General features: G+C 64.0%; 51 protein-coding genes and 1 other RNA gene (1 of these 52 running past the window's edge). 13 read left to right on the forward strand and 39 right to left on the reverse strand.

The genetic code is table 11. The features are described from left to right. Window positions 1-174: 174 nt before the first annotated feature. The gene (phaC, locus tag QCE58_RS09075; RefSeq protein WP_239295303.1) at window positions 175-1,863 is read right to left on the reverse strand and encodes a class I poly(R)-hydroxyalkanoic acid synthase; all 1,689 of its coding nucleotides are present in this window, start codon (window positions 1,861-1,863) and stop codon (window positions 175-177) included. Here phaC and QCE58_RS09080 point away from each other — a divergent pair. Further along, window positions 1,862-2,032, forward strand: a complete 171-nt coding sequence (locus tag QCE58_RS09080) for a hypothetical protein (RefSeq protein WP_309779457.1) — start codon at window positions 1,862-1,864, stop codon at window positions 2,030-2,032. The genes phaC and QCE58_RS09080 overlap by 2 nt on opposite strands. Before the next feature lie 478 nt (window positions 2,033-2,510). Here QCE58_RS09080 and pgeF read toward each other — a convergent pair whose 3' ends face one another. Continuing rightward, the gene (pgeF, locus tag QCE58_RS09085) at window positions 2,511-3,347 is read right to left on the reverse strand and encodes a peptidoglycan editing factor PgeF (protein ID WP_250521152.1); all 837 of its coding nucleotides are present in this window, start codon (window positions 3,345-3,347) and stop codon (window positions 2,511-2,513) included. Beyond that, on the reverse strand, window positions 3,344-4,507 hold the full coding sequence (locus tag QCE58_RS09090; protein WP_250521153.1) for an RluA family pseudouridine synthase: 1,164 nt from the start codon (window positions 4,505-4,507) through the stop codon (window positions 3,344-3,346). The genes pgeF and QCE58_RS09090 overlap by 4 nt, the downstream gene beginning before the upstream one ends. A gap of 97 nt (window positions 4,508-4,604) precedes the next feature. On the opposite strand from QCE58_RS09090, the gene QCE58_RS09095 reads away from it, so the two are divergent. Then, on the forward strand, window positions 4,605-5,438 hold the full coding sequence (locus QCE58_RS09095; protein WP_008349407.1) for an outer membrane protein assembly factor BamD: 834 nt from the start codon (window positions 4,605-4,607) through the stop codon (window positions 5,436-5,438). Between the two features lie 77 nt (window positions 5,439-5,515). Here QCE58_RS09095 and QCE58_RS09100 read toward each other — a convergent pair whose 3' ends face one another. From QCE58_RS09100 to QCE58_RS09110, 3 genes are all read right to left on the reverse strand, one after another. Further along, the gene (locus QCE58_RS09100) at window positions 5,516-7,744 is read right to left on the reverse strand and encodes an ATP-dependent DNA helicase (RefSeq protein WP_008349405.1); all 2,229 of its coding nucleotides are present in this window, start codon (window positions 7,742-7,744) and stop codon (window positions 5,516-5,518) included. Window positions 7,745-7,827: 83 nt separating this feature from the next. After that, window positions 7,828-8,013, reverse strand: a complete 186-nt coding sequence (locus QCE58_RS09105) for a DUF465 domain-containing protein (RefSeq protein WP_008349403.1) — start codon at window positions 8,011-8,013, stop codon at window positions 7,828-7,830. Between the two features lie 101 nt (window positions 8,014-8,114). Continuing rightward, window positions 8,115-8,951, reverse strand: a complete 837-nt coding sequence (locus tag QCE58_RS09110) for a hypothetical protein (RefSeq protein ID WP_051996708.1) — start codon at window positions 8,949-8,951, stop codon at window positions 8,115-8,117. 213 nt (window positions 8,952-9,164) lie between these two features. Between QCE58_RS09110 and QCE58_RS09115 the strand changes: the two genes are divergently transcribed. Then, entirely contained in the window at window positions 9,165-11,501 is a 2,337-nt protein-coding gene (locus tag QCE58_RS09115) for a Tex family protein (RefSeq protein ID WP_250457756.1), read from the forward strand. Between the two features lie 76 nt (window positions 11,502-11,577). Here QCE58_RS09115 and QCE58_RS09120 read toward each other — a convergent pair whose 3' ends face one another. The 17 genes from QCE58_RS09120 to ndk all read right to left on the reverse strand — a co-directional run bounded on the left by QCE58_RS09120 (window position 11,578) and on the right by ndk (window position 31,093). After that, window positions 11,578-13,470 (reverse strand): potassium transporter Kup, encoded by a 1,893-nt coding sequence (locus QCE58_RS09120; protein ID WP_250434818.1) that lies wholly within the window; start codon window positions 13,468-13,470, stop codon window positions 11,578-11,580. A gap of 263 nt (window positions 13,471-13,733) precedes the next feature. Beyond that, entirely contained in the window at window positions 13,734-14,294 is a 561-nt protein-coding gene (locus tag QCE58_RS09125) for a phosphoribosyltransferase (RefSeq protein WP_008349397.1), read from the reverse strand. A gap of 100 nt (window positions 14,295-14,394) precedes the next feature. Beyond that, entirely contained in the window at window positions 14,395-15,741 is a 1,347-nt protein-coding gene (locus QCE58_RS09130; protein ID WP_008349396.1) for an adenylosuccinate synthase, read from the reverse strand. A gap of 155 nt (window positions 15,742-15,896) precedes the next feature. After that, complete coding sequence (locus QCE58_RS09135; protein ID WP_008349394.1) at window positions 15,897-17,048, reverse strand: ATP phosphoribosyltransferase regulatory subunit; 1,152 nt, start codon at window positions 17,046-17,048, stop codon at window positions 15,897-15,899. Window positions 17,049-17,162: 114 nt separating this feature from the next. Further along, window positions 17,163-17,354: a DUF2065 domain-containing protein gene (locus QCE58_RS09140; protein ID WP_033536382.1), complete on the reverse strand. Its 192-nt coding sequence runs from the start codon at window positions 17,352-17,354 to the stop codon at window positions 17,163-17,165. A 57-nt stretch (window positions 17,355-17,411) separates the two neighbouring features. Continuing rightward, on the reverse strand, window positions 17,412-18,314 hold the full coding sequence (hflC, locus tag QCE58_RS09145; RefSeq protein WP_008349390.1) for a protease modulator HflC: 903 nt from the start codon (window positions 18,312-18,314) through the stop codon (window positions 17,412-17,414). Between the two features lie 10 nt (window positions 18,315-18,324). Further along, window positions 18,325-19,701, reverse strand: a complete 1,377-nt coding sequence (hflK, locus tag QCE58_RS09150) for an FtsH protease activity modulator HflK (RefSeq protein ID WP_008349387.1) — start codon at window positions 19,699-19,701, stop codon at window positions 18,325-18,327. A 60-nt stretch (window positions 19,702-19,761) separates the two neighbouring features. Next, a complete protein-coding gene (hflX, locus tag QCE58_RS09155) occupies window positions 19,762-21,030 on the reverse strand; it encodes a GTPase HflX (protein ID WP_008349385.1) in 1,269 nt (422 codons plus the stop codon). Window positions 21,031-21,117: 87 nt separating this feature from the next. After that, window positions 21,118-21,354: an RNA chaperone Hfq gene (hfq, locus tag QCE58_RS09160; protein WP_008349383.1), complete on the reverse strand. Its 237-nt coding sequence runs from the start codon at window positions 21,352-21,354 to the stop codon at window positions 21,118-21,120. 161 nt (window positions 21,355-21,515) lie between these two features. Then, window positions 21,516-22,856 carry a ribosome biogenesis GTPase Der gene (gene der / locus QCE58_RS09165; RefSeq protein WP_008349381.1) on the reverse strand — a complete coding sequence of 447 codons (1,341 nt, stop codon included), beginning with the start codon at window positions 22,854-22,856 and terminating at the stop codon, window positions 21,516-21,518. A 392-nt stretch (window positions 22,857-23,248) separates the two neighbouring features. Continuing rightward, window positions 23,249-24,394: an outer membrane protein assembly factor BamB gene (gene bamB, locus QCE58_RS09170; protein WP_008349379.1), complete on the reverse strand. Its 1,146-nt coding sequence runs from the start codon at window positions 24,392-24,394 to the stop codon at window positions 23,249-23,251. Window positions 24,395-24,529: 135 nt separating this feature from the next. After that, window positions 24,530-25,159, reverse strand: coding sequence for a tetratricopeptide repeat protein (locus tag QCE58_RS09175; RefSeq protein ID WP_008349377.1), 630 nt, complete (start codon window positions 25,157-25,159; stop codon window positions 24,530-24,532). A gap of 102 nt (window positions 25,160-25,261) precedes the next feature. Next, on the reverse strand, window positions 25,262-26,611 hold the full coding sequence (gene hisS, locus QCE58_RS09180; RefSeq protein ID WP_008349374.1) for a histidine--tRNA ligase: 1,350 nt from the start codon (window positions 26,609-26,611) through the stop codon (window positions 25,262-25,264). A gap of 6 nt (window positions 26,612-26,617) precedes the next feature. After that, the gene (gene ispG / locus QCE58_RS09185; protein ID WP_008349373.1) at window positions 26,618-27,934 is read right to left on the reverse strand and encodes a flavodoxin-dependent (E)-4-hydroxy-3-methylbut-2-enyl-diphosphate synthase; all 1,317 of its coding nucleotides are present in this window, start codon (window positions 27,932-27,934) and stop codon (window positions 26,618-26,620) included. Window positions 27,935-28,065: 131 nt separating this feature from the next. Then, entirely contained in the window at window positions 28,066-29,193 is a 1,128-nt protein-coding gene (locus QCE58_RS09190; protein WP_250439828.1) for a helix-turn-helix domain-containing protein, read from the reverse strand. Between the two features lie 184 nt (window positions 29,194-29,377). After that, complete coding sequence (gene rlmN, locus QCE58_RS09195) at window positions 29,378-30,520, reverse strand: 23S rRNA (adenine(2503)-C(2))-methyltransferase RlmN (protein ID WP_008349370.1); 1,143 nt, start codon at window positions 30,518-30,520, stop codon at window positions 29,378-29,380. A 147-nt stretch (window positions 30,521-30,667) separates the two neighbouring features. Further along, entirely contained in the window at window positions 30,668-31,093 is a 426-nt protein-coding gene (ndk, locus tag QCE58_RS09200; RefSeq protein ID WP_008349368.1) for a nucleoside-diphosphate kinase, read from the reverse strand. A 335-nt stretch (window positions 31,094-31,428) separates the two neighbouring features. On the opposite strand from ndk, the gene QCE58_RS09205 reads away from it, so the two are divergent. Then, window positions 31,429-32,127: a Bax inhibitor-1/YccA family protein gene (locus QCE58_RS09205; protein WP_008349366.1), complete on the forward strand. Its 699-nt coding sequence runs from the start codon at window positions 31,429-31,431 to the stop codon at window positions 32,125-32,127. A 76-nt stretch (window positions 32,128-32,203) separates the two neighbouring features. Here the strand turns inward: QCE58_RS09205 and rlmD are convergent, their stop codons facing one another. The 6 genes from rlmD to surE are packed head-to-tail and all read right to left on the reverse strand — an operon-like array spanning window position 32,204 to window position 38,412. Then, on the reverse strand, window positions 32,204-33,619 hold the full coding sequence (gene rlmD / locus QCE58_RS09210) for a 23S rRNA (uracil(1939)-C(5))-methyltransferase RlmD (protein ID WP_008349365.1): 1,416 nt from the start codon (window positions 33,617-33,619) through the stop codon (window positions 32,204-32,206). A gap of 59 nt (window positions 33,620-33,678) precedes the next feature. Further along, a complete protein-coding gene (locus QCE58_RS09215) occupies window positions 33,679-34,455 on the reverse strand; it encodes a 3'-5' exonuclease (RefSeq protein WP_008349363.1) in 777 nt (258 codons plus the stop codon). A 47-nt stretch (window positions 34,456-34,502) separates the two neighbouring features. After that, entirely contained in the window at window positions 34,503-35,600 is a 1,098-nt protein-coding gene (rpoS, locus tag QCE58_RS09220; protein ID WP_008349362.1) for an RNA polymerase sigma factor RpoS, read from the reverse strand. A gap of 12 nt (window positions 35,601-35,612) precedes the next feature. Then, on the reverse strand, window positions 35,613-36,569 hold the full coding sequence (locus QCE58_RS09225; protein WP_034473731.1) for a peptidoglycan DD-metalloendopeptidase family protein: 957 nt from the start codon (window positions 36,567-36,569) through the stop codon (window positions 35,613-35,615). A gap of 5 nt (window positions 36,570-36,574) precedes the next feature. Beyond that, window positions 36,575-37,657 (reverse strand): protein-L-isoaspartate(D-aspartate) O-methyltransferase, encoded by a 1,083-nt coding sequence (locus QCE58_RS09230; protein ID WP_250434828.1) that lies wholly within the window; start codon window positions 37,655-37,657, stop codon window positions 36,575-36,577. After that, entirely contained in the window at window positions 37,654-38,412 is a 759-nt protein-coding gene (gene surE / locus QCE58_RS09235; RefSeq protein ID WP_008349357.1) for a 5'/3'-nucleotidase SurE, read from the reverse strand. The genes QCE58_RS09230 and surE overlap by 4 nt, the downstream gene beginning before the upstream one ends. 80 nt (window positions 38,413-38,492) lie before the next feature. Here surE and QCE58_RS09240 point away from each other — a divergent pair, with 80 nt between their 5' ends. Continuing rightward, window positions 38,493-39,467, forward strand: a complete 975-nt coding sequence (locus tag QCE58_RS09240) for an NADPH:quinone oxidoreductase family protein (protein WP_008349355.1) — start codon at window positions 38,493-38,495, stop codon at window positions 39,465-39,467. 48 nt (window positions 39,468-39,515) lie between these two features. Further along, window positions 39,516-40,502: a glycosyltransferase gene (locus tag QCE58_RS09245; protein ID WP_250521154.1), complete on the forward strand. Its 987-nt coding sequence runs from the start codon at window positions 39,516-39,518 to the stop codon at window positions 40,500-40,502. Between the two features lie 10 nt (window positions 40,503-40,512). Here the strand turns inward: QCE58_RS09245 and QCE58_RS09250 are convergent, their stop codons facing one another. The 10 genes from QCE58_RS09250 to ffs form a co-directional block, all read right to left on the reverse strand. Continuing rightward, window positions 40,513-41,496, reverse strand: coding sequence for a glycosyltransferase family 9 protein (locus QCE58_RS09250; protein WP_008349351.1), 984 nt, complete (start codon window positions 41,494-41,496; stop codon window positions 40,513-40,515). 149 nt (window positions 41,497-41,645) lie between these two features. Next, complete coding sequence (locus QCE58_RS09255) at window positions 41,646-42,470, reverse strand: ABC transporter permease (RefSeq protein ID WP_034473729.1); 825 nt, start codon at window positions 42,468-42,470, stop codon at window positions 41,646-41,648. 12 nt (window positions 42,471-42,482) lie between these two features. Further along, the gene (locus QCE58_RS09260; protein ID WP_250521155.1) at window positions 42,483-43,316 is read right to left on the reverse strand and encodes an ABC transporter ATP-binding protein; all 834 of its coding nucleotides are present in this window, start codon (window positions 43,314-43,316) and stop codon (window positions 42,483-42,485) included. Window positions 43,317-43,319: 3 nt separating this feature from the next. Beyond that, window positions 43,320-44,357: an ABC transporter substrate-binding protein gene (locus QCE58_RS09265; RefSeq protein WP_250434830.1), complete on the reverse strand. Its 1,038-nt coding sequence runs from the start codon at window positions 44,355-44,357 to the stop codon at window positions 43,320-43,322. Window positions 44,358-44,407: 50 nt separating this feature from the next. Further along, window positions 44,408-45,613, reverse strand: coding sequence for a CaiB/BaiF CoA-transferase family protein (locus tag QCE58_RS09270; protein WP_250457750.1), 1,206 nt, complete (start codon window positions 45,611-45,613; stop codon window positions 44,408-44,410). Between the two features lie 25 nt (window positions 45,614-45,638). Then, complete coding sequence (locus QCE58_RS09275; RefSeq protein ID WP_008349339.1) at window positions 45,639-45,863, reverse strand: DUF1653 domain-containing protein; 225 nt, start codon at window positions 45,861-45,863, stop codon at window positions 45,639-45,641. Between the two features lie 14 nt (window positions 45,864-45,877). Beyond that, on the reverse strand, window positions 45,878-46,474 hold the full coding sequence (gene recR / locus QCE58_RS09280; protein WP_250480543.1) for a recombination mediator RecR: 597 nt from the start codon (window positions 46,472-46,474) through the stop codon (window positions 45,878-45,880). Between the two features lie 51 nt (window positions 46,475-46,525). Further along, window positions 46,526-46,852, reverse strand: coding sequence for a YbaB/EbfC family nucleoid-associated protein (locus QCE58_RS09285; protein WP_008349334.1), 327 nt, complete (start codon window positions 46,850-46,852; stop codon window positions 46,526-46,528). Window positions 46,853-46,957: 105 nt separating this feature from the next. After that, a complete protein-coding gene (locus QCE58_RS09290) occupies window positions 46,958-49,183 on the reverse strand; it encodes a DNA polymerase III subunit gamma/tau (RefSeq protein WP_250521156.1) in 2,226 nt (741 codons plus the stop codon). Between the two features lie 143 nt (window positions 49,184-49,326). Further along, an RNA gene (ffs, locus tag QCE58_RS09295) (signal recognition particle sRNA small type) lies at window positions 49,327-49,425 on the reverse strand. Between the two features lie 332 nt (window positions 49,426-49,757). Here ffs and trxA point away from each other — a divergent pair. From trxA to QCE58_RS09330, 7 genes are all read left to right on the forward strand, one after another. Continuing rightward, the gene (trxA, locus tag QCE58_RS09300; protein ID WP_008349330.1) at window positions 49,758-50,084 is read left to right on the forward strand and encodes a thioredoxin TrxA; all 327 of its coding nucleotides are present in this window, start codon (window positions 49,758-49,760) and stop codon (window positions 50,082-50,084) included. A gap of 258 nt (window positions 50,085-50,342) precedes the next feature. Beyond that, on the forward strand, window positions 50,343-51,608 hold the full coding sequence (rho, locus tag QCE58_RS09305) for a transcription termination factor Rho (protein ID WP_008349328.1): 1,266 nt from the start codon (window positions 50,343-50,345) through the stop codon (window positions 51,606-51,608). Between the two features lie 111 nt (window positions 51,609-51,719). Further along, window positions 51,720-52,556 carry a M90 family metallopeptidase gene (locus tag QCE58_RS09310; RefSeq protein WP_175982267.1) on the forward strand — a complete coding sequence of 279 codons (837 nt, stop codon included), beginning with the start codon at window positions 51,720-51,722 and terminating at the stop codon, window positions 52,554-52,556. A 141-nt stretch (window positions 52,557-52,697) separates the two neighbouring features. Then, window positions 52,698-52,952 carry a type B 50S ribosomal protein L31 gene (locus tag QCE58_RS09315; RefSeq protein ID WP_008349325.1) on the forward strand — a complete coding sequence of 85 codons (255 nt, stop codon included), beginning with the start codon at window positions 52,698-52,700 and terminating at the stop codon, window positions 52,950-52,952. Between the two features lie 235 nt (window positions 52,953-53,187). Continuing rightward, complete coding sequence (locus QCE58_RS09320; RefSeq protein WP_250521157.1) at window positions 53,188-54,951, forward strand: glycosyltransferase family 39 protein; 1,764 nt, start codon at window positions 53,188-53,190, stop codon at window positions 54,949-54,951. Between the two features lie 40 nt (window positions 54,952-54,991). Then, on the forward strand, window positions 54,992-56,353 hold the full coding sequence (locus QCE58_RS09325) for an MATE family efflux transporter (RefSeq protein WP_250521158.1): 1,362 nt from the start codon (window positions 54,992-54,994) through the stop codon (window positions 56,351-56,353). Between the two features lie 95 nt (window positions 56,354-56,448). Continuing rightward, on the forward strand, window positions 56,449-57,671 hold the beginning of the coding sequence (locus QCE58_RS09330) for an MG2 domain-containing protein (protein ID WP_250521159.1). The gene runs 4,801 nt beyond the window's last position; 1,223 of the gene's 6,024 nt are visible here — the first part of the coding sequence; it begins with the start codon at window positions 56,449-56,451; the stop codon falls past the right edge of the window.

Below are 57,671 nucleotides of genomic sequence, written 5' to 3' on the forward strand. Positions count from 1 at the left end.
CCGTCGCGCCGAGTTCCGGCGCCGCGATTTTCGCGAGCGAGCCGCCGAATTTGCCTACCGCCGTACGCGCGGCCGATACGATCACTACGTCAGTCATTTCAGTTTCCTCTTGGCATCGAATGTTAATGCGGCTACGAACGGTTCCATGCGCTCGCGCGCACGGTCACGCGCCGCTCAGAAGTCGCGTTCCAGCACGTAACGGCCGGGGGCGGCCTCGATCACCGGGTAAGTCTTCGATCCCTGCGCCGCGCCCGCCTTGACCTGCTCGCCCGCGTTCGCGGCGAGCCACTTCGACCAGGTCGGCCACCAGCTTCCGGGATGCTCGGCGGCGGCATCGAACCACGCGTCGGGGTTCTCGGGCAGATGCCCGTCGTTGCTGTCGATCATCCAGAAGCTGCGCTTGTTCTTCGACGGCGGATTGATCACGCCCGCGATATGCCCCGACGCGCCGAGCACGAAGGTCTGCGGTCCGGAGAGAATCGGCGCGGACGCATAGGCCGATTTCCACGGCACGATGTGATCTTCGCGCGAGCCGTAGATGAAGGTCGGCACCGTGAGACGCGACAGGTCGACCGGCTCGCCGCACACCTTCAGCGCATTCGGCGTCTTCAGCTTGTTCTCGAGATACGTGTTGCGCAGATACCAGACGCACATCGGGCCGGGCAGGTTCGTCGAATCGCTGTTCCAGAAGAGCAGATCGAACGCTTGCGGCGTGCGGCCCTTGAGATAGTTATCGACGACGTAATTCCACACCAGATCGTTCGGTCGCAGATACGAGAACGTATTCGCGAACTCGATGCCGCGCATGAGACCGGCTGGCGCGCCGTTCTTGCCGCCGATCGCCTGCTCGCGCATCTGCACGTGCGCCTCGTCGACGAACACGTCGAGCACGCCGGTATCCGAGAAGTCGAGCATCGAGGTGAGCAATGTCATCGATGCGGCCGGTTCCTCGCCGCGCGCCGCCGCCACCGCGAGCGCGGTCGCGAGAAGCGTCCCGCCGATGCAGAAACCGAGCGTGTTGATCTTGTCTTCGCCCGTGATCTCCTGCACGACGCCGATCGTCTCCAGCACGCCTTGTTCGACGTAGTCGTCCCACGTCTTGTGCGCGATCGACTGATCCGCGTTGCGCCACGACAGGATGAACACCTGATGCCCTTCTTCGAGCGCATAGCGCACGAGCGAGCTTTCCGGCGACAGATCGAGAATGTAGAACTTGTTGATGCAAGGCGGCACGATCAGAAGCGGGCGCGCATACACCTTCGGCGCGAGCGGCTTGTACTGGATCAGTTGCACGAGTTCGTTCTCGTACACGACCGAGCCTTCCGTCGATGCGATGTTCTTGCCGACGAGAAAGCGCGATTCGTCCGACTGCGAAATCTTGCCGCGCTGCATGTCGGCGAGCAGGTTCAACATGCCCTGGCGCAGGCTCTCGCCCTTGCTTTCGATCAGCGTCTTCTGCGCGTCGGGATTGAGCGCGAGGAAGTTGCTCGGCGCGGCCGCGGCCGCCCACTGCTGCACCGTGAAGCGGATGCGCTCGCGCGTCTTCGGATCGCTCTGCACGGCGTCGGCGAGCTCCTGCAGATAGCGCGCGTTCAGCAGATACCACGCGGCGGTGAACGCATATGCCGGCGTGGATTGCCATGCGGTGTCGGTGAAGCGACGATCCTTCAGCGCCGACGGATCGATGCTCTGCGCGCCCGCCTGCTTGAGCAACTCGGCGGCATCGCGCGAATAGTTGCTCTGCAACTCGTGCAGACGCTCGGGCGCGATCGCGGCGGTCGGAATCTTCGGCAACGTGGGCAACCCCTGCATCGCCGCGCCGAAGCCCGGCATGCTGCTCGCGAGCTTGGCGAATTCCGCCATGCCGTTCATCTTCGTGAAATCGGGCATCTGCGGCATAGCGCCGGACATCGGAAACGACGGGAATGCCGTCGACGGAAATCCGTTCGGAAATCCGTTGGCGAATGCACTGAAAGCAGCGAACGGCGACGCCGCCGCCGCGGCCGCATCATTCGCGCTATTCGTCTGCTGAGTGAATTTCGACCACTGCGCGGGATCGGCGACGCTGCGCCACGCGTTCAGCCATTGATCGAACGCCTGCTGTACGCCAGTCGTTTCGGCGGATGCTTCTGCCGAGGTGCTGTCGGCGGTACGGGAGCGGGAAGATGAGGAAGTAGATTTGGAAGCCATACCCGCTATTGACCTGTGAGTCTCGGAAGACTTGGATTGCTGATGCAGGCATCGCCGGGCTTTCCTCGACCAGCGCGCAAGTGTTGGTGCGCCTTATGCGCGTGGCAAGTCTGAGCCTTGCTACGCCGTGCCCGATTGATTGAATTCCAGGAACATTCTTGCTCTAGGATGTCAGGCATGTCAATGCTTCGTCCCGATTTTGCCGCAGTGCGATATTTTTTTAATTATCGTTTTCCCCCATGCGAAATGTTGCGTTCGCAAGGGGTTTCGTCATAGGCAAGAAACGATAGTTGGGTATGTTCCAACACTAATGACAATGGTCATTCATTGAGCCAGATCATTGCGGCCATGCGGCCCGTCACGCGATCGCGTCGATATGAATAAAAGCGCTCTTTTTCCGTGACGGTGCAATGCGTGCCGCCGTGAACGCGCGCGGCATCGATGCCTAGATCGGCAAGACGCATACGCGCGAGCGCGTAGATATCGGCGAAATACTTGGCCGGTGCGCCGCCGACGGGACGGAACGCGGCGCTCGTCGCGTCGCGGCGATCCTCTTGCGACGCCGCGATGAAGGCGTCGAGCACGTCTTCGCCCACTTCGAACGCCTGCGGCCCGATGGCCGGCCCGAGAAACGCGTTGAGCGACGAGGCCGGCACGCCCGCGAGCGACGCGACGCGCTCGCCCGTCTTTTCGATGATGCCGCCCGCGAGACCGCGCCAGCCCGCGTGCGCGGCGCCGACCGCGCGGCCGTCGTTGTCGCAAAACAGCACCGGGAGACAATCGGCCGTCATCACGACGCACACGACGCCCGCGCGATCCGTCACGCTCGCGTCGGCGCGCGTGCGCTCGCCCTGCGCGAGGCGCTCGATGACGGCGCCCGCCTCCACGACTTCCGTGCCGTGGATCTGCTCGAGCCACGCGGCTTCGCGCGAACCCGTCAACGCGAGCGCGCGGCGGCGATTTTCCTTCACCGCGTCAGGCGCATCGCCCGTGGAAAAACCGAGATTGAGGCCGCCCGCGCCGGGCTCGCCGCCGCCATAAGGCGCATCGCTCACGCCGCCATTACGCGTCGTGACGAATGCCCGCACGCGCGGCGACACGTTCCATTGCGGCCAGAGACAGTCTTTCGATGGCAAATCGGCAGCGTCGCGCGTCATGCTTCGTCGTCCTCGTAATCTTCGTCGTCCCAGTCGCCTTCTTCGCCTTCGCCCATTTCATAGACTTCGGCGAAATCGTCGTCCTCATCGAACTCGACTTCTTCGTCCTGTCCGAAGCCGAGCTCCGCCGCGAGCGTCGCGATGTCTTCTGGAACGTCCGCGCGCCAGTGCACTTCCTTGCCCGTCGCGGGATGGATCAGGCCGAGGCGCCACGCGTGCAGCGCCTGTCGCGCGAATTCGTTGGGCAGCGGTTTGACCGACCGCTTGCCGCGCGCGTGCCCGTACACCGGGTCGCCCAACAGCGGATGCTGGATATGCGCGCAATGCACGCGAATCTGATGCGTCCGGCCGGTTTCCAGATCGCAATGGATGGCGCTGACGGGCTGGCCGTGCCACGTCGTGCGGTCGATGGTGCGGAAATGCGTGCGCGCGGGCTTTCCCGACGCAGTCTTTACCACCGCCATGCGCGTGCGCTCGCGCGGATCGCGGCCGATGGGCGCGTCGATCGTGCCTTCGGCGGGCATGTTGCCCCACACGAACGCGACGTAGCGGCGTTTCACCGTCCGCGCCTGCAACTGCCGCACGAGGTCGGTTTGCGCCTCGAGCGTGCGCGCGACGACCATCAGCCCGGACGTTTCCTTGTCCAGCCGATGCACGATGCCCGCGCGCGGCAGCCCGGCGGCGGCATCGCCGTAACGATGCAGCAGGCCGTTGAGCAGCGTGCCGCTCCAGTTGCCCGCGGCCGGATGCACGACCATGCCCGCGGGCTTGTTGATGACGACGAGCGCCTCGTCCTCATAGACGATATGCAGCGGCACCGGCTCCGGCGCGAACGCGAGCTGCTCGGGCAGAAGGTCGGGGACGAGCGTGATCGTCGCGCCGAGCGGGACGGGCTGGCGCACTTTCGCGCCCGCGCCGTCGACCAGCACGCGCCCTTCCTCGATCCAGCCCTGCAACCGGCTGCGCGAGAACTCGGGGAAGATTTTCGCGAGCACCTTGTCGAGCCGGTCGCCCGCGAGCTCGTCGGGCACGCGGGCCGTGCGGGGCGCTTCGCGAGCCGCGCCGCCGCCCGAATCGGCCTGCGCTGCGTCGTCGGGGGTGGCGCATGGGCTATAATCTTTGAGTTGGTCTTTGGTACGACGAGTACTTGAGCGGGTCATTTGAACGAGATTCGGCGGCATGGATGGACAGCCGCGCCGGAAAAACAGCTAGAACAGCGAAGAATCAACTAGATTCAGCCAGGAACAGCAAGCACTGATGCGAGCCTTCAACACCATTCATCTCTCGATGCGTCAATCGATCAAGTATCTGGCGCTGGCCGCGAGCGTCGCCATCGTCACGGCCTGTCACGGCCTGCCCGAGAAGACCGACGAAACGGCAACATGGAATAACAACAAATTATATACGGAGGCCCAGGACGCGCTATCCGGCAGCGACTGGGGCAAGTGCGCGAAGTATTTCGAAGGGCTCGAAGGCCGCGATCCGTTCGGCCATTTCGCACAGCAGGCGCAGATCAACGTCGCGTACTGCAACTGGAAGGACGGCGAAACCGCCAACGCCGACCAGGCCATCGACCGTTTCATCAAGCTGCACCCGGATCATCCCGAAATCGCGTATGCGTACTATCTCAAGGGCATGATCCACTTCAACGACGACTTGGGCCTCTTCGGCCGCTTCTCGGGTCAGGACATGAGCGAGCGCGATCCGAAGTCGCTGCGCGAGTCCTACGACGCGTTCAAGGTCGTCGTCGACAAGTATCCGCAAAGCAAGTACGCGCCCGATGCCGCGCAGCGCATGCGCTATATCGTGAACGCGCTCGCATCGCATGAAGTGCACGCCGCCGATTATTACTATCGCCGTGGCGCGTATGTGGCCGCGATCAATCGCGCGCAGCTCGCCATTCGCGAGTACAAGAACGCGCCGGCAACCGAAGACGCGCTGCACATCATGATGCTGTCGTACGAGCGTCTCGATCAGCCGCAACTCGCCGACGACACCAAGCGCGTGCTCGCAGCGACGTTCCCGGACAGCCCGTATGTCACCGGCAAGCGGCGCGCGGGCGCTGACAAGCCGTGGTATCAGATCTGGTAGTCCAGAAAGCAAAAAGCGAAACGGCCGGTTGATCACCGGCCGTTTTTTCATGTCGACGAGAATTGCGAACCCGATGCTTATTCGGCCAGTTCCGTCTTCCACTTCGCGGCATCGCTGAAAAACTCGCGCACCACGTCCAGCTCGCGCGTGCGCTTGAACGGCGGCAGGCTTTGCCAGATGCGCCGGCCGTAAGGCTTGTCGACGAGCCGCGTGTCGCAGATCATCAGCACGCCGCGATCCGTCTCCGCGCGAATCAGCCGCCCCGCGCCCTGCTTGAGCGTGATGACCGCCTGCGGCAACTGATGCACGGCGAACGGGCTCAAACCTTTCTTCGTCAGCGCGTCGAGGCGCGCGGCCAGCACCGGATCGTCGGGCGGCGCGAACGGCAGCTTGTCGATGACGACGAGCGACAACGCATCGCCGCGCACATCGACGCCTTCCCAGAAGCTCTGGCTGCCCACCAGAATCGCGTTGCCATAGGCGCGGAAACGGTCGAGCAGTTCGGTGCGGCTCGCATCGCCCTGCACGAGCAGCGGATTGTCCCAGCCGCGCCGCTCGATCACATCGCGCATGCGATTGGCGATGCGGTCGACCGCGCGCAGCGTCGTGCACAGCACGAACACGCCGCCGCCCGCCGATTCGATCACCGGCAGCGCGGCATCGAAGACGGCATCGGTGAATTGCGGCGACGACGGTTGCGGCAGATTGCGCGGCACGTACAAAAGCCCTTGCGACGGATAATCGAACGGGCTCGGCAGCGTCATCGAACGGCGCGCGTTGAGGCCCATCTGCGCCGCGTAATGCGTGAAGTCGCCGCGCACCGAGAGCGTCGCGGACGTGAAAATCCACGCGCGCGGCACGCCTGCGCGCTGCTTCGCGAAGATCGGCGCGACCGAAAGCGGCGTTTCGTGCAACTGCACCGTGTGCGAAAACACCTCGATCCAGCGCACCATTTCGTTCGGCTCTTCCTTCGCGGCCTCTTTCGCGACGTCCTCATCCGCGACGACGGCGCGTTCGAGCGATGTCGGCGGCGTCGTCCAGCCCGCGAGCAGATCCTGCAACTCGCGCGCGCGGCGCACCAGCGCCTGCAACGATTCGGCACGTTCCGCATGCGAGGACAGCGCCGCGGCAAGCGCCGAAAGATGCGTCTCGAGCGTGTCGAGCGCCTCGAAGATCGGATGGTCGTCCGGCAACTGGCCGAGCGACAGACGCACCGAATCTTCCTTGAACGCGAGCCGCACGTCGCGCGCGGCGCGCTCCAGCGCCGCGCCGAGCTTGGTCCAGTCGGCGGCGTCACGCGCGTGCGACAGACCTTCGGCGACGGTATCGCGGGCGAGTTCGAGCAGTTGCGTCGTCGAAAGCGTCTCGCCGAAGAAGAGTGTCGCGGTTTCGGGCAACTGATGCGCTTCGTCGAAGATGATCGTGTTCGCCGTCGGCAGAAGCTCGGCCATGCCGGTGTCGCGCAGCATCACATCGGCGAAGAACAGATGGTGATTCACCACGACGATGTCCGCCTGCTGCGCCTCCTTGCGCGCCTGCATCACGAAGCATTCCTTGTAGTGCGGGCATTCCTGACCGAGACAGTTGTCGCGCGTGGACGTGACCATCGGCCAGACGGGTGAATTCTCCGGCACGCTCGCGAGTTCGGCCTTGTCGCCGGTGCGCGTGATCTTCGCGAAACGGACGATCTCCTGCAGATGCGACGTGTCCTGGCGCGTCGGCAGACGGCCGTTGTCCGCGGTGCGCTCCAGATAGTAGTGACACAGATAGTTGGCGCGGCCTTTGAGCATCGCGACCGAAACCGGGACGGCGAGCGCGTCGCGCACGGTCGGAATGTCGCGCTGAAAAAGCTGATCCTGCAGATGCTTCGTGCCCGTCGACACGATGACCTTGCCGCCCCACAGCATCGCCGGCACGAGATACGCGTAGGTCTTGCCGGTGCCCGTGCCCGCCTCGACGATGAGCGTGTTCTCGCCGCCGTCGATAGCCGCCTTCGCCGTCGCGATGCCGATGTCATCGGCCGGCTGCTCGTCGGGCGCATAGGGTTTGTCGGACGGGCCGAGCTTGCGCGCGGGGCGGCGCTGCGCCTCGAACATCGCGGGCTCGGGCATTGCGCGGCCGGACGCTTCCATCGCGGCGGCGACGGAACGCGCCATTTCGATCTGCGATGCACGCGGCCGATAACCGTCGATCGCGCGTGCGAGCAGACCTTGCGCGGAAAAGATGGCGTCCAGCTCGACGCCGCGTTTATCGGTCAGCGCGAGCGGCGCGTTCGCGTCATCACTGGGTTGTGCGGGTGAGTTCAAGGCGTGCTAAATCCTGCGGGTTTCGGCGCGGCCGCGCACGCGAGGCGCCGTCGCAGCACGCGCTCGCGGCGGGCACGCGGCGTTCAGTGCGCGTCCGAGTCAAGCTGCAATTGCAGCAGGAGTATGGTGTCTTTCACCTTGAGCTTGCGCTTTTTCAGGCGCCTCAGCTCGAGGTCGTCGATGCCGGACATCTTGTCGATCAGCGTGTCCAGACTGTGATGCTCGTCCTGCAACTGCGCGATGCGATCGCGCAGCAGGGCGGCATCCATGGCGGGTTGTCGGGGTGCGCGCGGGGATTCACTAAAGCGCTGCTGCATGCTCGCCTCCTTTCATCCACTTGGCGCGGGCCCGTTCGACGAGCCCGACTGCCCTATTTACCTTGCTGCTGTTGTTGCTGCTGCTGCAGTTTCAATTGCTCCTGGCGCTGCTGCTCTTGCTGCTGCGCCTTTTCCTGCGCTTTTCTCGCGGCTTCTTTCTGACGCGCTTCGACTTCCGCGCGATGCTGCGCGGCTTCCTGCTGCTTCTGCTCGTAGCGCTGCGCCTTTTGCTCGCGGTCCTGCGCGTCCTGCACGCCGCGCGCGCGCGCTTCGTCGAGTTGCTTCTGGTAGTCCGCCTGCTTGCGGTCGTACGCCGCCTGGTTGGCCGCGCGTTGCGGCGCTTCGGCTTCGCGCTGGGCGGCGGCCAGCGCGTTCTGACGTTGCCTGTCCTCGTAGGCCTGCTGGCTCGCTTTCTCGTTCGCCGCGCGCTGCGGCGCTTCGGCCTCGTATTGCGCCCGCTTGATCGCCTTCTGCTGATCGCGTTGCTTCGCCCGCTCGGCGCGCTGCTCGTCGTCGAGCGCGAGCTGTTCCTGGCGGATTTGCTGGCGCGTCTCGCGCATCTCGTTGCGCGCGTTGTCCAGACAATGATTCACGAAGAACTTGCTATAGCAGTCGTGCTCTTTCACGCCGTAGCGGTAGTTGTTTTCCTCGGTGCGCCGGTCGAGCACCTTCTGGCGCTGGGCGAAATCGGCTTGGAGGGAATCATCGGCGCTTGGCTGAGCCGCTGCATCCGGGGCACGAGCACTCACGGACGTGTCCGGATCGACGGGCTTGGCGGCTTGAGCGAGCGCGCGCTGCGGCGCGAATGCGCCCGCTGCGCAAAGCAGCAAAACCGCCGCGGCAACCGGCACGTTTGGAAGGCGAAAGTTGGGCAAATGGATGGACGGCAACGTGATAAAGAATCAGGCGCAAAACGGCTCGTGCGATGCCCAAATTCTATCACCGCACGCCGGAGCGCTTCGCCATTTATGGCAAAATCCCCCGCTTCAGCAACCCGGTCCGAACCTGGCTCGTCACAGCGTCACCCGCCCGCGGCGCCTCGCTTTCGCGAAGCCGCGCACACGGCGCGGATCTCGCCGGCGAGCCGCAGACAGCGCAGAATCATGACGGAAACCGTAGCACTCAAGATCGTACAGCGCATTGCCACCGAACTCACCGTGCAGCCGCGCCAGGTCGCCGCCGCCGTGCAGCTTCTCGACGAAGGCTCGACTGTCCCGTTCATCGCCCGGTATCGCAAGGAAGTCACCGGCAATCTCGACGACACGCAACTGCGCACGCTCGAAGAGCGCCTGCTCTACTTGCGCGAACTCGAAGATCGCCGCGCGGCGATCCTGCAAAGCATCGACGAGCAAGGCAAGCTCACCGACGAACTGCGCGGCGCCATCGAAAGCGCCGACAGCAAGCAGGTGCTGGAAGACCTCTATCTGCCGTACAAGCCCAAGCGGCGCACGCGCGCGCAAATCGCCCGCGAAGCCGGTCTCGAGCCGCTCGCGCAGGCGCTCCTCGCCGATCCCACGCTCGATCCTCAAACGGAAGCCGCGAAATTCGTCGATGCGGAAAAAGGCGTCGCCGATACCAAAGCCGCGCTCGACGGCGCGCGCGACATCCTCTCCGAGCAGTTCGGCGAAACCGCCGAGATCCTCGGCAAGCTGCGCGAGCATCTGTTCAATCAGGGACTCGTCATGTCGAAGGTGGTGGACGGCAAGGAAGGCGAGGAAGGCGAAAAATTCCGCGACTACTACGACTACAGCGAAACGATCCGCACCGTGCCGTCGCACCGCGCGCTCGCGCTGTTCCGTGGCCGCAACGCAGGCGTGCTGAGCGTCAAGCTGGGCTTGGGCGAAGAACTCGACGCGCAGATTCCGCATCCGTGCGAAGCGATGATCGCGGGCCACTTCGGCATCGTGAACCGCTCACGCGCTGCCGACAAATGGCTCGCCGACGTCTGCCGCTGGTGCTGGCGCGTGAAGGTTCAGCCGCATATCGAAACCGAACTGCTCACGCAATTGCGCGAAGAAGCCGAGCACGAAGCCATTCGCGTGTTCGCGCGCAACCTGAAGGACTTGCTGCTCGCCGCGCCCGCGGGTCCGAAGGCCGTGATCGGCCTCGATCCGGGCCTGCGTACGGGTGTGAAGGTGGCGGTCGTCGATCGCACCGGCAAGCTGCTCGCGACCGACACGATCTATCCGCACGAGCCGCGCCGCGACTGGGACGGCTCCCTCGCGAAGCTCGCGCGCATCGCGCAAGCCACGCAAGCGGAACTCATCTCGATCGGTAACGGCACGGCCTCGCGCGAGACCGACAAGCTCGCGAGCGAACTCATCGCGAAGCATCCGGAACTGAAGCTGCAGAAGATCGTTGTGTCGGAAGCGGGCGCGTCGGTGTATTCGGCGTCCGAACTCGCCGCGAAGGAGTTTCCGGAACTCGACGTCTCGTTGCGCGGCGCGGTTTCCATCGCGCGGCGTCTGCAGGATCCGCTCGCGGAGCTCGTCAAGATCGAACCCAAGGCGATCGGCGTCGGCCAGTATCAGCACGACGTGAATCAGCGCGAACTCGCGCGTTCGCTCGATGCTGTCGTCGAGGATTGCGTGAACGCGGTCGGCGTCGACGCGAACACGGCCTCCGTCGCGCTGCTCGCGCGCGTGTCGGGACTGAACGCGACGCTCGCGCGCAATATTGTCGATTTTCGCGACGCCAACGGGCCGTTCCCGTCGCGCGAGCATCTGAAGAAGGTGCCGCGTTTGGGCGACAAGACCTTCGAGCAGGCAGCCGGTTTTCTGCGCATCAACAACGGCGAGAATCCGCTCGATCGCTCGTCGGTGCACCCGGAAGCGTATCCCGTCGTCGAGCGCATTCTCGCGAAGATCAAGAAGCATATCGGCGATGTGCTCGGCAAGCGCGAAGCGTTGACCGGTCTCTCGCCGACCGAATTCGTCGACGATCGTTTCGGCCTGCCGACCGTGCGCGACATTCTCACCGAGCTTGAAAAGCCGGGCCGCGATCCGCGCCCCGAGTTCAAGACGGCGACGTTCAAGGAAGGCATCGAGAAGATTTCGGATCTCGTGCCGGGCATGATCCTCGAAGGCGTAGTGACGAACGTGGCGGCGTTCGGCGCGTTCGTGGATATCGGCGTGCATCAGGACGGCCTCGTGCACGTTTCGGCGATGTCAACGAAGTTCATCAAGGATCCGCACGAAGTCGTGAAGGCCGGTCAGGTCGTGAAGGTGAAAGTGCTGGAGGTAGACGTGAAGCGCCAGCGCATCGCCCTCACCATGCGTCTGGACGACGACTTCGCTCCGGCTTCATCGGGCGCGGGCGGCGGCGCGGGTTCGCAGCGCGGCGGCGGTCAGGATCGTCGGTCGGGTCAGCGTCCGCAACAGCGTCGCGAGCCGGAACCGGCCGGCGCGATGGCAGCGGCGTTCGCAAAACTGAAACGATAAAGCCTCACGGCGTCAGCAAAAAACCCCACGTCTTGCGACGTGGGGTTGTCTTTTTGCGCTTCGCAACGATGCAGCGTCAGATTTCGATCTTCGTGCCCAGCTCCACCACGCGATTTGCGGGAATGCTAAAGAAATCGGTGGGCTTCGCCGCGTTCTGATGCATCCACGCGAACACGCGCTCGCGCCACACCGACATGCCCGGCAGTTCCGTCGGCACGACTGTCTCGCGCGCCATGAAGAACGACGTGTCCATCAGCTCGAAGGTCATTGCGTGGGTGCGCGTGATCTGTTCGAGCACGGCCTTCACGTCCGGCGTCTCGTTGAAACCGTACGCCGCCTTCACGAGGAACAGCCCGCCGCCGATGTCCTTCACTTCGAGACGATGCGCGTCGTCGACGTAAGGAATGTCACGCGTCGTGAAGTTCATGAAAATGGTGCGCTCGTGCAGCACCTTGTTGTGCTTGAGATTGTGCAGCAGGCTCACGGGCACGAGCGAATCGCTGCCGGTGAGATAGATCGCCGTGCCCGACACGCGATGCGGCGGATGCGCGAGCAGGCCCTGCAGAAACGGCATCAGCGGAATGCCGTCCGCGGCCGTGCGGTCCTTCACGATCATGCGGCCCTTGTACCAGGTCATCAGCAGGAAGAAGAGCGCCCCGCCGATGCACAGCGGCAGCCAGCCGCCCTGCTCGACTTTCAGCAGGCTCGCGCCGAAAAAGCCGATGTCGATCATCAGGAACACGGTAATCATCCCGCCGACGAGCCAGCGGTTCCAGCCCCACAGATTCACCATCACGACCGACACGAGGATCGTGGTCGTCAACATGGTCGCGGTGACGGCCAGACCGTACGCGGCGGCAAGATTCTCCGAGCTTTTGAAGCCGATGACGATGCACAGGATGATGAAAAGCAGCATCCAGTTGACGAGCGGAATGTAGATCTGGCCGATCGCGAGCTCCGAGGTATGCAGGATCTTCATGCGCGGCACGTAGCCGAGCTGGATCGCCTGGCTCGTCAGCGAATACGCGCCGGAAATGACCGCCTGCGATGCGATCACGGTCGCGACCGTCGACAGGATCACGAGCGGCAGCAAAGCCCAGTCGGGCGCGAGCAGGAAGAACGGATTCTCTATTGCCTTCGGATCGTGCATCAGCAACGCGCCCTGGCCGAAATAGTTCAGCAGCAGCGACGGCATCACGAAGCCATACCAGCCGTAACGGATCGGCTTCACGCCGAAGTGACCCATGTCCGCGTACAGCGCTTCCGCGCCGGTCAGCACCAGCACGACCGACCCGAGCACGATATACGCCTGCAATACGTGCTGCGCCATGAAGGAAATCGCGTAGTACGGATTGAGCGCGACGATGATGCGCGGCTCGATCACGATATGCGCGGCGCCGAGCACAGCGAGCGTCGCGAACCACACGACCATGATCGGGCCGAAGAGCTTGCCGACCACCGCCGTGCCGTGGCGCTGAATCCAGAAGAGCAGGATCAGGATGACGATCGTGATCGGCAGCACGTAGGGCGTGAGTTTGGGCGCCGCGATCTCCAGACCTTCGACTGCCGAGAGTACCGACATCGCGGGCGTGATGACCGCATCGCCATAGAACATGCATGCGCCGAAGATGCCGAGCATCATGAGCACGCCGGAGACCTTGCCGGCCTCTTTCACGCTGCGCAGCGCGAGCGTCGTCATTGCGAACACGCCGCCTTCGCCGTTGTTGTCGGCGCGCATGACGAAGAGCACGTACTTGACGGCGACGACCATGACGATCGCCCAGAAGAGCAATGAGATGACGCCGAGAATCGACGCCTCGGACAGGCCGATGCCGTGCGACGGGCTAAAGGCTTCCTTCAATGAGTAGAGAGGACTCGTGCCGATGTCGCCGAAAACGACGCCGATGGCCGCGAGCGCAAGCGAGGGCAATGGTTGTTTATGCTCGTGCGCGTGAGTCGTGTTAGTCATAAAAGCGAGATATCCGTCCAGAGCGGAAAGAAACGAACGCCATTCTATCTAACGTCGCACGCCAAGATGCCGTCTCTCGTGTTGCTGCAGCGCCACGAGAGACGCGATTGAGAGTGTAGCATCGCGCCCCGCACGCGTCGGCAAGCGCGTCGGACACAATCCTTCGCGCTTCGCTGTTCGCTGCAGCCAATGAAAAACGCCGTTGCGCCCGGCTTGGTGCCAGGCGAACGGCGTTATCGGCGCGAACGGTCAGGCCGTGGCGCTCAGCCGCGGCCGTTTTGCGTGCCGCGCTTGATCCATGCGCCGAGGTTGTGCGGACGGACCGTGTCCCACTCCTCGAACGGCTGATGAATCCACGGATTCGTTTCAAGATGCTGAACGTGATAGTCGGGCTTGACCTTGGAGCATGCCTTGTACCAGAGCACCGCGGAGCGCACGGCCGTGATTGCCGGATAACGTTCCTTCAGATGCTCCTGCACGCGTGCGAGCGTGACGCCCGAATCGACCAGATCGTCGACGAGCAGCACGTTGCCGGACAGATCGCCGCGCGTCATCGTGATGTATTGCGCGATGTCGAGATCGCCCTGCTCCGTGCCCGCCGCCTCGCGGTACGAGCTCGTTGCGAGAATGGCGAGCGGCAGGTCGTAGATGCGCGAGAGCTGGTCGCCCACGCGCAGGCCGCCGCGCGCGAGGCATAGGATCTTGTCGAACTTCCAGCCCGACTCGTGCACCTTCAGTGCGAGCAGTTCGATCAGCCGGTGGTATTCATCCCAGCCGACCCAGAGGTTCTTGTCGTCGTTGCGCGGGTCCGTCATCGCGATCATGGTGAGGCTCTTTCAAATGCTTAGGTTATATACGAAATGTGGCCGCAGAAGCGGCCACATTCTTTACAGCGTCCGGTTGCGGTCGAGGCGCTTGTCGCGCTCAGACCTTGAACGGATGACGGAGCAGGATGGTTTCGTCACGGTCCGGACCGGTCGACACCATGTCGATCGGCACGCCCGCGACTTCCTGCACGCGCGTGAGATAGGCGCGCGCGTTCTCCGGCAGGCCGTCCCATTGCGTGATGCCGATGGTGCTTTCCTTCCAGCCGCCGAACGTTTCGTATACCGGCTCGCAACGCGCGACTTCCGATGCGCCGCGCGGCAGGATATCGACCGGCTTGCCGTCGAGCGTGTAGCCGGTGCAGAGCTTGACTTCATCGAGGCCGTCGAGCACGTCGAGCTTCGTGATGCACAAGCCCGAGACGCCGTTGATCTGGATCGCACGGCGCAGCGCGGCGGCGTCGAGCCAGCCGGTGCGGCGCGGACGGCCCGTGACCGAACCGAATTCCTTGCCGACGGTCGCGAGATCCAGGCCGACCTTTTCCTGGCGTTGCGGATTGTCGGCATCGTACAGCTCGCTCGGGAACGGGCCCGAGCCGACGCGCGTGCAATACGCCTTCGTGATGCCGAGAATGTAGTTCAGACGCTGCGGCCCGATGCCCGCGCCGGCCGTTGCCGCGCCCGCGACGCAGTTGCTCGACGTGACGAACGGATACGTGCCGTGGTCGATATCGAGCAGCGTGCCTTGCGCGCCTTCGAACAGCAGATTGCTGCCGGTGTGGTTCGCGTCGTAGAGGCGGCGGGAGACGTCCGTGACCATGGGCGCGAGACGGTCGGCATAGCCGAGCATCGTGTCGAGCGTTTCCTGGAAATCGACGGCTTTCGCGCCGAGGTATTGCGTCAGGACGAAGTTGTGGAAGTCGAGCGCTTCGCGCAGGCGTTCCTCGAACACCGCACGGTCGAAGAGGTCCTGCACGCGCAAGCCGCGACGCGCGACCTTGTCTTCGTACGCCGGGCCGATGCCGCGGCCGGTCGTGCCGATCTTGCCGGCGCCGCGCTTGGCTTCGCGCGCCTGGTCGATGGCAACGTGGTACGGCAGAACGAGCGTGGCGGCTTCGGAAATGAAGAGGCGCTTCTGGACGTCGATGCCAGCCGCTTCCAGTTCGTCGATTTCCTTGAACAGCGCTTCCGGCGACAACACGACGCCATTGCCGATGTAACAGGCCGTGCCCGCGCGCATGATGCCCGACGGAATGAGGCGCAGAATGGTCTTCTTGCCGCCGATGATGAGCGTATGGCCGGCGTTGTGACCGCCCTGGAAGCGCACGACGCCTTGGGCGTGGTCCGTCAGCCAGTCGACGATCTTGCCCTTGCCCTCATCACCCCACTGGGTGCCCACCACGACGACGTTGCGCCCCGGGTTCACATTCACTGCACTGGCAGACATGTTGATTCGTTAGCTGGTTAAAAACGTATTTTACCTATGTTCGCGAAAGGTTCCGAGTTTTTCGGGACGCGTTTCGCGATTTCGTCACGCTCGCGCGATTGGAATCGGCTAAGCAAAATCCCTTGCCGATCAAGCGACTGTATGCGCTGGCCGCTTCAGGGGCGGGTTTCGACCGTCCACTTGCCGTCACGTTCGACGAGCACGCGATCGAACGCGAATTCGTCCAGATCGTGTTCATGGCCGGGCAGCGCCTGGATCACCACTTCGCCCGCGTCGCGGAGCGCGAGAATCGCCGCGCGCAGCGGCTCGTCGTGCTTCCACGGTGCGAGGATCGCGCTGCCGCGCGCGTCGACCGGGGAAATGCGCGCCACTTCGCGCAGATCGAGCGAAAAGCCCGTCGCGGGCCGCGCACGGCCGTAGGCCAGACCGACGTCGTCGTACCGGCCGCCGCGCGCGACCGCGTTCGGCACGCCATCGACGTAAGCCGAGAACATCACGCCGCTGTGATACGCATAGCCGCGCAAGTCCGCGAGATCGATCATCAGTTCCGCGCCTTCGACTTGCCCCGCGAGAAACGCGAGATCGTCGAGCGCGCGCGCGATCACCGGCAGATTCGGCAGACGGCCACGCGCGATCTGCAGCACCGACGCATCGCCGTACAGCGACGGCAGCGCGCGCAGCGCCTCGCGCGGTACCTGTCCGAGATGCGCGGTCAGTTCGTGGAGGCGCGGCACGTCCTTGCTCGCGAGCGCGTCGTAGAGCGCCTCGCCGAGCGACGCCGCGGCCGGCTCGAGTTCCAGCAACGCGGCAAGCACACCCGCGTGACACAGATCGAGACGCACTTTCGTCAGACCTGCGAGATGCAGCGAGTCGAGCATCAATTGCTGGATCTCGAGATCCGCTTCCAGTCCCGCGTGACCGTAGATTTCCGCGCCGATCTGAATCTGCTCGCGCGTGGCGTGCAGCCCGCGCGGACGCGTATGCAGCACGACGCCCGCGTAGCACAGACGCGTCACGCCCTGACGATTCAGCAGATGCGCGTCGATGCGCGACACCTGCGGCGTGATGTCCGCGCGCAGGCCGAGCGTGCGCCCGGACAGCTGATCGACGAGCTTGAAGGTGCGCAGATTCAGGTCGCTTCCGCCGCTCGTCAGCAGCGATTCGAGATACTCGAGCATCGGCGGCATGACGAGTTCGTAGCCGTAGGACCGGAAACGGTCGAGCAGACGGCGGCGCAACTCTTCGATCTTGCGGGCTTCCGACGGCAGAACGTCGGCGATATTCTCGGGAAGTAACCAGGTGGACATCGATGCGATTCCTACGGGACGCGAGGCTCGACGCTTCGTGCGTGGCGCTCGTCGGTCAGGGACGAAAAGATAGAAACAAGATAGGCGAAACGGTGCGATGCTGCCGGGCGCGGCTCACGTCGCGATCAGGAGCAGGATCAGGCCGAGCACCATCGCGACCAGCCCGCCGATGCGGATGTGGTGCGTCGGCCGCTCCGCGATGCGGCGAAAAGTGTCGCGCCACGCGGTCGGAAAAACGAAGGGAAACATACCTTCGATGATCAGCATCAACGCAAGAGCGAGCAGTAACGTCTCGGCCATGTCCAAGGGATTTTTATAGGCCACGCAGCCAGCACAGGCTGGCCGCGCGGCGCGCGCACGGGATCAGCGCTTCACCGTGGCCGGAGCCGGCGTGTCAGCCGCGCCGCCGGTCGGGCTCTTCATGAAGCGGAAGAAGTCGCTGCTCGGATCGACGACGATGACGTCGCCCGGCTTGAACGTCTTCTTATACGCTTCGAGGCTCTGATAGAACTGGTAGAACTGCGGATCGCGTCCGTACGCATCGGCCGCTATGGCCGCCGCCTTGCTGTCTCCTTCGCCCTTGATCGACTGCGCCTGGCTGTACGCGTCGGCGAGAATCGCCTGCTGCGTGCGCTCGGCGTCGGCCTTGATCTTGTCCGCCTCCGCCGTGCCCTTCGCGCGCTCGTTCGCCGCCGCCTGCTGGCGCGCCGCGATCATGCGCTTGTAGACCGCATCCGCTACGGCCGGCGGGAAGTCGATGCGCGTCATCTGCAAATCGACCATTTGCACGCCGAATGCCGCGGCCGCGCCTTCCACGCTCTTCTGCGCGTCGGTTTCGATGGCCTGCTGATTGCCGAGCGCGTCCGTCAGCGAGCGCTTCGCGAAGCCGCTCGCGAGCGCGGTGCGCGTGAGCGCGGTGATGCGTTCCTCGGCCGTCTGCGTGTTCTTCTCGTTGCTTTCGAAGAGCTTCAACGGATCGGCGACGCGATACTTGATCACCGTGTTCACCAGCACTTCGTTCTTGTCCGATGTCGAGAAACGATCGGCGCCGGATTCGTCGATGGTGAGCGTACGCGTGTCGATGAGCGTGAGCGTCTGGAACGGCGGCGGCAGCTTGAAATGCAGCCCCGGGCCTTCGAGACGCGGATTGCCTTCGCCATGCGCGGCGACGACGGCGGCATGCCGTTCGTCGACGGTGAAGATCATCGACGATCCGATGAAAAGCACGATCACGACAGCGACGATGAGCGCAAAAATTCGATTCATGTCGCGCTCCTTATTGCAGGTCGTCTTGACGACTGCGGGAGCGGAACGCATCGCGCGAACGCAGCGGATCGCCGCCGGCATTGGCGCTCGCGCCGCTGGCCGCGCTGGCCGGCGCAACCGCGGCCGGCGCCGATGCGCTCGCCGCGCCCTGCGCGCGCGCCTGAGGCGCTTCCGACGCGCCCGACGCCACCGCGCCGCTGGCGGCATCCGCCGATTCCTTCACCTGCTGTCGATTGGCCTCGACGAGCTTGTCGAGCGGCAGATACACCACGTTATTGCCGGCCTTGCTATCGACGAACACCTTCGTCGTGCGCGAGTAGATCTGCTGCATCGTGTCCAGGTACATGCGTTGACGAATGACCGCGGGCGCCTTCGAATATTCCGCGTACACCTCTTTGAAGCGCTCCGCGTCGCCCTGCGCCTGCGTGACTTCGCGATTGCTGTACGCCCTCGCCTCGTCGATCAGCTTGGCGGCATCGGCCTTCGCGCGCGGCAACAATTGATCCGCGTAGGCTTGCGCCGTATCGCGGGCGCGCTCGTTGTCCTGACGCACGCGCGCCGCTTCCTCGAACGCCGACTGCACCTGTTGCGGCACCTGCACGCTTTGCACGGCGACGCCCGTCACTTGCAGACCGGTGCGATAGGTATCGAGCGAGCGCTGGATCGTTTCGATGAGGCGCGCGCGGAGGGCTTCGCGATCCTTGTAGAGCATGTCGTCCGTCGAAAGACTGCCGGCGATCTCGCGGATCGCCGACTGCGCCGCTTGCGTGACGCTGTCGTCGGCGTTGATGCTGCGGAACAGGAAATCGGTGGGCGACTTGATCTGGTATTGAACGGCGAAGCGCACGTCGACGATATCCGCGTCGTTCGTCAGCAGCGACGCGTCGCGCACGTTGCCTTGGGAGAGCGCGGTGCCGCGCCCGACTTCGACGGAGCGGATCTGCGACGTATCGACGATTTCGCTCGACTGGAACGGATACGGCAGACGCCAGTGGATGCCTTGCGCGACCGTCTGACGATATTGTCCGAACTGGGAGACGACGCCGACATGGCCGTCCTGCACGACGAACACACCGCTGCCGAGATAGATGGCGATAAGCACGCCGATAACGATGCCGAGCCCGATCTTCGTGCCGCGGCCATTCTCGCGCGGCGCGCCGTTGCCGGGCTTCCGGCCGAACACGCCCGCGATGCGGCGGTTGAATTCGCGCCACATCTCGTCGAGATCGGGCGGACCTTCGTCCTTGCCGTTCGGACGCTTGCCGTCCTGCGGACGCTTCGAGTCGTTCTTCACGCCATTGCCGTCGCCCCGCCCCCAGCGCGGATCGTTGATCGAAAAGACGGCAGGCTCAGCTTGCCGGTTAGTCCGCTCTTTGTAGTCGTTCACTCGGTGATTCACCATTAGACAGCCGGGGTCGACGCCGGGTCGATGCAATTCCGAAGGCACTCAGTGTCCGTGCTCGGGAACCTTTTGATTGTCACGCTCGACGGCCGGCCGATGGTCATCCGGCTGCGCGTTCGTGTCGTGTATGGCGTTTGACCCGGACTGCGTGGATTGCGTTGCTTCGGACGCCTCGTGCGGCCCCGGAAATTCGGCGAGCACGCTGGGTAGGCCCGCATCGGTTTCTTCGGATTCCGCCGTGGCTATTTCGGCGATGGCAGCGCGCAGCGCATCGAGCCCCTGACCCGTGCGTGCGCTCAAGAAAACGCGCGAAATATTACCATACTCGTCCCTTTCAACCGCTTCGCCACGGGCCGCGAGCTCGGGCACCGCATCGATCTTGTTGAAGACGAGAATCTGTCGAATGTTGTCCGCGCCGATGCCGCGCAACACCTCGTTCACCTGATCGATCTGATCGAGGCGCACCGCGCTCGATGCATCGACGACGTGCAGCAGCACGTCCGCATGAATGGTTTCTTCGAGCGTGGCGCGGAATGCGGCGACCAGTTGGTGCGGCAATTCGCGGATGAACCCGACGGTATCCGACACGACGACATGGCCCGCTTCCTCGCCGAGGAACACGCGGCGCGAAGTCGTATCGAGGGTGGCGAAGAGCTGGTCCGCCGCGTACGCCTGCGCTTTCGTGAGCGCGTTGAACAAGGTGGACTTGCCCGCGTTCGTATAGCCGACGAGCGACACGGACATCGTGCGATTGCGCGCGCGCTGACGTCGCTGCGTGCCGTGCTGGCGGCGCAGTTTCTCGAGACGCGACTTGAGCGCCTTGATGCGCTCGCCGATCAGACGCCGGTCGGTTTCGAGCTGCGTTTCACCCGGACCGCGCAGGCCGATACCGCCCTTCTGCCGTTCGAGGTGAGTCCACGCGCGAATGAGGCGCGTCGACAGATATTGCAGTTGCGCGAGTTCGACCTGCAGCTTGCCTTCGTGACTGCGGGCGCGCTGCGCGAAGATATCGAGAATGAGGCTCGTGCGATCGACCACGCGGCGATTCAGCGCGACTTCGAGATTGCGCTGCTGCGCGGGCGCGAGCGCGTGATTGAAGATGACGAGCTCGACGTCGTTCGCTTCGCACTGCAGACGCAGTTCCTCGACCTTGCCGCTACCGATGAACATCTTGGCATCGGGACTCTGACGGCGGCCGGTGAGCGTGACGGCGGGATGGGCGCCCGCACTTTGTGCGAGCAGACTGAGTTCTTCGAGACTGGCTTCGAAATCGATCTTGCCGAAGTCGATGCCGACGAGCGCTGCGTTAATCAAATTAATATGTTTAAGTATTTGAAGCGACCGGCGAGTTGCTTAATGTTCGCATTAGAAGTGGCAATTTCGCGCCGGCCGCGACGAGGTTTAGGACGGTTCAGCGTCCGGGTGGAAGTTCACCGGGCGAGCGGGCACGACCGTCGAAATGGCGTGCTTATAGACCATCTGGGTGACCGTATTTCGGAGCAACACGACGTACTGGTCGAACGATTCAATGTTCCCTTGGAGCTTGATGCCGTTGACCAGATAGATCGAGACCGGCACGTGCTCTTTGCGCAGTGCGTTCAAAAACGGGTCTTGTAACAATTGCCCTTTGTTGCTCATAGCAAACTCCGTGTTTTTTTGCAGGTTGGAAGTATTGTGGACGAAGAAAAAGAGATCCGCCGACAATCGCTACACTATAGCTGATTTTCGCTGTTTTACGTTTCAGTAGCCGGATCGGCCAAATGGCCAGCGGCACCGAAGCGTAAGGCTTCACGCGGCTCTTACTCCTTGTCCGCGTAAGGGTTTCGACTCGATCGAAACTCTATGCGAAGTGGAGTGCCGGCGAGCCCAAAAGTTTCGCGAAAGCGCCCTTCCAGATATCGCTTGTACGTGTCCGTGATCGCGTCGAGCGCGTTGCCGTGCACGACGATGATCGGCGGATTTTGCCCGCCCTGATGCGCGTAGCGCAGCTTCGGACGCACCGGGCCACGCCGGCGCGGCTGCTGGAATTCCACCGCCTCGATGAGCGCGCGCGTCAGCTTCGGCGTCGGCAGCTTGGCCATCGCGGCGGCGTAGGCGTCGTCGACCGATTTCATCAACGCGCCGATGCCCGTCTTCTCCAGCGCCGAAACGTAGTGGAATTTAGCAAAGTCCAAAAACTTGAGCTTGCGCGTCAGGTCCGACTTCGTGCGCTCACGCACATGCGAATCGAGACCGTCCCACTTGTTCACGCCCACCACGAGCGCACGGCCCTGCTCGACCACGAAACCGGCGATATGCGCGTCCTGTTCCGAGATGTCCTGCTGCGCATCGAGGAGGAGAATGACGACGTTGGCATCCGCGATCGACTGCAGCGTCTTCACGACCGAAAACTTTTCGATCGCTTCGAACACCTTGCCGCGCCGACGCAGGCCGGCCGTGTCGATCAATGTGTATTTGCGGCCTTGTCGCTCGAAATCAACATAAATCGAATCGCGCGTGGTGCCCGGCATGTCGAACGCGATCACCCGCTCTTCGCCGATCAGCGTGTTCACGAGCGTCGACTTGCCGACGTTCGGACGCCCGACGATCGCAATCTTGACGCCATGTTTCGCCTTCTCGTCTTCCGACTCTTCCGGCTGATCCTTGTACGCGATATCCAGCGCGTCGTTGATCATTTCGACGACGCCGTCGCCGTGCGCCGCCGAGATCGCGCGCGGATCGCCGAGACCGAGCTCGTAGAAATCCGCCGCGACCGCCGAGTACTTCATGCCTTCGGCCTTGTTGACGACGAGAAAGAGCGGCCGGCCCGTCTTGCGCAGATAGTCGGCGATCGCCTTGTCCTGCGGCGCGAGCCCATTGCGTCCATCGACGATGAACACGACGATATCGGCCTCTTCCACCGCCTGGCGCGTCTGCCGCGCCATCTCGTGCAGAATGCCGTCCTTCGCCACCGGCTCAAAGCCGCCCGTGTCCACCACGAGATACGGGCGTTCGCCGCCCACACGGCCTTCGCCGTAATGACGGTCGCGCGTCAGGCCCGGCAAATCCGCGACGAGCGCGTCGCGCGAGCGCGTCAGCCGGTTGAAAAGAGTCGATTTCCCAACATTGGGGCGCCCGACGAGGGCAATCACGGGTTTCATCTGATTTTGTTCAAGGTTGAACGCAAGGCGAACGCGGAACGGGCGGTACAACCGTCTCGTTGCGTTCCGCTACGCCGCGCAATGGCTGCGCTTGTCGAAAATTAGCATGGATTCGGCCTGCCGCACGCGAGGCGCGCTGGTCGGCCGGATCGTCGGCGGTCGTTCGCCGGTTCCGCCTCGTTCGAGGCTCTTCTTGCACGACGCCTTCGCGCGTCGCGCTTCGTTCTTGCGACCCTGCTTTTGCATGCGGGTTTTATCGCGATGCGCGCATGACGCAGCGCTTCTTTCTCGTGCGGCTCGCCGTGGCGAGCCTGCCGCGCCGCGCAACATCGACGGCGCGCTTGCTATTCAGGACCGCGAGCAAGCCTGACTCGCTCGCGGTCCGGCTGCGATCAGTTGCTCGGACGGAAACCGTAGAGATCGCCGTCATGCGTCTGCACGACGAGCGTGTTGCCCGCCATCACGGGCGCAGCGGTGATCGCGCTGCCATCGGTCGGCGCGCGGCCGATCAGTTCGCCGTTTTCCACGTTCAGGAAGTGCACGAAGCCCTTGTAATCGCCCACGACGACCGCGCGGCCGAGAATGTACGGCACGCTGACACTGCGGTTCTTCAGCACGTCCGTCTTCCAGAGCGGCGTGCCATCCGACGCGCGGAACGCATTGACGACCGACCAGTCGTCGCCGGCGGCCACGATCTGCTCGTCCTGAGCCAGGCCGCTGTCGCTCGAAAAGTTCTTTTCCCAAACCGGGCGGCCCGAATTTGCATCGAAGCAGCCGATACGGCCCTGGAACGTCACCGCGCAAGTCTGCGCGCCGACGAGTCCCGGCGCGCCGGTCACGTCGTTGATGCGCTCGACTTCGGTCACGCCCTTCGGATACGACACCGGCGCTTGCCAGAAGGCATCGCCCGATTGCAGGTTGATGGCCGCGAACGTGCCGCCGGGGAAGCCCGCGAGCACAGCCTGATTGGCCGCGAACGTCATGCCGGCCGCGACGCGCAGATTCAGTGGCACCGCGCGCAACTGGAAGATCCACTTCTGCTCGCCGGTCTGCGCGTTGAACGCGATGACCTTGCCGTCGATCGTACGCACGATCACGAGATCGTTGCCGACCAGCGGCGGCGAAACGATCTCGCCCGGCGCGGTTGCTGTCCACAGCAGCTTGCCGTCGGGGCCGAGCACGTCGACCTGCCCCTTCAGACCGCCCACGGCCGTGAGATTGCCGTCGCTGCCGACGCCCGCGGACAGATCGTCCTTCAGTTTGACGCGCCAGACGTCCTGACCGGTCTTCGCGTCGATTTTAGCGACGGAGCCGTTCGCGCCCGCGGCATAAACGTAATCGCCGACCGCGACCGGCGAGAACAGATAACGGCCAGCCTTGCCGACGCTTGCCTTCCACGCCTGGTTGACGTTCAGCACCGGCTTGAACTCCGCGAGCGGTACCGGCACGCGGCGTTCATCCTTGGTCGACGAGCAAGCGGTCAACAAGACGGTCATCGCGCAAGCGAGCGGCACGGCGTAGCGTTTCAAAAATGTCATCGGTGGACGCAACATGAATTGGTGAATTGGGTTGATCGGCGCTGCCCGCCGCGTCGCTTCATGGCGACACCGTGGCGGGCGGCTTGATTGACTGATGGCAGGGATCGAAGACGAACCGATTGGAAACCAGCCGGATCAGCCGCCGAGCGCGTCGAGCTTGAACTGAATCAGCTGACGGGCGGACGTGTCGTTCTCGGGCAGCGCCGTCAGCGCGACCTTGTAGGCCGCGCGCGCGTCGTCGCGTTTGCCTTGAGCTGCGAGCAGGTCGCCACGGCGGTCCGCGATCACGCCTTTGAACGCTTCGAGAGGCTGCTCGGCGAGCAGTTTCAGGCCCGCGTCGTAGTTCTTCTCGTCGAGCAGCACGAGCGCCAGACGCAGCTTCGCGATCTGCTTGTACTCTTCGTCCTTCGCGTGGTCGATGGCCCATTGCAGTTGCGCCTTCGCGCCAGCCGTGTTGCCCGCCATGTAGAGCGATTTCGCGGCCGCGAGCGCGGTCATCTGCGCGTAGCCGGTGCCGCCGAACTTGTCTTCCATGTCCGTCGCGACGCGCTGGACCAACGCCTGATTGTTTCCGTCCACTGCCTGCTGCAGATGGTCGTAAAGCACCGACGCCTCGGCGGCCTGACGGCGCTGCCAGAAATTCCATCCGTTGTACCCGGCCGCAATGACGAGCGCCACGAGCACAACCCACGTCGTGGTGTTACCCCATTTGGCCCACCAGGCCTTTACGCTTTCAAGTGATTCTTGTTCGTCGTGATAGCTCATCGTCCAGCTATTCCTTCCTGCGTTTCAATTCCCTCAACGAGTTCCGCGCACGATGCCGGATCGCCCCGATCAGGCCCACGCGCGCGGCAATGCGCCTGAATCTCAGGCACCCTCGTCATCGGCGGTTGCAACCATCGCATTGATTAGGTATTCGGTCAAGTCTTCCGCCCGAACGTTCACTTGCTCGTTCTTTTGTCCGCCAGACGTTTCGTCGATCGAGCGGCGCAGCGGCTTGACGCCGATCATACCTTGCGCGAGTTCGTCCTCTCCGAGCACTACGGCGAACGCCGCGCCGCTCGCGTCGGCCTTTTTCATCTGCGACTTGAAGCTCGCGGACGCGCCGTCCGGGCTGCAATGCAGAATGACGTCGAGACCCGTGTCGCGCAGCCGCTCGGCGACGATGAACGCCTGCTCCGCCGCCGCTTCGCCCTGATGCACGACATAGACGTCCGTGCCTTCGGCTTCCGGCACGAGCTGCTCTTCCTTCAGCAATTCGAGGATGCGCTCGACGCCCATGGCCCAGCCGCACGCGGCCGTCGGCTTGCCGCCGAGCTGTTCGATCAGCGGATCATAGCGACCGCCGCCCGCGACCGTGCCCTGCGCGCCGAGCTTGTCGGTGACCCACTCGAACACGGTCAGGTTGTAGTAGTCGAGACCGCGCACGAGACGCGGGTTGATCGTAAACGGAATGTTGTTCGCCTTCAAAAGACGCTGCACGCCCTCGAAGTGCTTGCGCGATGCGTCGCCGAGAAAGTCGACGAGCTTCGGTGCGTTCTGCGCGATCTCCTGCATCGCCGGATTCTTCGTGTCGAGCACGCGCAGCGGGTTCGTGTAGAGCCGGCGCTTCGCTTCCTCGTCGAGGGAATCGACGTGTTTTTCCAGATACGCGATCAGTTCCTTGCGATGCGCCGCGCGCTCTTCGGCCTGACCGAGCGAATTCAGTTCGAGGCGGATGCCGGTGAGTCCGAGGTCGTCCCACAGACGCTGGCACATCATGATGATTTCGGCGTCGGTGTCCGGCCCGGCGAAGCCGAGCGCCTCCACGCCGACCTGATGGAACTGGCGATAACGCCCGCGCTGCGGACGCTCATGACGGAACATCGGACCGACGTACCACAGACGCTTCGGGCCGTCGTACAACAGGTTGTGCTCGATGGTCGCGCGCACGACCGCCGCGGTGTTCTCCGGGCGCATCGTCAGATGCTCGCCGTTGAGCGCGTCGGTGAAGCTGTACATCTCCTTCTCGACGATGTCGGTCACTTCGCCGATGCCGCGCGTGAACAACTGCGTGTGCTCGACGATCGGCGTGCGGATGTTCTGATAGCCGTATGCGCGCAGCATCGACTTGACGGTGGTTTCGAAGAAATCCCACAACGCGGCATCCTGCGGGAGGATGTCGTTCATGCCCTTCACGCCGCTCAGTTTCTCGAGCCGTTTCTTCTGTTCAGTCATCTGTCTTTAGAGTGATGCCGCGGACGTCTCGACGCGCTGCCCATAGGTACGCTCGACATAGTCGCTGACGATTTGCTGGAATTCCTCGGCGATGCGCTCGCCGCGCAGCGTCTTCACCTTCACGCCGTCGATGAACACGGGCGCCGCCGGATTCTCGCCCGAACCCGGCAAGCTGATGCCGATATTGGCGTGCTTCGATTCGCCCGGCCCGTTGACGATGCAGCCCATCACCGCGACGTGCATCTTCTCGACGCCGGGGTACTGATCGCGCCACGTGGGCATCGAGTTGCGCAAGTAGCTTTGAATCTGCGACGCCAACTCCTGGAACAGCGTGCTCGTCGTGCGGCCGCAGCCGGGACACGCGATGACCATCGGCGTGAAGGAGCGCAGGCCCATCGTCTGCAGGATTTCCTGGCCGACGACGACTTCGCCGGTGCGCGCGCCGCCCGGTTCCGGCGTGAGCGAAATGCGAATGGTGTCGCCGATGCCTTCCTGCAGCAGCACCGAAAGCGCCGCCGTCGATGCAACGATGCCCTTGGAGCCCATGCCCGCTTCGGTCAGGCCGAGATGGAGCGCGAAGCTGCAACGCTTCGCGAGTTCGCGATACACGGCGATCAGATCCTGCACGCCGCTGACCTTGCACGACAGGATGATCTTGTCGCGGCCGAGACCCAGTTCGACGGCGCGCTCCGCCGAGCCGACCGCGGATTGAATCAGCGCCTCGTACATCACGCTTTGCAGTTCCCACGGATTCGAACGCGCGGCGTTTTCGTCCATCATGCGCGCGAGCAGATCCTGATCGAGACTGCCCCAGTTCACGCCGATACGCACCGGCTTGTCGTATTTGATCGCGGCTTCGATCATCTGCGCGAATTGCGTGTCGCGCTTCGCGCCCTGGCCGACGTTGCCCGGATTGATCCGGTATTTCGACAGCGTCTCGGCGCACGCGGGATGATCGCGCAGCAGCAGATGGCCGTTGTAGTGGAAATCGCCGACGAGCGGCACCGTCACGCCCATGCGATCGAGCTGCTCGCGGATATGCGGCACGGCCGCCGCCGCTTCCGGCGTATTCACCGTAATGCGGACGAGCTCGGAGCCCGCCTGCGCCAGTTCCTTGATCTGGATGGCCGTGCCGATCGCGTCCGCCGTGTCGGTGTTGGTCATCGACTGCACGCGCACCGGCGAATCGCCGCCGATCGTCACGAGCTGGCCACCCCAGCGCACATCGACGGCATGCGATGACCGGCGCGTCAACGGACCGCCGAAGACCGGCTCGGTCGAACAAATCTTGCTGTTGATCAGGGATTGAGCTTCGGATTGCATCGAAAAACCCTTTGGCAACCTTGCCGCCGATACGGCGCCGGTCGCGTGTGTGGAACCTCAAACGGGCGTCACGGCTTGCACCGTGACGCCCTCGACTTGTCCGCCGCGCTGGACAGATCGATCTCGCAAGCTCAAGGCAGCGAGAGACGCGCGACGTTTCCGCGTGCGGACGAATAGCGTTTGGCGTCGACGGGCTCGTCATCGACCGACAGCGACTCGACGCCCTTCACGTTGCCGACGGTCACCTTGAACGGCGCCTCGCCTTCCACGCGCTGGGTGTTGCCCGCGCGCACGAGTCCGGAATACAGTTCCTTGCCGTCCTTGCCGCGCACGCTGAACCAGCTATCTTCCTTCACTTTCAATTCGATCGCGCTCGAACCGCTGCCCGCGACGGCCGGAGCCGACGCCGCCATCGCAACAGCCGAAGCCGCCTTCGCGGCCGATGCGGGCGCCGCCGCAGCCGGCGCGCTCGCGCCCTGCACCGCGGACAGCGTCGACGACGAAGCCGGCAGCGCATTCGTGCCGAGCGGACGCGGCATCGGCTGCTCGCCGGGGCCGGCCGCCACTTCGGGCAGCGACGCTTCGCCGGTGTTGGCGGCCGCGGCCTCGTCGGGCGTCGGCGCGGATGTCGTGCCCGACGCTTCGTTCGATGCCGAAGCAGGCGCGGACGTCGACGACAGACCGATGCCCGTCGTCGCCTTGAGGCGCGCGAGCCAGTTGTTCGAATCGCCGCCGGTGTGCCACATCACGAGCACGGCCAGCACGACGATGATGGCGAGCACGCCCCACATCCACGAGCGCTTGCGGCCCGACGAATTGCCGAGCGGCACCGACACGCGTCCGCGCGGCAGACCCGCGCCCGCCGACGCCGGCACCTTCAGATTCTGCGCGATGTCATCGCCGCTGCGCCGGAACGCCTGCGTGAACGGCGCCGGATCGGCGCCGAGAATCTTCGCGTAACTGCGCACGATGCCCGCCGCGAACGTGCGATCGGGCAACTGGCTGATATCGCCCGCTTCGAGCGCGAGCAGTTTCGGCGGCGACACCTTGAGACGCGCGGAAACGTCGTCGATCGACCATGCTTTCGCCTGGCGCAGTTGCGCGAGACGCGCGCCGACCGCCTGTATCGAGTCCAGATTCCCCGCCTGGCTCGCATTCGATGCCGCCCTTTCCGCGTCGCCCAGGCCGTCGTACTGACTGCCGGACCGGTTGTTGCCGGAATGACTGCCGAAAGGCGTCGGGTGCTGCGGCTCACTCATGCCAAATTCCTCGCATCGATTCTTCTATATAGCGCTGTTGCGTCGTTCGGTTCCAAAAACCCCGTGCACGATACAACCGCAGCGCCATTGCAGACCGCTTTATAACAAAATGTTCGGCTTTTAGCGCCGCATCCAGACGCTTGCTGCGCCCTCCGCTGCGGCTTTTTTCGATGCGGACGCCCGGTCAGACCGCCCGCACCTCGATCGTCTTGCTGCCTGCACGGCCCATGCGTTCGGCAAGACGCGTGCGGTCCTGCACCGCGCCCGCGAGTTGACCGCACGCAGCGTCGATATCGTCGCCGCGCGTCTTGCGCACGGTCGTTACGACGCCCGCATCGATCAACACCTGCGCGAACCGCTTGATCTGCTCGTTCTTCGAGCGCGTCAACCCCGACTCCGGAAACGGATTGAACGGGATCAGATTGAACTTGCACGGCACGTCGCGCGTCACGGCAAGCAATTCGCGCGCGTGCGCTTCGGTGTCGTTGACGCCGTCGAGCATGCAATATTCGAACGTGATGAAGTCGCGCGGCGCGACCTTCAGATAACGCTGACACGCGGCCATCAATTCACGCAGCGGGTACTTCTTGTTCAGCGGGACCAGCATGTCGCGCAGCGGATCGTTCGGCGCGTGCAGCGATACCGCGAGCGCCACCGGCAGGTCGGCCGCGAGGCGGTCCATCATCGGCACGACGCCGGAGGTCGACAAGGTCACGCGACGGCGCGACAAGCCATAGGCGTTGTCGTCGAGCATCAGGCGCATGGCCGGCACGACGGCGTCGTAATTGAGCATCGGCTCGCCCATGCCCATCATCACGACGTTCGTGACGACGCGCTCGCCCTTGCCCGGCCCGCCGACTTCGCGCCCGAGCGACTTGCGCAGCGCGAACTCCGCCATGCGCAACTGGCCGATGATCTCGCCCGTCGTCAGGTTTCGGGAAAAACCCTGCTTGCCGGTGGAACAGAACCGGCAGTTCACCGCGCAACCCGCCTGCGACGACACGCACAGCGTGCCGCGCGTCTCTTCGGGGATGAACACGGTTTCGACCGCGTTGCCGTTGCCGACGTCGACCAGCCATTTGCGGGTGCCGTCGGCGGAAACGTGGTCGCTGATGATGTCGGGCATCGCCATGTTGGCGCGGCCCTTGAGTTTTTCGCGCAGCGATTTCGCGAGATCCGTCATGCCGTCGAAGTCTTCGGCACCATATTGGTGGATCCAGCGCTGCAATTGCTTGGCGCGAAACGGCTTTTCGCCCAGGCTCGCGCAGTACGCGGTGAGCCCGGCGGCGTCGAGATCGAGGAGATTGACGGTGGTGCTGCTCGTCATGTCAAGTTCTGCCATTTCAGATTGCGAAGCCCGGTATCTTCCCGGGACCGTTCGCGCCAATTTCTGCTTCTTTTCGTACCGCTTTTATTGCGTCGAGGCGCGATGCCCGCGATGACCGAACAGCCATCGCGGCTTTCAACGCGAAAATTAACGCGAGTAGACGTTCACTTGCGGGAAGAAGAACGCAACTTCTTGCGCTGCCGTTTCCGGCGCGTCCGAACCGTGAACCGCGTTCGCGTCGATGCTGTCGGCGAAGTCGGCGCGGATCGTGCCCTTGTCCGCCTTCTTCGGGTCGGTCGCGCCCATCAGGTCGCGATTCTTCAGGATGGCGTTCTCGCCTTCCAAGACTTGAATCATCACCGGACCCGAGATCATGAATTCGACCAGATCCTTGAAGAACGGACGTGCGGCGTGCACGGCGTAGAACTTCTCGGCGTCGGCGCGCGACAGATGAACCATGCGCGACGCAATGATCTTCAGACCTGCGTTCTCGAAACGGCTGTAGATCTGGCCGATAACGTTCTTTGCCACTGCGTCCGGCTTGATAATCGACAGGGTGCGCTCGATCGCCATAAAAACTCCAAAAAATGAACGGTTTACGGATTAAAACGAATCGACAATTGTAGCACGAAGCAATGTATGATTGCGATTGAAACCTTACGGCATCGTAAGGATCAAACCCTGCGAGGACTTGGCTGTCCGGACGGCCGAACTGGCCTTTCGGGCTATTGAATTCGGCGCGCGCCGGGGCCATATTGGAACAAAACGCTGCATTGCAACCGGAAGCACGCAGCGCGGCGCGGGCACCAAGCGGTTCTAATATTGGCTTAAGTCCGCGCACCTTATCATTCGCATATGACGAAGTCGCGGGAAGACCGAACGACAGACAATTGGAGCAAGGAGAAACCATGAACGAATCACCCTACAGCTTTGGCCGTAATGGCAGCGTCACCTCGGTCGAGGTGCGCAACCGCGTGCTGCGCAACACCTACTGGCTGCTCGCGCTCTCGATGGTGCCGACGGTGCTCGGCGCATGGGTCGGCGTCGCGACGGGCTTCTCGCTGTTCGCGGCTACCAGCCCGGCAATGAGCTTCATCGCGTTCCTCGCGATCGCGTTCGGCTTCATGTTCGCCATCGAGAAAACCAAGAACAGCGGCATGGGCGTGGTCGTCCTTCTCGGCTTCACGTTCTTCATGGGCCTGATGCTCTCGCGTCTCCTGAGCTTCATTCTCGGGTTCTCGAACGGACCGCAACTGATCATGATGGCCTTCGGTGGCACGGGCGTGATCTTCGCGGCCATGGCGACCATCGCGACCGTCAGCAAGCGCGATTTCTCGGGCCTCGGCAAGTTCCTGTTCATGGGCGTGATCGTCATTCTGCTGGCGGCGTTCGCGAACATCTTCCTGCAGTTGCCGGCGCTCATGATGACGATCTCCGTGCTCGCCATCGTGATCTTCTCGGCGTACATGCTGTTCGACGTGCAGCGCGTGGTGAACGGCGGCGAGACGAACTACATCAGCGCGACGCTCGCGATCTATCTCGACCTGTATAACGTGTTCACGAACCTGCTGGCGCTGCTCGGCATCTTCGGCGGCAACCGCAACTAAGCGCGCCAAACGCGGCAGAAACGAAAAACCGGCCTTCGGGCCGGTTTTTTTGTGCCTGCGAAGCGCCGCAGCCGGATCAGTCGCGCTCGAACAACGCAATCGATTCGACGTGCGACGTGTGCGGGAACATGTTCACGACGCCCGCGCCCTTCATCCGATAACCCGCTTCGTGCACGAGCAGGCCGGCGTCGCGCGCGAGCGTCGCCGGATTGCACGACACATAGACGATGCGCTCGGGCAACGGTCCATCGCCGCTCTGGGCGATGTCCGCGAGCGCCTTCGACACGGCGAGCGCGCCTTCGCGCGGCGGATCGATGAGAAACTTGTCGAAGCGGCCAAGCGCGCGCAGGTCGTCGGCGGTCACTTCGAAGAGATTTCGGCACGCGAACGACGTGTGGCCATCGACGCCATTCGCCTTCGCGTTCTCCAACGCGCGGGCCGTCAGCGCTTCGCTGCCTTCGATCCCGACAACCTCCCGCGACACCCGCGCGAGCGGCAGCGTGAAATTGCCGATGCCGCAGAAAAGGTCGAGCACGCGATCGGACTTCTCCGGAGCAAGCAGGCTGAGCGCCCGGCTCACCAGCACGCGATTGATCTGGTGATTCACCTGCGTGAAGTCGGTCGGCTTGAACGGCATGCGGATATCGAATTCCGGCAGCGTGTAAGCGAGCTCGCTATCGAGCGGATAGAACTGATAAACCGTGTCCGGTCCTTTCGGCTGGAGCCACCATTGGACGCCGTGCGCATCGGCGAAAGTGCGCAGCAGCCCTTCGTCGGCTTCGGTCAGCGGCTCCAGAATGCGCAGCACGAGCGCCGTGACGTCCGATCCGACCGCGAGCTCGATCTGCGGCATGCGATCGCGAATCGACAGGCCCGCCACCAGATGGCGCAGCGGCACGAGCATCGCGGAAACATGCGGCGGCAGCACTTCGCAGCTCGTCATGTCGGCGACGTAACTGCTCTTGCGCTCGTGAAAGCCGACCAGCACGCCGCCCTTCTTTTCCACGTGCCGCACGGTCAGGCGCGCGCGATAGCGATATCCCCACGACGGCCCGTGAATCGGCCGGAACATGGTTTCGGCGCGCAGTTTGGACAGATGTTGCAGGTTGTCTTCGAGCACGCGCTGCTTCACGGCGATTTGCGCGCGAACATCTAGATGCTGCATCGAGCAGCCGCCGCAAATGCCGAAAAACTGGCACTTCGGCTTCGCGCGAATCACGCTCTCGCGCAGCACGCTCACCACTTGCGCCTGCTCGAAGCTCGGCTTTTTGCGGTAGCTCGAATAGCTGACACGTTCGCCCGGCAACGCGCCTTCGACGAAGATGACCTTGCCCGGCTCTCCGTTTTCGTTGACCGTGCGACCGACGCCGCGCGCTTCCATGTCGAGCGACTCGATTTCGATTTCGGGCGCGACGAAGTTCGGATCGGGCGTGACGGATTTCGCCGGCGCGGCGCGGCGGCGATGCTGGGTTTTTCGAGCGGCTTCGGACACCTGCGTACTTCCTGACTTATCGTGGGGCAAAGGCGAGATTGTAGACGAACGTCACGCTCTCATTCGACGAACGCCGCCAGATACTCCGCCCAGTGCGGCGAAGTCTCCTGCGCGAGCGCATTCTTGACGAAGTTGATTTCGTCGGCGTACTCGTCGGGCGTGAAGCCGCCGCGCATCATCTGAAAACGACAGTACATCAGATACGTGTTGACGACATCGGTCTCGCAATAGTTACGGATTTCGTCGATATGGCCGTCGCAATACGCTTCCCAGACCTTGCCCCCGTCCATGCCGAGCTTGCCGGGAAAGCCGCATAGCTTCGCGAGCGCATCGAGCGGCGCATTGGCGCGCGCCTGATACATCGCGAGCACGTCCATCAGGTCGATGTGCCGCATGTGATAGCGGCTGATGTAGTTGTTGAACTTGAACTCGCGGTCGTCCTGACCGAGATCCCAGTAGCGCGGCGCGGCGATGCCGTGCACGAGCGCGCGGTAGTGGAGCACGGGCAGATCGAAGCCGCCGCCGTTCCACGACACGAGCTGAGGCGTGTATTTCTCGATCACGCGATAGAACGACTGGATGAGCGCGGCCTCGCCGTCGGCCGTCGTGCCGAGCGAGCGCACGCGAAAGCCGTTGTTGTCGCGAAACACGCACGAAATCGCCGCGACACGCTGCAGATGATGCGGCAAGAAATCATTGCCGACGCGCTCGCGGCGCGCTTCGAACGCATGTTCGGCGACCTCGCGGTCGGAGAGATCGTCGGGCAAATCTTCGAGACGGCGAATGCCGTCGACATCGGGGATTGTCTCGATGTCGAAAACGAGAATCGGTGTCATTGAATCCTGGAGCGCGACGCCCCAAGCCGAAGGGCGTCGCCGAAGCGTTAAAGCACGGCGTCCTTGCGAACGCCGTTGGATGCGAAAAAGCGCTTGAGACGCACGAGCGCCTCTTGCTGGATCTGGCGCACACGCTCGCGCGTGAGGCCCATTTCGTCGGCGAGTTCTTCGAGCGTCGCGGGCTCGATGTGGTTCAGCCCGAAACGCCGTTCGATCACGTGCCGGTGTTTGTCGGACAGACGCGAGAGCCACAGTCGCGTGAGCGATTCGAGTTCGCGATGCTGCACTTCCGCGTCCGGCGACTGGCTCTGATCGTCGGAAAGGAGATCGAGCAGGCTGCTGCCCGGATCGAGGTCGAGCGGCGCGTCGAGCGAAGCCGTGTGTTCGTTGAGCGCGAGGATATCGGTGACTTCCTCGGGCGTCTTGCCGGTGAGATACGCAATATCGTCGATGCTCGCGTCGCGGCGTTCGGGCGCGACGCTGTCATTCGAATTGGCGGAATTTTTTTCCAGATGGCGCTTCGCGCGCAGCACCTGGTTCAACTCGCGGATGACGTGAACCGGCAGACGCACCGTGCGCGCCTGGTTCATGATCGCGCGCTCGATGCTCTGGCGGATCCACCAAGTGGCATAGGTCGAAAACCGGAAACCGCGCGTCGGATCGAATTTCTCGATTGCGTGCATGAGGCCGAGATTGCCTTCCTCGATCAGGTCGAGCAACGGCACGCCGCGATTGAGATATCCCTTCGCGATACTGACGACGAGCCGCAGATTGCGCTCGATCATCACCTGGCGCGCGTCGAATTCGCCGGCTTTCGCGAGTCGCGAATAGCGCTGCTCTTCCTCGACGGTCAGGAGCGGCTTCACGCTGATGCGGTTCAGGTAATGCTGGATCGTGTCGGCGGTGAGCTCGGCCTGCAAAAGCGAGCGGAAATCGTCGGCGTCGGGCGCGGAATCGTTTGCGCCTTCCGCTGCTTCGTCGCTGCTTTTTCCGCGGCTGTTGCCTTCTTCGTCCGAATCGACGTCGACATCGACATTGTCGATGTCCTCGTCTTGAGTCGAAGCACCGTCTTCCACCGACACTTGCAAAGGTCGGCTGATCGTCTCAGTCTCGGCTTGCGGCAGGCGGCGCTTCGTTTTTGGCATGATGGTTTCGCTTTATTGCGGCGGCAAATACTTCAGTGGGTCAACAGGTTTTCCCTGCCGGCGAACTTCGAAATGCAACATCACGCGGTCCGAATCGCTGTTCCCCATCTCAGCGATCTTCTGCCCTTTAGTTACCGCGTCTCCCTCTTTTACCATCAAAGCACGGTTATGTGCGTACGCTGTCAGAAAAGTTGCGTCGTGTTTGATGATAATGAGATTGCCGTAGCCGCGCAGCCCATTTCCGGAGTAAACCACTCGGCCATCCGCCGACGCGTTGACCGGATCTCCCGCCGCACCGCCAATGTTCAAACCTTTGTTGCTCGCTTCGTTGAATGTGCCGAGAATCGGACCGCGCGCCGGCCAGATGAACGCCGGCTGGGCCGCTGGCGCCGCCGCGTTCGCATCCGCGCCCGGCACGCCAGGCGCCGATGCCATGCCCGCCGCCGCGCCGGCCGTTCCCGGCGCCGCGCCCATACCCGAGTTGGCGCCGTAATACGGCGGCTGCGCGGTCGCACCCGGCTGCGGGCTCGCGTACGCGTTCGCGCCATTCAACGGCTGCGTCTGCACGCCGCCGCCCACGATCGGCGCGGTCGCCACACCGGGCGTCGCCGCCGCGACATTCGCGCCCGGAGGCGCCACGCGCATCAGCTGGCCGACTTCGATCTGGTTCGGGTTGGTCAGGTTGTTCCACGCTGCGATGTCGTGATAATTCTGACCGTTTTCCAGTGCGATCCGATATAGGGTGTCGCCCGGCTTCACACGGTAATAGCCCGGCGGCGGCGGGCCGTTGTCCGGCGTCTGCGCTGCCGTCGTGCCGATGGGCGCGCCCGTTCTGTCGACGACCGGCGCCATGTCCATGCGCGTCGAACACGCCGCCAGCGCGGACAACGCCAGCACGCACACGCCGCGCTGCGCCGCGCTTAAGGCTTGGTCCGCACTTCCTTCTCGCAAAGCACGCAGGATACTCATCGGTGTCAAATCACTCCGGATTTTAAGGGTACAAAGAAAACGCGATCGAGCTGCTCTTCCCGCCATTGGCTTGCCGACACGCGCGTGACGAGCGTCAGCACCTGCGACTGCGCGGCCTGCGATCCGACCGGCGCGACGAGCTTGCCGCCGACCGCCAGTTGATCGAGCAAGGCCTGCGGCACGTCGAGGCCGGCGCACGCGATGACGATCGCGTCGAACGGCGCGGCCGCGGGCAAGCCGAGGCGGCCATCGCCGTAATGCAGCCGGATATTCGGCACGCGCAACGGCCGAAGATTGAGCTTCGCGCGCTCCGACAACGGACGCACGCGTTCGATCGAATAAACCTCAGTGGCGACTTGCGACAGCACGGCCGCCTGATAACCGCAACCGGTGCCGATCTCCAGCACCTTGTTCAACGCGCGCCCGGTCGCGACCAGTTCGATCATGCGCGCGACGACCGACGGCTTCGAGATGGTCTGGTGATGGCCGATCGGCAGCGCGGCGTCTTCGTAAGCCTGCGCCGCGAGCCCCGGATCGACGAACATGTGGCGCGGCACGACCGACATCGCATTGAGCACGCGCGGATCGGTCACGCCGTTCGAGCGCAGGCGTTCGACCATGCGCTCGCGCACCCGTTCCGATGTGAGTGTCTGCGTGCTTGCCAGCGCAACATTGGGCGCGCCTTTTTTCGTCGCGATCGCGGCGGCGTTCAGGTCGCGCTCGCCGGGCCGCGGCGCCGGACGCAGTGAATTCGCGCGCGCCGGATGAGCCGAATGATGCGTCTGCGCCGCGCTCTTGCTCGCCGACGGAACCGGTTTCGCCCCGCCAATTGCGGTCTTCGCGCCCGAACGCACGGGAAAAACGGACGTGGCCGGCTTCGCGGACGCCGCTGCCGTCGCGGGATTTTTCATCGTCGCGTTCGCCGCGCGCGATTGTCCAGGCCTTGCCGGCTGCGTCGGCGTCGGCTTCAGCGCGGAAGCGGCGGCTGGCTTGCCGCGCGAATCTTGCGGACGGGCCGCGGGTTTGCGCGGCTCGCGAACAAGATCCGCGAGCGCCAGCGGAAAGCGCTTGGCGCGCTCGTCGCTCATGTGCGAGCGCTCCCGGCGCGCGCCCATTCGCGCGTCTCCGCCATGAGCTTCGTATGAGTGAGATCGAGTTGCAGCGGCGTGATCGACACGAAGCCGTTCGCGACCGCGTGGAAATCGGTGCCTTCGCTCGCGTCGAGCGCATCGCCTGACGGGCCGATCCAGTAGATGGGGTTGCCGCGCGGATCGGTCTGGCGGATCACCGGCTGCGAAGGATGACGCTTGCCGAGGCGCGTCACTTTCCATTCGCGCAACTGATCGTAAGGCAGGCTCGGAATGTTCACGTTCAGCAACGGATGACCCGGCATCGGATGTTCGAGGAAATGAGCGACGATCTCGGCCGCCACGCGCGCGGCGTCGTCGAGATGAAGCCAGTCGCGGCCGACGAGCGAAAATGCGATCGCCGGAATGCCGAACATGAAGCCTTCGGTGGCGGCCGCCACGGTGCCCGAGTACAGCGTGTCCTCGCCGACGTTCTGCCCGTTGTTGATGCCCGACACGACGAGATCAGGCTGCTCGTCGAGCATGCCCGTGAGCGCGATGTGCACGGAATCGGTCGGCGTACCGTTCACGAAGTTGAAACCGTTCGGCGCCTGATGAACGCTCAAGGGCCGCGACAGCGTAAGCGAGTTGGACGAGCCGCTGCAGTTCTGCTCCGGCGCCATCACCGTCACTTCGCCGAGCGGCTGCAGGACATCGTGCAGCACATTGATGCCGCGCGCCAGATAACCGTCGTCGTTGCTGAGTAGGATTCGCATCCGACGATTGTAACCGAGGAAAGTGGCGCGACGACGACTCGAACTGCCATACACTGAGCCCAGTTCAACCAGGAGAAAACATGCGCGCCGTACGATGCAACGAACACGGATTGCCCCACACGCTTTCGATCGAAACGCTGCCCGACCTGCATCCGGAAGCAGGCGAAGTCGTCATTGACGTGAAAGCGGCGAGCGTGAACTTTCCCGACGTGCTCATCATCCAGAACAAATACCAGTTCAAGCCGCCGCTGCCGTTCACGCCCGGCGCGGAGTTCGCGGGCATCGTGCGCGAAGCCGGCGCGGGCGTCACGCATCTCGCGCCCGGCATGCGCGTGGCCGCCTACACCGCGCAAGGCGCGTTCGCCGAACAGGCGCGCGCGAAAGCCGCCGATTGCATCGTCTTGCCCGATGACGTCGATCTCGCCGAGGCCGCCGCGTTCTCGCTCGCCTACGGCACGTCGTATCACGCGCTCGTCGATCGCGGCGAGCTCAAGGCCGGCGACACGCTGCTCGTGCTCGGCGCGGCCGGCGGCGTCGGCATCGCGGCGATCCAGATCGGCAAGATCGTCGGTGCGCGCGTGATCGCGGCGGCATCGAGCGCGGAGAAGCTCGCGTTCTGTCGCGAACATGGCGCGGACGAGGTCATCGATTACGCGCACGAAGACTTGCGCGAGCGTATCAAGGCGCTGACGGACGGCAACGGGCCGGATGTGATCTTCGATCCGGTCGGCGGAACGTATGCCGAACCCGCGTTTCGCAGCATCGGCTGGCGCGGACGGTATCTCGTCGTCGGCTTCGCGAACGGCGAGATTCCGAAGCTGCCGTTCAATCTGGCGCTGCTGAAAGGCGCGAGCATCGTCGGCGTGTTCTGGGGCGGTCACATGCAGCGCGAACACGCGCTCGCCGATCGGGAATTCGCGACGATGGTCGAGTGGATCAAAGCGGGCAAGCTGCGCCCTGTCGTCACGAAACGCTACTCGCTCGACGAAACGCCGCAAGCGCTGGACGACATGATGAACCGGCGCGTGACGGGCAAGATCGTGATCGAGCCATAACGCGCGCACTGCTACCATTGCGCGCTTTCACGCACTCCGCGAAGAGCCATGGCGAGTCTATGCCCCAATGTCAGCGTCATCGTGCCGGTCTACAACTGCGAAGCCTGGCTCGAAGCGCTGCTGCGCTCGGTGCTCGATCAGCAAGGCGTCGATCTCGAAGTCATCGCGATCTGTGACGGCGCGACAGACGACAGTCTCGCCATGCTCGAAACGATGGCGGCGCCCGATGCGCGCATCCGTGTGGTAGCGCAGGAAAATCGCGGCGTATCGGCGACGCGCAATGTCGGGCTGACGCTCGCGCGCGGCGAGTGGATCGCGTTCGCGGACGGCGACGACTGGATGAAGCCCGGCGCGTTGCGCACGTGGATCGAACACGGCCGCCAGCATCGGCTTGATGTCGTGATCGGCAACGGATTCAGCTTCGAGGACTTGCCGCCGCCCGCCGATCCTCGACCGATGTACGAAGGCCAGCCGTGGGGCGACATCTGCGACGGCACGGCGTGGCTGAAACGGACCGTGCCGAACGACGACTGGGTCGTCTGCGTGTGGCTGCAATGCGTGCGGCGCGATGTCGTCGTGAGACACGGCCTGCGTTTCGAGGAAGGCGTGGTGCACGAGGACATCATCTGGGCGTTGCAGCTCGGGCTTCACGCACAGCGCGTCGGTTTCGTGCGCGAACCGTTGTACGGCTATCGACGCAATCCGGAATCGATCACGAACTCGCCCTCGCCGGCCGCTGTCGCGCGCCGCGCGGCGGGTTATCTGCGCGTGATCGACGCGCTCGTGACCGCCGCGCTCGATCCGCAAACCGACCGAAGTCTCAGCCGGATTCTGCTACGCCAAGCCAACCGCGAAAGCGGTCATCTCCTGCATGTGCTCAGAAAGCGCCTGACCGACGACGAACTGCGCAAGCCTTTCGCGCGGCAGTTTCTGCAGTCGGGGTATGTTCGCGCGATGCTGAAGGGCGCGACCAATGCGAGCGAAGTGTGGCGCGCGCTTCGCTGCTGGCGCGTCTATTCGCGCTTCGCGGCGTGAAGGCGTCCGCTTATAGGCGTCGCGATTGCGCGCGCGGCAGCATGCCGATGCGCGTTGCTTGGGTCGGCTGAGCCGCTTTGGCGTCGGCGAAATCGGCCATCGCGTAGTGTTGCGCCGCGCGCGCATGGTTGCCGTGCAACGTCCTGAACGCGGATGTCACGCGACGCACGGTGAGCAGGCGTTGCCACAAGCGTTCGCGAAGCCCGCCGAAAGGCAGAAAGGACGGCGGCACCACGACCGCGCCCGGGCCCCAGCCCGGACGCCACGAGCGCGCAAGGCCCTGGCGCATAAAGAGAGAGAGCGTCGGCACGCCGATGCAGGACGCGAGATGCCCGAGCCCCGAATCGTTGCCGATGAACCACGACGATTCGGCGATCCATGCCGCGACTTCGCCCAGTTGCGGCAGCGCATTGACCTCGCACCCTTCTTCAGCGATATCGCCCCAGACGCCGAACTCCGCAGGCGCGACGAGAAAGCTCGGGCGCAATCTCCGCCGCGTCAGCGCACGCGAGAGCGCAAGAAACTTCTCGCGGCCCCACATCTTTTCAGGATGACTGCCGGTCGGATGAATGACGACGCGATTCGCGAAGCGCCCGCGCATGACGCCGGACGGCACGACGAGACCGTTCGCGCGCGTCACGTCGGCGAGACCGAGCACGTTCTTCGCGATATCGACGATGCGGTCGACCATGTGCTTCGAGCCGCCGTATTCGGGCAGCGTGGCGAGACAGATGGTCTGGCCCGAGCGGCTCAGCGTCGATGCGTAGTCGGTCGGGCGAAGCTCGATCACGGTGTCGAACGCGCCCTGCCAGGCGTCGCGACGCCCTACCGTCACATGGGGAAACCAGTCGGCGAGTTGCTCCACGACCCAGCCGAACACGACGGGGCGATATCCGTTGCGGATGAGATTGTCGACGAGAACGAGCCCGATGAGGCTGTCGCCGATCGGCGATGGCAATACCACCGCAATCGAACCGTCAGTTCGCAGTTTCATTGTTGGTCCCGCGGGATCGCACGACGGACGTCGTGCAACGGCCTGTCCAGGACAGCATGATAGCGATGTCGACCGTGTCGTGCCATGACGGGCATTCCGAAAACGGTCGGCTTCGTTGACGGCGTGTTGGCACGCGCACAACCGGGGCGTCAAAGCTTCTCGGTTTCTCCGCTCTTCGGCTGCCATTTCATGAGCCGGCGCTCGACCAGCGCGACGAGACCGTCGAGCACCAGCGCGAACGCGGTCAGCACGAGAATCCCCGCGAACACCGTGTTGATGTCGAAGGTGCCTTCGGCCTGCAGGATCAGATAACCGACACCGCGCGCCGAGCCGAGATATTCGCCGACCACCGAGCCGACGAACGCGAGCCCCACCGACGTGTGCAGGCTCGAAAACACCCAGCTGGTCGCGCTCGGCAGATAGACATACCGCAGCAACTGCTTGCGATTCGCGCCGAGCATGCGCGCATTCGCGAGCACGACCGGGCTCACTTCCTTCACGCCCTGATACACGTTGAAGAACACGATGAAGAACACGAGCGTCACGCCAAGCGCGACCTTCGACCAGATGCCGAGACCGAACCACACCGCGAAGATCGGCGCCAGGATCACGCGCGGCATCGAATTGGCGGCCTTGATGTAGGGATCGAGGAGCGCGCTCGTCATCGGCGCGAGCGCGAGCCAGAGACCGACGCCGAGTCCCGTCACCGTGCCGATGACGAACGCCAGCACCGTTTCGATCAGCGTCACCCACAGATGGATGTAAATCTCGCCGCTCGTGAACCATTCCCAGATGCGTATGAGCACCTTCTGCGGCTCGCCGAAGAAAAAGGCGGCCTTGTTCGCGTCGTCGAAATAGAAAGGCGGCAAGAGCGTCGGGCTCGTCAGCATGTACCACAGCACGAAGCACGCGAGCAGCAACAGCCACTGCCACACGATGAGATTCGCCCGATTCGGGCGCAGCTTGTTCCACATGGTCGTATCGTCTTATTCGGCGGCGGCGGCGGGCTTCAGCTGCTGCTGATAACCCTTCAGCACTTCTTCGCGCAGCACGCCCCAGATCTGAGCGTGCAGTTCGACGAAGCGCGGATGCGAGCGGATCTCGGCGACATCGCGCGGGCGCGGCAGATCGATCGCGAATTCGCCGATCGGATGCGTGCCCGGCCCCGCCGCCAGCACGACGACGCGATCGGACATCGAGATCGCCTCGTCCAGATCGTGCGTGATGAAAAGCACGGCCTTGCGTTTCGCGGCCCACAGATCGAGCAACTCGTTTTCCATGAGCTGGCGCGTCTGGATGTCGAGCGCGGAGAACGGCTCGTCCATGAGGATGATGTCGGGATCGAGGATGAGCGTCTGCGCCATCGCGACGCGCTTACGCATGCCGCCCGACAACTGATGCGGATAACGGTCGCCGAAACCGCCGAGGCCCACGCGCTTCAGCCATTCCTCGCCGCGCTTGTCGGCTTCGGCCTTCGGCACGCCCTGAAACGCGAGGCCGGCCGTGACGTTGTCGAGCGCGGAGCGCCACGGCATCAGCGCATCGGCCTGGAACATGTAGCCCGCGCGCCGGTTGATGCCCTTCAGCTTTTCGCCGAACACGCTCACGGTGCCCGACGAAGGCTCCAGCAATCCCGCCGACACGTTGAGCAATGTCGATTTTCCGCAGCCGGTCGGCCCGACGACGGACACGAATTCTCCTGGCGCGATCGCGAGGCTCGTATCGCGGACCGCCGTGTAGCGATCACGGCGACTCTCGCGCGACGCGAACGTGCAGGTGACGTCCTCGAGCGCGAGCGCATGGTTCGATGGCGACGACATCGGTCAGACCTTGACGCTCGCGAGCGCCTTCTTGACGAAATCGTTGGTCCAGGTCTTCGACAGGTCGATCGGTTTGCCCTTCACGGTTTCGTCGAAGGCTTGCAGCGTCTTGAGCGAGGTCGCGGGACCGTCGGCGGGCATCAGGCCGTCCGGCGACAGCGCTTCCTTCACGTGCTGCCACGAATCGAGATACAGCGCGCGATCGCCGAGCAGATAGCTTTCCGGCACCGTCGAGATGAGATCCTTGCCCGAGGCCGTCTGCAGCCACTTCAGCGCGCGTACCATCGCGTTGGTGAGCGCCTGCGTCGTGTTCGGATTCTTCGTGATGAAGCTCTGCGACGCGTACAGGCAACCCGCCGGCATGTTGCCGCCGAACACCTTCACGGTGTCCGCGAGCGTGCGCGTGTCCGACACGATGCGGATATCGCCCGCGCGATCGAGCTTGGTCATCACCGGATCGAGGTTGGCGATGGCGTCGATCTGGCCGGATTGCAGCGCGGCGATCGCGCCCGCGCCCGCGCCGACGCCGATGAACGACACGTCGGTCGCCTTCAGCCCCGCTTGCGCGAGCACGAAGCTCGCCATGATCGCCGTCGACGAGCCCGGCGCCGTCACGCCGATTTTCTTGCCCTTCAAATCGGCGACGGACTTGTAGTTCGGCATCGCCTTCTTGGACACGGCGAGCACGATCTGCGGCGCGCGCCCTTGCAGCACGAATTCGCGGAAGTACTGATTCTTCGCCTGCAGCAGCAACGTGTGCTCGAACGCGCCGGATACGACATCCGCGCTGCCGCCGACCGCCGCCTGAAGCGCCTTCGCGCCGCCCGCGAAATCGGCGATTTCGACGTCGAGCCCTTCGTCCTTGAAGTAGTTGCGACGCTCGGCGATCGTGAGCGGCAGATAGTAGAAGAGATTCTTGCCGCCGACCGCGACCGATACCTTGCTCTGCTCCAGCTTGTTCTGTGCGAATGCGAGCGGCATGCCCGAGATTGCCCCGCCCGCGAGCGCGGCGCCGCTCGCGATGAACGTTCTGCGTTTCATCGTTGTCTGTCTCCTGGTTTTATCGTTGTCGGCGCTGTTCGGCTCGAGGCTCAGATCACCTTGGCCGCGCGCAGCCGCGCAATATCGTCGGCATCATACCCGAGCGTTTGAAGTACTTCATCCGTGTGTTCACCGAGTTGCGGCCCGAGCCAGCGCGTTTCCCCCGGCGTTTCGGAGAGCTTCGGCGTCACGTTCGGCAGCGTGATCTCGCGGCCGTCCTGCCACGGGAAACGCTGCAGCATCTGACGCGCGAGGTATTGCGGATCGGTGAACATGTCGGCGACGCTGTAGATGCGCCCGGCCGGCACGTCGGCGGCGTTCAACACAGCGAGCGCCTCGTCGATGCTGCGCGTCGAGAGCCAAGCGGCGATAGCGTCGTCGATTTCCTGCGTGCGCGGCACGCGTCCGTCGTTCGACGCGAGCGCGGGATCGTCCGCGAGATCCGCGCGATCGATCGCGTTCATCAGGCGCTTGAAGATCGGATCGCTGTTGCCGCCGATCACGATGCTGCCATCGCGGCACGGATACGTGTTCGACGGCACGATGCCCGGCAGCGACGCGCCCGTGCGCTCGCGCACCATGCCGTACACGCCGTATTCCGGCACGACGCTTTCCATCATGTTGAAGACGGCTTCATAGAGCGCGACGTCGACGACCTGGCCTTTGCCGCCGTTCACTTGGCGATGATGCAGCGCCATCAGCGCGCCGATCACGCCGTGCAGCGCGGCGATCGAATCGCCGATCGAAATGCCGATGCGCGGCGGCGGCAAATCCGGATAACCGGTGATATGACGCAAACCGCCCATCGATTCCGCGATTGCGCCGAAGCCCGGACGATCGCGATACGGACCGGTCTGACCGTATCCGGAAAGGCGCACCATCACGAGAGCGGGATTGTCGGCGGACAGCACCTCGTAACCGAGCCCGAGTTTCTCCAGCAAGCCGGGCCGGAAATTCTCGACGACGATATCGGCTTCCTTCGCGAGCCGCCGCACGATCTCCTTGCCCTCGTCGGCCTTGAGATTGATCGTCACGGATTTTTTGTTGCGCGCCTGCACGGCCCACCAGAGCGACGTGCCGCCCACTTCCGGATAGAGCTTGCGCCACTTGCGCAGCGGGTCACCGCCGTTCGGATCCTCGATCTTGATGACGTCGGCGCCGAACTCGCCCATGAAGCGCGCGGCGAACGGGCCGGCGATGAGCGTGCCCAGTTCCAGTACCTTCACGCCCGCGAGTGGTCCCGTCGTTGCGCTCATGGTCGTGTCTCCTTTGTGTGTTTTCTCAGAGCGGAATATCGAGCGGCTTGAAGCGCGGCGTGCCGTCGGCGAGCGTCTCGCTGAACATCGCCGCGGGGCGCACCCACAAGCCGCGTTCATGCGGCCACAGATGCTCGTAGACGATCATCGCTTCCTCGGTTTCCGAGTGCCGCGCGACGCCGATCACGCGATACAGCCCGCCCTTGTAGTGACGATGCGTCGCGAGCGCGAGCGCTTCGGTTTCTGTCATCGATTGGAGTCCTTTCATATGGAACGGCGATCGAGCATCGCGCGCGCGATCGTGCCGGCATCGACATATTCGAGCTCGCCGCCGACCGGCACGCCGCGCGCGAGCCGCGTCACCTTGAGCCCTTTGCTCTTGAGCGTTTGCGCGAGATAGTGCGCGGTCGCTTCGCCTTCGTTGGTGAAGTTGGTAGCCAGCACCACTTCCCGCACAACGCCGTCGAGCGCGCGATTGATGAGCCGCTCGAAGTGAATCTCCTTCGGACCGATGCCGTCGAGCGGGCTGAGCCGTCCCATCAGTACGAAATAGAGCCCGCGATACGTGAGCGTCTGTTCGAGCATGATCTGGTCGGCAGGCGTCTCGACGACGCACAGCAAAGCCGGATCGCGCTCTTCGTCGCTGCAGACTTCGCAGATATCGCTTTCCGTGAACGTGTTGCACTTCTCGCAGTGCTTCAGATTCTCGGTGGCGAACAGCAGCGAATTGCCGAGCTTTTCGGCGCCTTTGCGATCGTGCTGCATCAGGTGATACGCCATGCGCTGCGCCGACTTCGGTCCGACGCCGGGCAGCGCGCGCAGCGCTTCGACGAGCGCCGACAGGGCGGAAGGTTGTTTCATGTGTCCTTCATTTGACATCGAAGCGCGCCGAATCCGCTCCGGCGCGCGCGATCAGAACGGCAGCTTGAAACCCGGCGGCATCGGCATGCCGGCGGTCATGCCGCTCATCTTCTCTTGCGTGGTGGCTTCCGCCTTGCGCACGGCGTCGTTGAACGCGGCGGCGACGAGATCTTCCAGCATGTCCTTGTCGTCGGCGAGCAGGCTCGGGTCGATCTGCACGCGGCGAACGTCGTTCTTGCAGGTCATCGTCACCTTCACGAGACCGGCGCCGGACTGGCCCTCGACCTCGATCTGCGCGAGCTGATCCTGCATCTTCTTCATGTTTTCCTGCATCTGCTGAGCCTGTTTCATCAGCCCGGCGAGTTGGTTCTTCATCATGGTTCGGCTCCTTACTGGAAAACGTGTGGCAAAAGCACGCGCGATGCGCGCGCCCGATATTCGGTGCGGCGGCGCGAAGTCGAAAACCGCGCCGCGCGCTTCAGTTCACAATGGATTCGCGCCCGATGCGGCAATCGGCTTGATCGAACCCTGCACGATGCTCGCGCCGAAATCGCGGATCAGCGATTGCACGAACGGATCCTGCTTGATCTCCTGCTCGGCTTCCTGCTGACGGCGGGCGCGTTCGGCGGCGTCGAGCGCGGCAGCGGTGCGCCGCGCGGGCGCGACGTTCACGCTGACTTCGATCGCACGGCCGAGCTTTTCGGCGAGCGCGGCCTTGAGTTTGCCGACATGCGTGGCGTCGGTGTACATCTGGACCGGAACCGCAAGCGTCACGGAATTCGCATCGCAGGCGGTGAGCTCGCTGTTGAACGCGAGCTGATACGCAACGCCCTTCAGCGGAAGATCGACGGCGAGCGCCGCCCATTCGATCGACACGCCGAGCGCATCGAGCGGCACGGCGGGCGGCAACGGCGCCGTGTCGATGACGGGCGCCGGTTTCGCGGCGGGCTCGGCGTTGAAGCGCATGTCGTCCGGGCCGCTGTCGAAGGCTGGCACGAAGCCGTCGTCGGGCGGCATGAAGTAAGCGTCTTCGGATCCGGCCGGCGCGTAGTCGTCGGGCGGCATCTCTTCCCACGGCGGCACGACGTTCGACTTGCTCGCGTTGCCGGCCGCGGGCTTCGGCTCGGGCTTCGGCTCGGGCGCGGCGGATGCGGGAGCCGGAGCGCGGCGCGGCGTCGGCACCGGAACTTGCGCGGCCGGTTTCGCGACGGGCTTGGGCGCAGCGGGAGCCGCCGTCTGCGCAGACGCGCCACGCGCACCCCGATCGGACGACAGGCGCATGCCCGCGCTGCGCAAGACTTCAAGCGCCGCGCTCGCGCCGCTTGCCGCGCGCGAAGTCGCGGCTTCGTCGGACGTGCTCGGCGCGGCAGGCGCGGCTTCATCGACGGCCTGTCGCGCGGCGCTCGGCATCGGCGCGGCTTTCACCGGCACGGGCTCGCTCTTTTCGACGACGGGTTCTTCGACCGCCTTCACGACCACCGTCTCGACGGCGGGCGCCGGCGCTTTCGCAACCGACGCAGGCGCAGGCGCGACGGCGCGCTCGGCCATCGCACCCACGAGCGCGGCGCTGCGCGCGGGCTTCGCGCCCGAAGGCGCACCCACGGCGACGCCGCCGCCCGATCCGCCCGCCGGCTCGAACGCGAGCATGCGCAGGAGCGTCATCGTGAAGCCGGCGTACTCGTCCGGCGCGAGACCGAGCTCGCTGCGCCCGACGGTGGCGATCTGATAGAAAAGCTGAACCTGCTCGGCCGACAGCATCTCGGCGAAGCGGCGGATGTCCGCGGCTTCAGGCCATTCGTCCAGCACCGACGTCGGTGCGAACTGCGCCCATCCGATCCGATGCAGAAGACTCGCCAGATCCTGCAGCGCCGTCGAGAACGACAGGCTGCGCAGCGCCATTTCGTCGGCGATCGCGAGCACGCCGGGGCCGTCGCCGCCGGCGAGCGCGTCGATGAGACGGATCAGGTAGCTTTGATCGAGCGCGCCGAGCATGCCGCGCACGGCATCCTCGGTGACTTCGTTCGCCGAATACGCGATGGCCTGATCGGTCAGCGAAAGCGCGTCGCGCATGGAGCCGTCCGCCGCGCGCGACAAGAGACGCAGTGCCTGCGGCTCGAACGGGATGTTCTCCTGCTGAAGAATGTTCTCCAGATGCGAGACGATGTGCCCCGCCGGCATCTGCTTCAGATTGAACTGGAGGCAACGCGAGAGCACGGTGACCGGAATCTTCTGCGGATCGGTCGTCGCGAGAATGAACTTCACGTGCGGCGGCGGCTCTTCCAGCGTCTTCAGCATTGCGTTGAAGGCGTGGTTCGTGAGCATGTGCACTTCGTCGATCATGTAGACCTTGAAGCGGGCATCGACGGGTGCGTACACGGCGCGCTCCAGCAGCGCCGCCATTTCGTCGACGCCGCGATTGCTCGCCGCATCCATCTCGACGTAATCGACGAAGCGGCCTTCATCGATTTCCCGGCACGCACGACACACGCCGCACGGCTTCGAGGTCACGCCGGTTTCACAATTGAGCGCCTTCGCGAAGATGCGCGAGAGCGTCGTCTTGCCGACGCCGCGCGTGCCCGTGAAAAGATACGCGTGATGCAGGCGGCCGCCGTCGAGCGCGTGCGTGAGCGCACGGACGACGTGCTCCTGGCCGACGAGCGACTCGAATGATTTCGGCCGCCATTTGCGTGCGAGAACTTGATAGGTCATGCGCGAAATTGTATCAGCAACGACCTTGCGCAAACGCCGCTCCAGCGGGGTGATCGGGCGCACGAACGCGCCACGCGCCATGGCGTGCGGAACACGAATAAGTCAGGAAAATCAGCAGGGAGACCTACGGAAGAAAAGCGGAAGGTGACGAGCCCGACCCTCGGCACTGGTGGAAAGCGGCTGTGGCTGCTTCGTTCCCGACCTGACCAGGTTGACCGCGCCACCATGCGAGGAGGCCCGTCACGTTGAATTGTACCACGGGGTCGGGCGCAGCCGGAAGGCGTCGGCGAAACGCACGCCCTTCCGAGCCCCTCTTGTGCTTCGTATTTTCGGCCTCAGATGCGCCCTATCAGCATCCGGCAACGGATAGCGAATTAGGCTAAGATGACACGTGAATTACTTGGAAGTGGTGCATTTCGCCCTTCCGCGGATCATTCGCCGCCGTTCGCGGTTCATTCTGGCGCACGGCGCGCGGGCCGAAGTCCGGCCCGTTGGTGACGAAAATTTTTTCGGTTTTGGTGTATCGTGGCGAGCATTCAAACGCGGGCCTCGATTCAATAGAGGTATTCAGACAATGAGCGAATCAATCAAGCACATCAGCGACGCTTCTTTCGAACAGGATGTCGTCAAGTCGGATAAACCTGTCCTGCTCGATTTCTGGGCTGAGTGGTGCGGTCCGTGCAAGATGATTGCCCCGATCCTCGACGAAGTCGCGAAGGATTACGGCGATCGCCTGCAGATCGCGAAGATCAACGTGGACGAACATCAGTCGACGCCCGTGAAGTTCGGCGTGCGCGGCATTCCCACGCTGATTCTCTTCAAGAACGGCGCAGTGGCCGCGCAGAAAGTCGGCGCATTGTCCAAGTCGCAACTGACCGCGTTCCTCGACAGCAACCTGTAACGGCATCACCGGCGAGCGGCGGCATCTCCCGTCGCTCGCGTCTGCATCGACGACACGCCAAGGCGTGGTGCCGATGCAGCCGATGTTGTCACGCGACAACATCGGCCGACAAGCCCCGCCCAAAGCCCACCCGAGGCCGCTGTGGCGTGTGCTATGCTAGAATCACAAGAGTTCAAGAAGTATTAAGTCTCGAGCGGTTCCGCTCACCTCTTCTCCCAAATCTTTCTGTCGCACCTCTCTCCCCGGCGGGAAATCCGTATGCATTTATCCGAGCTCAAGTCTCAGCACGTCTCCGCACTGATCGAGATGGCCAACGGCCTCGAAATCGAAAATGCGAACCGCCTGCGCAAGCAGGAATTGATGTTCGCGATTCTTAAAAAGCGCGCCAAGGGCGGCGACACGATTTTCGGCGACGGCACGCTCGAAGTGCTGCCCGACGGCTTCGGCTTTCTGCGCTCGCCCGAGACGTCGTATCTCGCGAGCACGGACGACATCTATATCAGCCCGTCGCAAATCCGCCGCTTCAATCTGCACACCGGCGACACGATCGAAGGCGAAGTCCGCACGCCGAAGGACGGCGAGCGCTATTTCGCGCTCGTGAAGGTGGACAAAGTCAACGGGCAGCCGCCCGAGGCCTCGAAACACAAGATCATGTTCGAGAACCTCACGCCGCTGCATCCGAACAAGCCGCTGCCGCTCGAACGCGAAATGCGCGGCGAGGAAAACGTCACGGGCCGGATCATCGACATGATCTCGCCGATCGGCAAGGGCCAGCGCGGCCTGCTCGTCGCATCGCCGAAGTCGGGTAAAACCGTGATGCTGCAGCACATCGCGCATGCGGTGAAGGCGAATCATCCGGACGTCATCCTGTTCGTGCTGCTCATCGACGAACGCCCGGAAGAAGTCACTGAAATGCAGCGCTCGGTGCGCGGCGAAGTCATCGCATCGACATTCGACGAACCGGCCGCGCGTCACGTTCAAGTGGCCGAAATGGTCATCGAGAAGGCGAAGCGTCTCGTCGAAATGAAGCATGACGTCGTGATTCTGCTCGACTCGATCACGCGTCTCGCGCGCGCCTACAACACGGTCGTGCCGGCATCGGGCAAGGTGCTGACGGGCGGTGTCGACGCCAACGCGCTGCAGCGTCCGAAGCGCTTCTTCGGCGCCGCGCGCAACATCGAGGAAGGCGGCTCGCTCACGATCATCGGCACGGCGCTCATCGAAACCGGCAGCCGCATGGACGACGTGATCTACGAAGAGTTCAAGGGCACCGGCAACATGGAAGTGCACCTCGAGCGCCGCCTCGCGGAAAAGCGCGTCTATCCGTCGATCAATCTGAACAAGTCGGGCACGCGTCGCGAAGAATTGCTCATCAAGCCCGATCTGCTGCAGAAGGTTTGGGTGCTGCGCAAGTTCATTCACGACATGGACGAAGTCGAAGCGATGGAATTCCTGCTCGACAAGATCCGTCAGACGAAGAACAACGCCGAGTTCTTCGACATGATGCGCCGCGGCGGAGGCTGATCCCCGTCCCGCTTCGCTGCTTCGGAACAGAAAACCGCCTGCATCGTCAGGCGGTTTTTTATTGGGGCCGTGCGTACAATCCGCAACTAGTCCAGTCTTCCGATTCAACGCATGGCCAACCTCTTCTCCCGCTGGTTCGGCGCGCAACGCCGCGAGCGCGCGCTGCGCAAATACGCGATCGACGACGCGCTCTGGCAACGCACGCTCGACACGTATCCGTGCTTCGGACATCTGGACGCCAGCGACCTCGCGCGTCTGCGCGAAACCGCGAGCCTTTTCATCGCGCAGAAGGAATTCTCGACGGCGCACGATCTCGAACTGACGGATCAGATGATCGTATCGATCGCCGCGCAGGCCTGTCTGCCGGTGCTCAATCTCGATCTCGATTTGTATCGCGGCTGGGTCGGTGTGATCGTGTATCCGGGCGAGTTCATCATCCGCAAAACCGTGGAGGACGAAGACGGCGTCGTGCACGAAGTCGAGCACGATGCGAGCGGCGAAGCGTGGGAAGGCGGCCCGGTCGTCCTGTCGTGGGAAGACGCGCAGATGGCCGACGGATCGGACGCCTACAACGTCGTCATCCACGAATTCGCGCACAAGATCGACATGGTGACGGGCGAGGCCGACGGTCATCCGCCGCTTTACCGGCGCTGGCACGCGCCGCTCGATTCGACCACGTGGTCCGACATTTTCGACAACGCCTATGACCAGTTCTGCGCACGCGTCGATGCGGTGCCGGAGCGCCGCTGGGCGCGGTTCGAACGCGACTCGCTGATCGATCCTTACGCGACCGATCATCCGTCGGAATTCTTCGCGGTGTGCAGCGAGGCGCTTTTCGTGACGCCGAAGCTGTTCGAAGCCGAATATCCCGAGCTTTACCGGCTGCTCGCGCGCTATTACCGGCAAGACCCGGCGGGCGTTGGGGCGCTCGTCGCGCCGGCTGCATGAGTTGCGCCGCGGCCTCCGAAAAAGATGTCAACCGACTGATTTTCTGGCATAATCGCCGTTTTTCGACCCTAGGCAAGTGACTCGCGCGGCACTAAAAAACGAGTGCAACGGGTTGGCTACCGCCAGATACCAGGAAAGACCATGAAAGAAGGCATTCACCCGGATTACCGCGAAGTCCTGTTCGTCGACATGTCGAACGACTTCAAGTTCGTGACCCGCTCGACCATCCAGACGCGGGAAACCGCCGAATTCAACGGCAAGACCTACCCGCTCGCGAAAATCGAAGTGTCGTCGGAATCGCACCCGTTCTACACCGGTCAGCAAAAGATCATGGACACGGCGGGCCGCGTCGAGAAGTTCAACAACAAGTTCGCGCGCTTCTCCACCAAGAAGTAAGTCGGGCTTCGGCTTCAGCGAAAAGGGCAGCTTCGGCTGCCCTTTTTTGTCGCCGGCAGCTTGGCGCATGCCACCGCACCGCCCTTGCTGCATCCGGCATGCATTGTTGCGCGGGGTTACGGCGAGCTTCGATGAACCGCCCTTTACGCCGCCGCGCGACTACAATGCCGGTTGCTTTGGCCCCGTCGCGCATCCAGCGCGAATCAGCGGGCCGCTCTCCATCAAGCCTTCACGCATGCGATCTGTCGTTCGTCTGACCGCCTCCGCCACCAGCGCCCTGCCGCGCTGGCTTCTGCTCGCCATCTGCATCACCTATGCGTCGTTCGGGCTGTTCGGCCGCGATCCGTGGAAGAACGAAGATGCGGGCGGCTTCGGCGTCATGTGGACGATGGCCAATGGCGACGCGCGCGACTGGCTGCTGCCGAACCTGGTCGGCAAGGCGCCGACCGCCGACGGCCCGCTGATGTACTGGCTCGGCGCATCGGCGATTCGGCTTTTGAGTCCGTGGGTCGATGCGAGCAACGCATCGCGCGTGGTCACGGGCCTGCTCTTCTGTCTCGCCTGCGCGTTCGTCTGGTATTCGGCCTATCTGCTCGGCCGCCGCGACGAGGCCCAGCCCTTCAAATATGCGTTCGGCGGCGAACCGGAGCCGCGCGACTACGGCCGCATGCTCGCCGATGGCGCACTGCTGATTCTGCTCGCGTGCTTCGGACTCGCCGAGCGCGGCCACGAGACCACGCCGCAGCTTGCGCAGTTCGCCGGCACCGCGATGCTCCTCTACGGCCTCGTGCGCAGCCTCGACAAGCCGATCCACGGCGGTCTCGTGTGGGGCGCGGCGCTTGGCGTAGTCGGCCTGTCGAGCTCGCCGGTGCTCGTCTTCGCGCTGTTGCTCTGCACGCTCGCGATGACGATCGTCGTCAAACAAATCCGCTCCGCGCCGCTCCTGATCTTCGGGCTGCCGGTCGCGATCCTGCTGATCGGCGCATGGGTGCTGCCGACACTGCATTACTTCCCGGATGACGGCGAATGGTGGCTGCGCCAATGGTGGCGCAACAGCTTCTCGTTCTTCTCCGGCACGCCCGGTTCGATATTCGGCTACGCGATCAAGAACCTGCCGCTCTTCACGTGGCCCGCGTGGCCGCTCGCGGTGTGGGCGTTCGTCAGTTGGGGCGGGCTGCGCCGCTCGCCGCACGTCGGGGTGCCGCTGTCGATCATCGGGCCGCTGCTCGTGCTGGTCGTGCTGCAGGCGCACGAGACCAACCGGCTCTTCATGCTGCTTCTGCCGCCGCTTTCGGTGCTCGCGACGTTCGCGCTGCCTACCCTCAAGCGCGGCGCGATCAACGCGATCGACTGGTTCGCGATGCTGAGTTTCACGATCATCGGCTCGCTGGTGTGGCTCGTGTGGACCGCCGGCATGTTCGGCTTCCCCTCGGCGATGGCCCGCAATCTCGCGCGTCTCGCTCCGGGTTTCCATCCCGAGTTCAAGCTGATTTCCTTTGTGTGCGCGGTGGCCGTGACCGTCTGCTGGTTCCTGCTCGCGCGCTGGCGGCTCGCCCGTCATCCGAAGGTGCTGTGGCGCAGCGTCGTGCTGTCGAGTGCGGGCACCACGCTCATGTGGGTCCTGCTCATGACGCTGTGGCTGCCGGTCGTGAACTACAGCCGGACGTATCGCGACGTGGCCGAGCAAATTGCCGATCATCTGCCGCCCGACTACACCTGCATCTCGCCCGTACGCCTCGGCGACGCGCAGATCGCCACCTTCGCGTATTTCGGCGGCATGCATTTCGCGTTCGATGAGGATTGCGATGTGATCCTGCGCCAGGATCCGGCCGATTACGGCGAGCCGTCGTCGATGTCGGCGTTCCAGTGGAAGCTCGTCTGGGAAGGCCGGCGCGTCGCCGACCGCGACGAGCGGTTCCGTCTCTACGTGCGCATCGAGCGTCCCGTGCCGCCGGCGAAGAAACCGCTGCGTCCGAAGAGCCTGCGCCGCGCGCAGTAATACGATGCGCGCGATACCGACTTCCGCGAGTACGACCGGCATGCTGAGCGATGTGCGCAAGATCGCCGCGCTCGCCTGGCCGGTGCTGATCGGCCAGCTCGCGGTGATCGCATTCGGCGTGATCGACACCGCGATGGTCGGCCGCTTCTCCGCCACCGATCTCGCCGCGCTCGGTCTCGGCGGTTCCGTTTATATCTCGGTGTATATCGGCCTGACGGGCATTCTCGTCGCACTGCAGCCGATCGCCGGCCAGCTCTTCGGCGCGGGCCGCGAAAGCGAAATCGGCGAAGAGACGCGTCAGGCGTTCTGGCTCGCCGCCGCGCTCGCCGTGATCGGCTTCGTGCTGCTGTTCCATCCCGAGCCGCTTCTGTCGCTCGCCAAGACGCCGCCCGCGCTGCACGACCGCACCGTCGACTATCTGCGCATTCTGTCGTTCGGCCTGCCCGCGAGCCTCGCGTTTCGCGTCTACAGCTCGCTCACGAACGCCGTCGGCAAGCCGCGCCTCGTGATGTTCCTGCAGGTCGGCGGCCTGCTGCTCAAGTTTCCACTCAACACGTGGTTCATCTTCGGCGGATTCGGCGTGCCGGCGCTGGGCGGTCCGGGTTGCGCGCTCGCGAGCACGCTCATCAACTGGGTGCTGGCGGCGGTCGGCATGACGGTGCTTCTCAAGGTCGAGTTCTTCCGCCCGTTCGCCATCTTCTCGCACTTCTGCTGGCCGGTCTGGCGGCGTCAGCTCGCGCTTCTGCGGCTCGGCATTCCGATGGGCCTCTCGTATCTGATCGAAGTCACGTCGTACACGTTCATGGCGCTCTTTATCTCGCGCTTCGGCACGACGACGCTCGCCGGTCATCAGATCGCGGGCAATCTCGGCGCGGTGCTGTACATGACGCCGCTCGCGATCGGCATCGCGTCGTCGACGCTCGTGTCGCAGGCGCTCGGCGCGCAACGCTACGACGACGCCCGCTCGATCTCGCGTCACGGCATCGGCATGGCGTGCGTGCTCGCGCTCGTGTACGGCGTGCTCCTGCTCGCGGCGCGTCGGCTCGTGATCGCTGCGTACACACCCGATGCGAACGTGATCGCGGCCGCGATGCCGCTCGTCCTCATCATCTTCTTCTATCACTTCTGCGATGCGCTGCAGATCACCACCGCGTTCATCCTGCGCGCATACAAGGTGACGCTCGTGCCGACCGTGATCTACGCGATCGCGCTATGGGGCATCGGGCTAGGCGGCGGTTATCTGCTCGGCTTCGATGTCGGCGGCGGCGTGCCCGAATGGCTGCAGGGCGCGCGCGGCTTCTGGATCGCGAATTCGGCGAGCCTCGGCGTCGCGGGCGTCGGCTTGTTCGTGTATTGGCGGCGCGTGAGTTCGCGGCATCTGCCGAACGTGAACGCAGATTGATCTTCCGTTAAAAAGCGTCGCCCGAGCGCAGCCGACGAAAGATCGACGTAAGGCTCCAGTAGAATTTCGCGTCGAGGAAAACTCGGAGCGAGTGGATGAGCCGCATAACAACGTCACAAAAAAAATGGATTCTGGCCGCAACCACGCTGATCGCCGCGTTGGGATCAAGCGCCGCGCTTCATCGGGCCGATGCCGCGCGCATCACGAGCGTGTCGCCGCAAGGCAAGGTCGCGCAAGTGCGGCAGGTCGTCGCCAAGTTCGACGAACCGATGATCGCCTTCGGCAATGCGGCCGCCGCCGCGCCCGGCAAGATCGCCTGTAGCGGCGCGGGCGCATCGGCTACCGCGGGCTCGGGCCGCTGGATCGACGCCAAGACCTGGGCCTTCGACTTCGAGCACGATCTGCCGCCCGGCGTGCGCTGCGCGCTCGATCTCTCGGACACCCTCAAATCCACGGCCGGCAACGCGCTTTCCGGCCCGCGCCACTTCGCGTTCCAGACGGGCGGACCGTTCGTCACACGCATCATGCCGGGCTACGGCGACATCGAAGAAAATCAGGCCTTCGTGCTGCGTCTGAACGGCCCGGCGACGCAGGCGTCCGTGCTGCAGCATGTCTGGTGCGAATCGAGCGCGCTCGGCAATCGCATTCCGGTCCGCGCCGTCGACGACGCCACGCGCGCCGCGCTGCTCAAACACTTCCGCCTGGAGAAAGAGAGCGATCGCGTACTGACGCTCGCGTGCCAGCAAACGTTGCCGTCCGCGACGAAAATGCAGCTCGTGTACGGCACGGGCGTGACGGGACCGAGCGGCATCGCCAATGACGTCGAGAAGCGCTTCAACTTCGACGTGCGCAAGCCCTTCACCGCCGGTTTCTCCTGCGAGCGCGAAAACGCCAACGCACCGTGCACGCCGCTGCGGCCGATGCGCCTCACGTTCTCCGCGCCGATCAGCCGCGCCGATGCGCAGAAGTTCGCACTGCGCGGTCCGAAAGGAAGCGCCGCGCCTCACTTCGATCCTAGCGATAAAGATGCGGAAGTCAGCGGCATCGAGTTCGCCGCGCCGCTGCCCGAGCGCGCCAGTCTCACCATCGAGGCGCCCGCGAATCTGAAAGACGTGAGCGGCCGCACGCTCGCCAACGCCGACCTTTTCCCGCTCAAGACCGCGACCGCCGCGATGCCGCCGCTCGCGAAATTCTCGTCGGGCACGTTCGGCATCATCGAGCGATTCGCGGAACCCGGCATGCCGGCGATGCTGCCGGTCACGCTGCGTCATGTCGAAGCGGACCTGCATGTGCAAGGGCTCCATTCGGGCACGTCGCA

Origin of the sequence: Caballeronia sp. LZ028 (assembly GCF_031451415.1) — a bacterium.
Classification (GTDB): domain Bacteria; phylum Pseudomonadota; class Gammaproteobacteria; order Burkholderiales; family Burkholderiaceae; genus Caballeronia; species Caballeronia zhejiangensis.

Coding starts and splice junctions, on each gene's coding strand:
- QCE58_RS09080 (WP_309779457.1), top strand. CDS start 1,862: ATGCCGTTCATCTTCGTGAAATCGGGCATCTGCGGCATAGCGCCGGAC.
- phaC (WP_239295303.1), bottom strand. CDS start 1,863: ATGGCGGAATTCGCCAAGCTCGCGAGCAGCATGCCGGGCTTCGGCGCG.
- pgeF (WP_250521152.1), bottom strand. CDS start 3,347: ATGACGCGCGACGCTGCCGATTTGCCATCGAAAGACTGTCTCTGGCCG.
- QCE58_RS09090 (WP_250521153.1), bottom strand. CDS start 4,507: ATGACCCGCTCAAGTACTCGTCGTACCAAAGACCAACTCAAAGATTAT.
- QCE58_RS09095 (WP_008349407.1), top strand. CDS start 4,605: ATGCGAGCCTTCAACACCATTCATCTCTCGATGCGTCAATCGATCAAG.
- QCE58_RS09105 (WP_008349403.1), bottom strand. CDS start 8,013: ATGGATGCCGCCCTGCTGCGCGATCGCATCGCGCAGTTGCAGGACGAG.
- QCE58_RS09115 (WP_250457756.1), top strand. CDS start 9,165: ATGACGGAAACCGTAGCACTCAAGATCGTACAGCGCATTGCCACCGAA.
- QCE58_RS09120 (WP_250434818.1), bottom strand. CDS start 13,470: ATGACTAACACGACTCACGCGCACGAGCATAAACAACCATTGCCCTCG.
- QCE58_RS09125 (WP_008349397.1), bottom strand. CDS start 14,294: ATGATCGCGATGACGGACCCGCGCAACGACGACAAGAACCTCTGGGTC.
- QCE58_RS09130 (WP_008349396.1), bottom strand. CDS start 15,741: ATGTCTGCCAGTGCAGTGAATGTGAACCCGGGGCGCAACGTCGTCGTG.
- QCE58_RS09135 (WP_008349394.1), bottom strand. CDS start 17,048: ATGTCCACCTGGTTACTTCCCGAGAATATCGCCGACGTTCTGCCGTCG.
- hflC (WP_008349390.1), bottom strand. CDS start 18,314: ATGAATCGAATTTTTGCGCTCATCGTCGCTGTCGTGATCGTGCTTTTC.
- hfq (WP_008349383.1), bottom strand. CDS start 21,354: ATGAGCAACAAAGGGCAATTGTTACAAGACCCGTTTTTGAACGCACTG.
- der (WP_008349381.1), bottom strand. CDS start 22,856: ATGAAACCCGTGATTGCCCTCGTCGGGCGCCCCAATGTTGGGAAATCG.
- bamB (WP_008349379.1), bottom strand. CDS start 24,394: ATGACATTTTTGAAACGCTACGCCGTGCCGCTCGCTTGCGCGATGACC.
- QCE58_RS09175 (WP_008349377.1), bottom strand. CDS start 25,159: ATGAGCTATCACGACGAACAAGAATCACTTGAAAGCGTAAAGGCCTGG.
- hisS (WP_008349374.1), bottom strand. CDS start 26,611: ATGACTGAACAGAAGAAACGGCTCGAGAAACTGAGCGGCGTGAAGGGC.
- ispG (WP_008349373.1), bottom strand. CDS start 27,934: ATGCAATCCGAAGCTCAATCCCTGATCAACAGCAAGATTTGTTCGACC.
- QCE58_RS09190 (WP_250439828.1), bottom strand. CDS start 29,193: ATGAGTGAGCCGCAGCACCCGACGCCTTTCGGCAGTCATTCCGGCAAC.
- rlmN (WP_008349370.1), bottom strand. CDS start 30,520: ATGACGAGCAGCACCACCGTCAATCTCCTCGATCTCGACGCCGCCGGG.
- ndk (WP_008349368.1), bottom strand. CDS start 31,093: ATGGCGATCGAGCGCACCCTGTCGATTATCAAGCCGGACGCAGTGGCA.
- QCE58_RS09205 (WP_008349366.1), top strand. CDS start 31,429: ATGAACGAATCACCCTACAGCTTTGGCCGTAATGGCAGCGTCACCTCG.
- QCE58_RS09215 (WP_008349363.1), bottom strand. CDS start 34,455: ATGACACCGATTCTCGTTTTCGACATCGAGACAATCCCCGATGTCGAC.
- rpoS (WP_008349362.1), bottom strand. CDS start 35,600: ATGCCAAAAACGAAGCGCCGCCTGCCGCAAGCCGAGACTGAGACGATC.
- QCE58_RS09225 (WP_034473731.1), bottom strand. CDS start 36,569: ATGAGTATCCTGCGTGCTTTGCGAGAAGGAAGTGCGGACCAAGCCTTA.
- QCE58_RS09230 (WP_250434828.1), bottom strand. CDS start 37,657: ATGAGCGACGAGCGCGCCAAGCGCTTTCCGCTGGCGCTCGCGGATCTT.
- surE (WP_008349357.1), bottom strand. CDS start 38,412: ATGCGAATCCTACTCAGCAACGACGACGGTTATCTGGCGCGCGGCATC.
- QCE58_RS09240 (WP_008349355.1), top strand. CDS start 38,493: ATGCGCGCCGTACGATGCAACGAACACGGATTGCCCCACACGCTTTCG.
- QCE58_RS09245 (WP_250521154.1), top strand. CDS start 39,516: ATGGCGAGTCTATGCCCCAATGTCAGCGTCATCGTGCCGGTCTACAAC.
- QCE58_RS09250 (WP_008349351.1), bottom strand. CDS start 41,496: ATGAAACTGCGAACTGACGGTTCGATTGCGGTGGTATTGCCATCGCCG.
- QCE58_RS09255 (WP_034473729.1), bottom strand. CDS start 42,470: ATGTGGAACAAGCTGCGCCCGAATCGGGCGAATCTCATCGTGTGGCAG.
- QCE58_RS09260 (WP_250521155.1), bottom strand. CDS start 43,316: ATGTCGTCGCCATCGAACCATGCGCTCGCGCTCGAGGACGTCACCTGC.
- QCE58_RS09265 (WP_250434830.1), bottom strand. CDS start 44,357: ATGAAACGCAGAACGTTCATCGCGAGCGGCGCCGCGCTCGCGGGCGGG.
- QCE58_RS09270 (WP_250457750.1), bottom strand. CDS start 45,613: ATGAGCGCAACGACGGGACCACTCGCGGGCGTGAAGGTACTGGAACTG.
- QCE58_RS09275 (WP_008349339.1), bottom strand. CDS start 45,863: ATGACAGAAACCGAAGCGCTCGCGCTCGCGACGCATCGTCACTACAAG.
- recR (WP_250480543.1), bottom strand. CDS start 46,474: ATGAAACAACCTTCCGCCCTGTCGGCGCTCGTCGAAGCGCTGCGCGCG.
- QCE58_RS09285 (WP_008349334.1), bottom strand. CDS start 46,852: ATGATGAAGAACCAACTCGCCGGGCTGATGAAACAGGCTCAGCAGATG.
- QCE58_RS09290 (WP_250521156.1), bottom strand. CDS start 49,183: ATGACCTATCAAGTTCTCGCACGCAAATGGCGGCCGAAATCATTCGAG.
- trxA (WP_008349330.1), top strand. CDS start 49,758: ATGAGCGAATCAATCAAGCACATCAGCGACGCTTCTTTCGAACAGGAT.
- rho (WP_008349328.1), top strand. CDS start 50,343: ATGCATTTATCCGAGCTCAAGTCTCAGCACGTCTCCGCACTGATCGAG.
- QCE58_RS09310 (WP_175982267.1), top strand. CDS start 51,720: ATGGCCAACCTCTTCTCCCGCTGGTTCGGCGCGCAACGCCGCGAGCGC.
- QCE58_RS09315 (WP_008349325.1), top strand. CDS start 52,698: ATGAAAGAAGGCATTCACCCGGATTACCGCGAAGTCCTGTTCGTCGAC.
- QCE58_RS09320 (WP_250521157.1), top strand. CDS start 53,188: ATGCGATCTGTCGTTCGTCTGACCGCCTCCGCCACCAGCGCCCTGCCG.
- QCE58_RS09325 (WP_250521158.1), top strand. CDS start 54,992: ATGCTGAGCGATGTGCGCAAGATCGCCGCGCTCGCCTGGCCGGTGCTG.